This is a genomic window from Rummeliibacillus sp. BSL5 (assembly GCF_052928305.1).
Genome location: NZ_JAVGCV010000006.1, coordinates 1 through 57,671, shown reverse-complemented (window position 1 = coordinate 57,671; position 57,671 = coordinate 1). Strand labels below are relative to the sequence as shown.

Annotated in this window: 59 protein-coding genes, 3 pseudogenes and 1 riboswitch (1 of these 63 running past the window's edge); of the genes and pseudogenes, 36 read left to right on the top strand and 26 right to left on the bottom strand. The window is 35.2% G+C overall.

Going from position 1 to position 57,671, the window contains the following annotated elements; genetic code table 11:
- Positions 1–1,280, bottom strand: partial view of a recombinase family protein gene (locus RCJ93_RS14405; RefSeq protein ID WP_446739363.1) — the 5' portion only. It extends 52 nt beyond the left edge of the window; the window shows 1,280 of its 1,332 coding nt (coding positions 1–1,280); its start codon is at positions 1,278–1,280; the stop codon falls past the left edge of the window.
- 22 nt (positions 1,281–1,302) lie between these two features.
- Here RCJ93_RS14405 and RCJ93_RS14400 point away from each other — a divergent pair, with 22 nt between their 5' ends.
- From RCJ93_RS14400 to RCJ93_RS14370, 7 genes are all read left to right on the top strand, one after another.
- A complete protein-coding gene (locus tag RCJ93_RS14400) occupies positions 1,303–1,716 on the top strand; it encodes a hypothetical protein (protein WP_446739362.1) in 414 nt (137 codons plus the stop codon).
- Positions 1,717–2,181: 465 nt separating this feature from the next.
- Positions 2,182–2,730, top strand: a complete 549-nt coding sequence (locus RCJ93_RS14395; protein ID WP_446739361.1) for a recombinase family protein — start codon at positions 2,182–2,184, stop codon at positions 2,728–2,730.
- Positions 2,731–3,082: 352 nt separating this feature from the next.
- Positions 3,083–4,147: a DNA sulfur modification protein DndB gene (locus RCJ93_RS14390; protein WP_446739360.1), complete on the top strand. Its 1,065-nt coding sequence runs from the start codon at positions 3,083–3,085 to the stop codon at positions 4,145–4,147.
- Positions 4,148–4,151: 4 nt separating this feature from the next.
- Entirely contained in the window at positions 4,152–5,216 is a 1,065-nt protein-coding gene (locus RCJ93_RS14385) for a DNA sulfur modification protein DndB (protein ID WP_446739359.1), read from the top strand.
- A 451-nt stretch (positions 5,217–5,667) separates the two neighbouring features.
- Positions 5,668–6,435, top strand: a complete 768-nt coding sequence (locus tag RCJ93_RS14380; protein WP_446739358.1) for a DUF6414 family protein — start codon at positions 5,668–5,670, stop codon at positions 6,433–6,435.
- Between the two features lie 324 nt (positions 6,436–6,759).
- Positions 6,760–7,077, top strand: a complete 318-nt coding sequence (locus RCJ93_RS14375; protein ID WP_446739357.1) for a hypothetical protein — start codon at positions 6,760–6,762, stop codon at positions 7,075–7,077.
- A gap of 12 nt (positions 7,078–7,089) precedes the next feature.
- Positions 7,090–7,479: a MerR family transcriptional regulator gene (locus RCJ93_RS14370; RefSeq protein ID WP_446739356.1), complete on the top strand. Its 390-nt coding sequence runs from the start codon at positions 7,090–7,092 to the stop codon at positions 7,477–7,479.
- Positions 7,480–7,714: 235 nt separating this feature from the next.
- Here the strand turns inward: RCJ93_RS14370 and rluF are convergent, their stop codons facing one another.
- The 5 genes from rluF to RCJ93_RS14345 all read right to left on the bottom strand — a co-directional run bounded on the left by rluF (position 7,715) and on the right by RCJ93_RS14345 (position 12,185).
- Positions 7,715–8,422 (bottom strand): 23S rRNA pseudouridine(2604) synthase RluF, encoded by a 708-nt coding sequence (rluF, locus tag RCJ93_RS14365; RefSeq protein WP_066791138.1) that lies wholly within the window; start codon positions 8,420–8,422, stop codon positions 7,715–7,717.
- Positions 8,423–8,643: 221 nt separating this feature from the next.
- On the bottom strand, positions 8,644–9,417 hold the full coding sequence (locus RCJ93_RS14360; protein ID WP_446739355.1) for a sulfite exporter TauE/SafE family protein: 774 nt from the start codon (positions 9,415–9,417) through the stop codon (positions 8,644–8,646).
- A 43-nt stretch (positions 9,418–9,460) separates the two neighbouring features.
- Complete coding sequence (locus RCJ93_RS14355) at positions 9,461–10,810, bottom strand: amidohydrolase family protein (RefSeq protein WP_446739354.1); 1,350 nt, start codon at positions 10,808–10,810, stop codon at positions 9,461–9,463.
- Between the two features lie 63 nt (positions 10,811–10,873).
- The gene (locus RCJ93_RS14350) at positions 10,874–11,332 is read right to left on the bottom strand and encodes a hypothetical protein (protein WP_066791133.1); all 459 of its coding nucleotides are present in this window, start codon (positions 11,330–11,332) and stop codon (positions 10,874–10,876) included.
- Between the two features lies 1 nt (position 11,333).
- Complete coding sequence (locus RCJ93_RS14345; protein WP_446739353.1) at positions 11,334–12,185, bottom strand: DUF3100 domain-containing protein; 852 nt, start codon at positions 12,183–12,185, stop codon at positions 11,334–11,336.
- A gap of 166 nt (positions 12,186–12,351) precedes the next feature.
- A riboswitch (purine riboswitch) is annotated at positions 12,352–12,453 on the bottom strand.
- A 203-nt stretch (positions 12,454–12,656) separates the two neighbouring features.
- Between RCJ93_RS14345 and RCJ93_RS14340 the strand changes: the two genes are divergently transcribed.
- The 6 genes from RCJ93_RS14340 (at position 12,657) to RCJ93_RS14315 (ending at position 17,793) form a co-directional block, all read left to right on the top strand.
- On the top strand, positions 12,657–14,225 hold the full coding sequence (locus RCJ93_RS14340) for a sensor domain-containing diguanylate cyclase (protein WP_150285317.1): 1,569 nt from the start codon (positions 12,657–12,659) through the stop codon (positions 14,223–14,225).
- A gap of 111 nt (positions 14,226–14,336) precedes the next feature.
- Positions 14,337–14,522, top strand: coding sequence for a hypothetical protein (locus RCJ93_RS14335; RefSeq protein ID WP_066791127.1), 186 nt, complete (start codon positions 14,337–14,339; stop codon positions 14,520–14,522).
- A 242-nt stretch (positions 14,523–14,764) separates the two neighbouring features.
- A complete protein-coding gene (locus RCJ93_RS14330; protein ID WP_446739352.1) occupies positions 14,765–15,844 on the top strand; it encodes an ankyrin repeat domain-containing protein in 1,080 nt (359 codons plus the stop codon).
- Positions 15,844–16,479, top strand: a complete 636-nt coding sequence (locus RCJ93_RS14325; protein ID WP_446739351.1) for a hypothetical protein — start codon at positions 15,844–15,846, stop codon at positions 16,477–16,479. The genes RCJ93_RS14330 and RCJ93_RS14325 overlap by 1 nt, the downstream gene beginning before the upstream one ends.
- A 123-nt stretch (positions 16,480–16,602) precedes the next feature.
- Positions 16,603–17,058 carry a hypothetical protein gene (locus tag RCJ93_RS14320; protein ID WP_446739350.1) on the top strand — a complete coding sequence of 152 codons (456 nt, stop codon included), beginning with the start codon at positions 16,603–16,605 and terminating at the stop codon, positions 17,056–17,058.
- Between the two features lie 129 nt (positions 17,059–17,187).
- Positions 17,188–17,793, top strand: a complete 606-nt coding sequence (locus RCJ93_RS14315) for a hypothetical protein (RefSeq protein ID WP_446739349.1) — start codon at positions 17,188–17,190, stop codon at positions 17,791–17,793.
- Between the two features lie 93 nt (positions 17,794–17,886).
- Here RCJ93_RS14315 and RCJ93_RS14310 read toward each other — a convergent pair whose 3' ends face one another.
- Both RCJ93_RS14310 and RCJ93_RS14305 read right to left on the bottom strand, forming a co-directional pair.
- Positions 17,887–19,530 carry a thiamine pyrophosphate-binding protein gene (locus tag RCJ93_RS14310; RefSeq protein ID WP_446739348.1) on the bottom strand — a complete coding sequence of 548 codons (1,644 nt, stop codon included), beginning with the start codon at positions 19,528–19,530 and terminating at the stop codon, positions 17,887–17,889.
- Positions 19,531–19,548: 18 nt separating this feature from the next.
- Positions 19,549–22,344, bottom strand: a complete 2,796-nt coding sequence (locus tag RCJ93_RS14305) for a bifunctional diguanylate cyclase/phosphodiesterase (protein ID WP_446739347.1) — start codon at positions 22,342–22,344, stop codon at positions 19,549–19,551.
- 242 nt (positions 22,345–22,586) lie between these two features.
- Here RCJ93_RS14305 and RCJ93_RS14300 point away from each other — a divergent pair, with 242 nt between their 5' ends.
- From RCJ93_RS14300 to RCJ93_RS14290, 3 genes are all read left to right on the top strand, one after another.
- On the top strand, positions 22,587–22,898 hold the full coding sequence (locus tag RCJ93_RS14300) for an ArsR/SmtB family transcription factor (protein WP_446739346.1): 312 nt from the start codon (positions 22,587–22,589) through the stop codon (positions 22,896–22,898).
- 109 nt (positions 22,899–23,007) lie between these two features.
- Positions 23,008–24,174 carry an MFS transporter gene (locus RCJ93_RS14295; protein ID WP_446739345.1) on the top strand — a complete coding sequence of 389 codons (1,167 nt, stop codon included), beginning with the start codon at positions 23,008–23,010 and terminating at the stop codon, positions 24,172–24,174.
- Between the two features lie 202 nt (positions 24,175–24,376).
- Positions 24,377–25,210, top strand: coding sequence for a hypothetical protein (locus RCJ93_RS14290; protein WP_446739344.1), 834 nt, complete (start codon positions 24,377–24,379; stop codon positions 25,208–25,210).
- Between the two features lie 96 nt (positions 25,211–25,306).
- Here the strand turns inward: RCJ93_RS14290 and RCJ93_RS14285 are convergent, their stop codons facing one another.
- On the bottom strand, positions 25,307–26,473 hold the full coding sequence (locus tag RCJ93_RS14285) for an MFS transporter (protein ID WP_446739343.1): 1,167 nt from the start codon (positions 26,471–26,473) through the stop codon (positions 25,307–25,309).
- An 81-nt stretch (positions 26,474–26,554) separates the two neighbouring features.
- Between RCJ93_RS14285 and yeiL the strand changes: the two genes are divergently transcribed.
- The 6 genes from yeiL (at position 26,555) to RCJ93_RS14255 (ending at position 32,595) form a co-directional block, all read left to right on the top strand.
- On the top strand, positions 26,555–27,226 hold the full coding sequence (yeiL, locus tag RCJ93_RS14280) for a transcriptional regulator YeiL (RefSeq protein ID WP_150285327.1): 672 nt from the start codon (positions 26,555–26,557) through the stop codon (positions 27,224–27,226).
- Positions 27,227–27,389: 163 nt separating this feature from the next.
- Positions 27,390–28,190, top strand: a complete 801-nt coding sequence (locus RCJ93_RS14275) for an alpha/beta fold hydrolase (protein WP_446739342.1) — start codon at positions 27,390–27,392, stop codon at positions 28,188–28,190.
- A gap of 20 nt (positions 28,191–28,210) precedes the next feature.
- A complete protein-coding gene (locus RCJ93_RS14270) occupies positions 28,211–29,191 on the top strand; it encodes a sensor domain-containing diguanylate cyclase (protein ID WP_150285328.1) in 981 nt (326 codons plus the stop codon).
- A 208-nt stretch (positions 29,192–29,399) separates the two neighbouring features.
- On the top strand, positions 29,400–30,365 hold the full coding sequence (locus RCJ93_RS14265) for a DUF4822 domain-containing protein (RefSeq protein WP_446739341.1): 966 nt from the start codon (positions 29,400–29,402) through the stop codon (positions 30,363–30,365).
- Positions 30,366–30,432: 67 nt separating this feature from the next.
- The gene (locus tag RCJ93_RS14260) at positions 30,433–31,884 is read left to right on the top strand and encodes a sensor histidine kinase (protein ID WP_446739340.1); all 1,452 of its coding nucleotides are present in this window, start codon (positions 30,433–30,435) and stop codon (positions 31,882–31,884) included.
- Between the two features lie 18 nt (positions 31,885–31,902).
- Positions 31,903–32,595, top strand: coding sequence for a response regulator transcription factor (locus RCJ93_RS14255; RefSeq protein WP_446739339.1), 693 nt, complete (start codon positions 31,903–31,905; stop codon positions 32,593–32,595).
- Positions 32,596–32,696: 101 nt separating this feature from the next.
- Here the strand turns inward: RCJ93_RS14255 and RCJ93_RS14250 are convergent, their stop codons facing one another.
- From RCJ93_RS14250 to RCJ93_RS14225, 6 genes are all read right to left on the bottom strand, one after another.
- Positions 32,697–33,476: an ABC transporter permease gene (locus RCJ93_RS14250; RefSeq protein WP_446739338.1), complete on the bottom strand. Its 780-nt coding sequence runs from the start codon at positions 33,474–33,476 to the stop codon at positions 32,697–32,699.
- Entirely contained in the window at positions 33,473–34,357 is an 885-nt protein-coding gene (locus RCJ93_RS14245) for an ABC transporter ATP-binding protein (RefSeq protein ID WP_446739337.1), read from the bottom strand. The genes RCJ93_RS14250 and RCJ93_RS14245 overlap by 4 nt, the downstream gene beginning before the upstream one ends.
- On the bottom strand, positions 34,354–34,545 hold the full coding sequence (locus RCJ93_RS14240) for a PLD nuclease N-terminal domain-containing protein (RefSeq protein WP_173668490.1): 192 nt from the start codon (positions 34,543–34,545) through the stop codon (positions 34,354–34,356). The genes RCJ93_RS14245 and RCJ93_RS14240 overlap by 4 nt, the downstream gene beginning before the upstream one ends.
- A gap of 242 nt (positions 34,546–34,787) precedes the next feature.
- Complete coding sequence (locus RCJ93_RS14235; RefSeq protein WP_446739336.1) at positions 34,788–35,258, bottom strand: DUF4188 domain-containing protein; 471 nt, start codon at positions 35,256–35,258, stop codon at positions 34,788–34,790.
- 10 nt (positions 35,259–35,268) lie between these two features.
- The gene (locus tag RCJ93_RS14230) at positions 35,269–35,808 is read right to left on the bottom strand and encodes a PadR family transcriptional regulator (protein ID WP_446739335.1); all 540 of its coding nucleotides are present in this window, start codon (positions 35,806–35,808) and stop codon (positions 35,269–35,271) included.
- 383 nt (positions 35,809–36,191) lie between these two features.
- Entirely contained in the window at positions 36,192–36,662 is a 471-nt protein-coding gene (locus tag RCJ93_RS14225; protein WP_446739334.1) for a staygreen family protein, read from the bottom strand.
- A gap of 286 nt (positions 36,663–36,948) precedes the next feature.
- Between RCJ93_RS14225 and RCJ93_RS14220 the strand changes: the two genes are divergently transcribed.
- The 5 genes and pseudogenes from RCJ93_RS14220 to RCJ93_RS14200 all read left to right on the top strand — a co-directional run bounded on the left by RCJ93_RS14220 (position 36,949) and on the right by RCJ93_RS14200 (position 39,698).
- On the top strand, positions 36,949–37,725 hold the full coding sequence (locus RCJ93_RS14220) for an isocitrate lyase/PEP mutase family protein (RefSeq protein WP_446739333.1): 777 nt from the start codon (positions 36,949–36,951) through the stop codon (positions 37,723–37,725).
- A gap of 20 nt (positions 37,726–37,745) precedes the next feature.
- On the top strand, positions 37,746–38,321 hold the full coding sequence (locus tag RCJ93_RS14215) for a bifunctional transcriptional activator/DNA repair enzyme AdaA (RefSeq protein ID WP_150285337.1): 576 nt from the start codon (positions 37,746–37,748) through the stop codon (positions 38,319–38,321).
- Positions 38,305–38,988, top strand: coding sequence for a DNA-3-methyladenine glycosylase family protein (locus RCJ93_RS14210; RefSeq protein ID WP_446739332.1), 684 nt, complete (start codon positions 38,305–38,307; stop codon positions 38,986–38,988). The genes RCJ93_RS14215 and RCJ93_RS14210 overlap by 17 nt, the downstream gene beginning before the upstream one ends.
- A complete protein-coding gene (locus RCJ93_RS14205) occupies positions 38,988–39,224 on the top strand; it encodes a DNA-3-methyladenine glycosylase family protein (protein ID WP_446739331.1) in 237 nt (78 codons plus the stop codon). Before RCJ93_RS14210 ends, RCJ93_RS14205 begins: the two co-directional genes overlap by 1 nt.
- A pseudogene (locus RCJ93_RS14200) lies at positions 39,208–39,698 on the top strand (methylated-DNA--[protein]-cysteine S-methyltransferase). Before RCJ93_RS14205 ends, RCJ93_RS14200 begins: the two are co-directional and overlap by 17 nt.
- A 101-nt stretch (positions 39,699–39,799) precedes the next feature.
- Here RCJ93_RS14200 and RCJ93_RS14195 read toward each other — a convergent pair.
- Positions 39,800–40,219: an organic hydroperoxide resistance protein gene (locus RCJ93_RS14195; protein ID WP_249775091.1), complete on the bottom strand. Its 420-nt coding sequence runs from the start codon at positions 40,217–40,219 to the stop codon at positions 39,800–39,802.
- Between the two features lie 261 nt (positions 40,220–40,480).
- Between RCJ93_RS14195 and RCJ93_RS14190 the strand changes: the two genes are divergently transcribed.
- The 8 genes from RCJ93_RS14190 (at position 40,481) to RCJ93_RS14155 (ending at position 47,382) form a co-directional block, all read left to right on the top strand.
- Positions 40,481–40,933, top strand: a complete 453-nt coding sequence (locus RCJ93_RS14190; RefSeq protein ID WP_446739330.1) for a MarR family winged helix-turn-helix transcriptional regulator — start codon at positions 40,481–40,483, stop codon at positions 40,931–40,933.
- 181 nt (positions 40,934–41,114) lie between these two features.
- Entirely contained in the window at positions 41,115–41,570 is a 456-nt protein-coding gene (locus RCJ93_RS14185; RefSeq protein WP_446739329.1) for an NUDIX domain-containing protein, read from the top strand.
- A 51-nt stretch (positions 41,571–41,621) separates the two neighbouring features.
- A complete protein-coding gene (locus tag RCJ93_RS14180) occupies positions 41,622–43,214 on the top strand; it encodes an ATP-binding protein (RefSeq protein ID WP_446739328.1) in 1,593 nt (530 codons plus the stop codon).
- A 12-nt stretch (positions 43,215–43,226) separates the two neighbouring features.
- Positions 43,227–43,910, top strand: coding sequence for a response regulator (locus tag RCJ93_RS14175; RefSeq protein ID WP_150285343.1), 684 nt, complete (start codon positions 43,227–43,229; stop codon positions 43,908–43,910).
- Between the two features lie 154 nt (positions 43,911–44,064).
- On the top strand, positions 44,065–45,357 hold the full coding sequence (locus RCJ93_RS14170; RefSeq protein WP_147197521.1) for a CitMHS family transporter: 1,293 nt from the start codon (positions 44,065–44,067) through the stop codon (positions 45,355–45,357).
- 111 nt (positions 45,358–45,468) lie between these two features.
- Positions 45,469–46,392, top strand: a complete 924-nt coding sequence (locus RCJ93_RS14165; protein ID WP_446739327.1) for an AEC family transporter — start codon at positions 45,469–45,471, stop codon at positions 46,390–46,392.
- Between the two features lie 136 nt (positions 46,393–46,528).
- The gene (locus RCJ93_RS14160) at positions 46,529–46,846 is read left to right on the top strand and encodes a PadR family transcriptional regulator (protein ID WP_446739326.1); all 318 of its coding nucleotides are present in this window, start codon (positions 46,529–46,531) and stop codon (positions 46,844–46,846) included.
- A complete protein-coding gene (locus RCJ93_RS14155; RefSeq protein ID WP_446739325.1) occupies positions 46,843–47,382 on the top strand; it encodes a DUF2812 domain-containing protein in 540 nt (179 codons plus the stop codon). The genes RCJ93_RS14160 and RCJ93_RS14155 overlap by 4 nt, the downstream gene beginning before the upstream one ends.
- A gap of 37 nt (positions 47,383–47,419) precedes the next feature.
- On the opposite strand, the gene RCJ93_RS14150 is transcribed toward RCJ93_RS14155, so the two are convergent.
- The 7 genes and pseudogenes from RCJ93_RS14150 to RCJ93_RS14120 all read right to left on the bottom strand — a co-directional run bounded on the left by RCJ93_RS14150 (position 47,420) and on the right by RCJ93_RS14120 (position 54,082).
- Positions 47,420–48,169 (bottom strand): hypothetical protein, encoded by a 750-nt coding sequence (locus RCJ93_RS14150; protein ID WP_150285347.1) that lies wholly within the window; start codon positions 48,167–48,169, stop codon positions 47,420–47,422.
- A 167-nt stretch (positions 48,170–48,336) separates the two neighbouring features.
- Positions 48,337–49,083, bottom strand: a pseudogene (locus RCJ93_RS14145) (M20 metallopeptidase family protein); the annotation flags it as partial.
- Entirely contained in the window at positions 49,082–49,438 is a 357-nt protein-coding gene (locus RCJ93_RS14140; protein ID WP_446739372.1) for a M20/M25/M40 family metallo-hydrolase, read from the bottom strand. The gene RCJ93_RS14140 and the pseudogene RCJ93_RS14145, both read right to left, overlap by 2 nt.
- Positions 49,439–49,617: 179 nt before the next feature.
- The gene (locus tag RCJ93_RS14135) at positions 49,618–51,030 is read right to left on the bottom strand and encodes a YfcC family protein (protein ID WP_150285349.1); all 1,413 of its coding nucleotides are present in this window, start codon (positions 51,028–51,030) and stop codon (positions 49,618–49,620) included.
- 103 nt (positions 51,031–51,133) lie between these two features.
- Positions 51,134–52,252: a M20 metallopeptidase family protein gene (locus RCJ93_RS14130; RefSeq protein ID WP_251648176.1), complete on the bottom strand. Its 1,119-nt coding sequence runs from the start codon at positions 52,250–52,252 to the stop codon at positions 51,134–51,136.
- Between the two features lie 390 nt (positions 52,253–52,642).
- A complete protein-coding gene (locus RCJ93_RS14125) occupies positions 52,643–53,290 on the bottom strand; it encodes a GntR family transcriptional regulator (RefSeq protein WP_446739324.1) in 648 nt (215 codons plus the stop codon).
- 213 nt (positions 53,291–53,503) lie between these two features.
- The gene (locus RCJ93_RS14120) at positions 53,504–54,082 is read right to left on the bottom strand and encodes a hypothetical protein (RefSeq protein ID WP_251648177.1); all 579 of its coding nucleotides are present in this window, start codon (positions 54,080–54,082) and stop codon (positions 53,504–53,506) included.
- 143 nt (positions 54,083–54,225) lie between these two features.
- On the opposite strand from RCJ93_RS14120, the gene RCJ93_RS14115 reads away from it, so the two are divergent.
- On the top strand, positions 54,226–54,951 hold the full coding sequence (locus RCJ93_RS14115; RefSeq protein ID WP_150285352.1) for a 3-ketoacyl-ACP reductase: 726 nt from the start codon (positions 54,226–54,228) through the stop codon (positions 54,949–54,951).
- 55 nt (positions 54,952–55,006) lie between these two features.
- Here the strand turns inward: RCJ93_RS14115 and RCJ93_RS14110 are convergent, their stop codons facing one another.
- The 3 genes and pseudogenes from RCJ93_RS14110 to RCJ93_RS14100 all read right to left on the bottom strand — a co-directional run.
- On the bottom strand, positions 55,007–56,401 hold the full coding sequence (locus tag RCJ93_RS14110; protein WP_446739323.1) for a sensor histidine kinase: 1,395 nt from the start codon (positions 56,399–56,401) through the stop codon (positions 55,007–55,009).
- Positions 56,388–57,065, bottom strand: coding sequence for a response regulator transcription factor (locus RCJ93_RS14105; RefSeq protein ID WP_446739322.1), 678 nt, complete (start codon positions 57,063–57,065; stop codon positions 56,388–56,390). Before RCJ93_RS14105 ends, RCJ93_RS14110 begins: the two co-directional genes overlap by 14 nt.
- A 148-nt stretch (positions 57,066–57,213) precedes the next feature.
- Positions 57,214–57,671: pseudogene (locus RCJ93_RS14100) on the bottom strand (hypothetical protein); the annotation flags it as partial.

The following is a 57,671-nucleotide window of genomic DNA, read 5'->3' as shown; positions in this document are numbered from 1 at the left end:
GCGTCAAAGTACAATTGAATGTCCTTGACGCTTCTTTCAGTAGGTGAGTCCCCTGCATTAACAGTAATTTTATTAATGACAGAATGTAACAAATCCTTTTGTTTTTCGGGTGGGATGTTTGGAAGTATATTTGAAAAAGTGCTTAGTATATTTTGTAGTTGCTTAAATGAAATTTCTTTAATAGTAGGCTTGCTTAACTCATACTCTAAATGTTTCTTTTGCTCTAATAGGGCTTTTTTATCTTTATCAAGGTCTGTAAGTCGGTCTAATACTGATTCTGGCGGAGTAGGCACTTTTTCTATAATCGCAAGGTATTTGTTAATCTTTTTATCGGTCTGGTTGTATGGTTCTTCCACATAGCTAAGTCTATCCCTAATAGGCTGTTTTAAATGTGCTATTTTCTCGTTCACTTTATCAACAATAAAGTTTAGTATATTTGGCTCAGTAGTAACTTCTTTTATTCTATTAAAGACAAATAGCTCAACTTCATCGGCTCTTATCAAATTAGAGTTACAAACGGCACTTCCTTTATAATGGAAATTTCCATAATAACGTATGTATTCTTTACTACTTTTGCTTTTTTTGGCTTTATGTCCAATCATTCCTTGACCACACTTTGGACAACGAAGTAAGGTAGTAAGGGGAAAATGCCCTGTGAATGTCTTGGAAGGTTTGCTAGACTTTTGTTTAAAAATTTTTTGAGTTTTTCTCCATAGTACAATGCTGATAATCGGCTCGTGTTTACCTTCTATAAGAATAACATTTTCACTTTTGCCTGTCCTTCTCTTTTCGCTCCAATTTTCAACTTGGTTAAAACGAATGAAACCGGCATATAAAGGGTTCATGATGATCGTTCTTATAGAGTTAATGGAAAAACTCGCCCCACGCTTAGTTTTATATCCTTCATGATTTAATTGATTTGCTATCGCTTTGAAACCCTTACCGCTAACATACATATCAAAAGTATATTTTACAGTAGTAGCCTCGCTTTCATTTATAATTAAATTCTTGTTCTTAGAAGAGTAGCCTAGTACACTACCTCCGTTCCATTTTCCTTCCTTTGCTCTTTGAGTCATTCCCATTTTTACATTTTCTACGATTGTATTTCTTTCTAGCTCAGCAAAAGTTCCCATCATTTGAAGCATAGCTATTTCCATAGAGGTTGAAGCATTAACATTGTCGCTATAACTAAACAGACCAACATCATGTTTCTTTAAATGCTCAATAATGTTAAGAAAATCAATTTGCCTACGGGACAGTCTAGAAACTTTCCAAATCATAACCATATCAAATTTTTTGTTCGTGACATCAAAAGAGCCGCAAAATGTAATAGAACAAGCTAAGGGTTTGTTAAGACTCGAAATAAGACCAGCGGCTTATCAGTTGAAAAATTATTCATCTGGAAGTAAAGCAAATGAATTAATAACTAAAGATTTTTTTAATAATGCAATTGAAAAATTTAAGATAAATGACTTCCTTAAAAGCCTAAATAAAATGGAAGACAATGAATTATTCATGATGTTAAATGTAATGAAAGTAGCGGACATTGAAAAAATATTAGCTTTTAAAATCTTAGAAGGAAAAATTGGTGAAAGAACACTTCTAGAAAAAGGCTATTACAAGGAGGGGACGTTTAGAAAAGAACTAGTTGAGGAATATAATGAGAACACAAAGACCAACATTATCCAAAAGCAACTTTACATATCGTTGGACTAATTGAAATACATAAAAGAAAGATTTTATAAATTATGGTCTACAACATAAAAATGGTGACATAGCCCCGCACCCTTTATTAAAAATATATCACGTATGAATATAAGGTTTTTCCTCTCTAATAACATGATTCTGCGTATAAAATATAAAGCTGACATACGGGTCCTTTTCACCAATTAAAGCAATACAAAATGTTGATCTAATATAAGCACTAACAACCCTGCAATCTAAATTAAATTTCAAACAAAGGTTTTTTATAAATCCTCTTATTACAGGAGCTTTTCTGTTTTATTAATGTATCAAAAACGAATGTTTATGAGACTTGTTAAGCAGTACCAAAAATCAAAGTATTAACAATAAATATATGTATCAAAACCCGTATCAAAAACAATGTCTCAATATTTATTGAAAAATACGTTTTTGATACAACCGAATTAATGAAATAAATTTAAGGAGTGATGTTATAAAATGAGAATCGGATATGCAAGAGTAAGCACTTTAGAACAATCATTAGACCTGCAATTAGACGCATTAGAGAAGGCAGGATGTGAAAAGATTTATCAAGAAAAAATAAGCGGAATGAAAGATGACAGACCTGAGCTTCAAAAATTAATCGGCTATGCTAGAAAAGGTGATGTATTAGTTATTTATAAACTTGATCATTCTACAAAGAGATTAATTGAGTTATCGGAAGAACTTCAGAAACGTGGAATTGAATTAGTAAGCATTAGTGACAGCATAGACACTACTACAGCAGTCGGGAAGGCAATGTTTAAGATGTTGGCTGTCTTAGCTGAAATGGAACGTGACCTGATTTCAGAACGTACTAGAGCTGGACTAGAGAGTGCGAGAGCAAGAGGAAGAACAGGGGGAAGGCCAAAAAAGGACAACAAACAAATCGAGAAGGCAATTAAGCTATATAGAACGAAGGAATATACAGTAAAAGAGATAGGAGAGATAACCAATATTTCGAAAGCGACTCTATACAGAGAGATAAAAAAACAAATTAATATATAAAAGGTAGGCTTAAAGACCTTGGAAAAACAACGGTATTAATAATGAAAGAACTTGAATGCGGAAAATTAATATAGTAAACATAAACTAACACTTGTTTTTAACAAGTGTTTTTTTGAAACTAATAAAAATCATGGTATATAATCAAAAAACAGCGGGTTTTTATAAAAACTAGGTGATAACACAAGGTTATGCGGAAAATTTTTAAGGCCTGAAAAACATTGAAATTTGGCTAAAATGATAAAAATAAAGGGAAAAAGGAGGATAATTTTCAAAATAAGCGAAAAAAATGTAGTATTTACGATTTTAGTAGGTGTATACTTAAAAAAAGCAGGAGGGGAAGGAAGAAACGGGAATGGATTTATCAATTTTAACAGGTGGAACTAAGAAAAACTTTATAACCTTGAGCGGAATTAAAAGAGAACAATTTAACCAAGATGTGATAACAATCCAGTGTACAGTTAATGATATTCTGAAATTTCTGGAAGTCGATATAAGGGTACAACGGGAACTTGATGAAAATAAAGTAGCAAGCATAGGGCAATACATTCAATATGGCCTTGATGGCAATGATGTATATTTTTCCCCACTAATTTTTTCAGCAAGAGGACAAGGGGAATACGATGAAGAGAGATATGAATACAATTTAAGTATGGATGAAAGGTTATTCATATTAGATGGACAACATAGAATAAGAGCTTTTGAATATTTAAAAAGACGAATGGAAGTAAGTAATCAAAACGGAGAAGCGTATCAAATGCTCTTAAATTTCCCTATGACGATACAAATTTTTGCGAATTTAAGCTTAGAACAAGAAAGACAGTTGTTTACAGATATAAATACTAAGTCATCCCAGGTTAATAATACATTGTTAATAATGTATAAAAAGGATGATTTGTTTGGAGACTTAGTTCGAGAAGTAGTAGACAGTTTACCTCTAGATTTAATTGAGTGTAGAGCAAAAACAACGAGAACAAAGTTAATGACAGCATCAACCTTATATTCAGTGGCTAAAGTTATAAATGACGGGGTTTACAGTCGCCAATCAAGATCAGGAATCAACAAACAGAATTACGAGATGTACAAACAAAAAACTGAAAATTTCATAAAGCTTTTACGACAGTATGCTCCAATTGATGCTGGCAATCGGGATAAATACATTATTATGAGTTCCAATATTACAGTTGCTATTGCTAAGTTTGTTTATGAAGTGGATAAAAAATACCCAGATGAACAAATGGAAGGGTTATTTAAAGATGTGGTAGCAAAGGTAGACTGGACACATAAAAACGAAGAGTTTAAGGAGCTTTCTGCAAAATATAATAAGAGAACAAGGAAATATAATTTTGGTTCTACAGGAAGAACGATAAGAGACTTTTCTGAGTTCTTAATGAAAAAATATGAGGAGTTAAGGGGCTGATCTTATGTCTAATGTAATAGCAAGAGGAAGTATAAGCACCTTGATTAATAAAAAAGATAAAGGGATAATGTCAACCCAACTAACTATAAAGGACATTCTCAATATTTATTCAACAGATAAAGAAGTCAACAGGGATTTAGGCTATCATAGGATACCCAAGTTAGTAAAATATCTGGAGACAATGGAGAGCCCTATAGGAATTTTCCTTCCGTCTATTGTTTTATCTTTTAGGGGAGATCCAACGAAATATTATAATCCGGAAACTTCCTCTTTGCTAATTCCGAATGGTATTAAATTGACTGTCATAGATGGACAACACAGAATCAAGGGAATAGATCAATTCATAAATAAAAGTAGTATTGACAATGAGCTGAAAGAAAAACTGTTGAATAGTAATTTAACCGTTCAGATATACTTTGGCTTGTCAAAAGAGGACGAGAGAAAACTTTTTACAGATATAAATACTAATGCCAAAAGAGTGTCAAGGTCTTTGGTTGCTAATTTTGACACAAGGGATATTTATAATTTACTAGTAAGGGAACTTTATCATAGTTCTGACGCTCTGCAAACGGTTAAAGTAGAATTTAACAAAAGCCGTATTGTTAGACCAAATAATACTACGTTTATTACAAGTGTTAGGCTGAAAAAGTTTATCAATTTAATTATTTTTGGTAAGGAATCCCCTAGTCGAAAGAATGAAAAACAAATTAAAGAACAATATGATGAAATATTTTCATTTTTAAACAAACTGTTTAGTGTTTTGTTTTCAACACTTCCCGCTAATCCGGGGGATGTATTGAAAAGTGTTTTAGGGCATGAGCCTATGCAAAACGCTATTGCTTTATATATAAACGAGTCTGTAATCATTGAAAATGATAATGAAATAAAATGGTTAGAAACATGGGAGGATGAAATTGAACAATTGGGCTTAATCAATTGGTCAGTGAAAAATAGAGATTGGTCGCCATATATGATGACCGGGAGAAAGAATACCGAGTATCAATACCAAACTTTTATTGAAACAACAACTTTAGACCTTAAAGCCATTATACAAAGAAAGTTGACTTAAAAAAGCAAGGTTAAAATTAGACACAAGGTTTCTGCCTCTGTGTCTAATTTTAATTTAAAAACATTCTTAAATCGATATAAATATTTCAATCTCCACATTTACGTAAATAATGGTAAATATAGTATATTTTCCTCTGAGAAAAAATCGCTATTGCTTCGATAAGTGACGATATAGTGATACACTAACTGGTAGATATGTGAAGTTTTATGCTATTGGTGCAGATAACCGTTCAAATACTATTTATGTGTATAAAATAAACAGTAATGACAAATTTTTTATATAGCGGAAGCTTATAAAGAGAATCTGTAGCCAGAACTATTTAATAATATTAGAAATTGAGACAATTAAATGAATTTAAAAATTTATATAACAAAATGACACAATATTCGTTCGTATACTAAAGATCATTTTTTTAAATACAAATTCTGAAGTTTAGGAAGGGGAGTTTATCTTGTTCAAAAATCTAATATACTTTGATACAAACAAAGTAGCCGAATATAAAGCGATACTAGAAGGCGAAAAACGTGTGGCTATAAAAAATGTTAAAGTAAGCTCGGCTAAATCTATAAGTGCTAAAATCTCAATAGTTTCAGGAGGAATAAATGGAAACAACGAAATGGAAGGGGAAATACTAGAGAACCTAATAATCGATTGTAATGAATTTGAAGAGTTACTTGAGAATAAAGGTAAAGATAATTACTTTGACTTTTTAGAGAATGAATATGATTCTGAAACAATACCTAAAACATCGATTATCCGGTTCGAAGGAAAATTTAGGATTCCTTCAGAATTTGATATGATGGATTTAATCAACCAATTCAAACCTATGTTGACCTCAAGTATGAATTTGCAAAACGCTCAAGAAGAAGAAATATTCAATAAGATTTTTGCTAAGGAAAGTACCAAAATTCCAGCTTTTCTTGATTGTGATAGCTTTGAAAAAAGAGTAGGCTTCGCGAAACTCAATTCAAAAAATCTGCGTTATGAATTAGAAGAGTTGGAAGACATTGAGGATGATGAAGTAACTATGATAGCAAAAGTATTATCTCGAAAAGACGTAGTAGACAAGCCTATTATTGTATTTGATACCCTGAAGGATTTATTTTCTCTAAATCGAGGGATTAGAAGGCAAATGGGTGAACAGGAAATTGAGGGTATGCAAAGTATTAAAAGTAATGAAAATATTATAGTGCTAGAAGTTTTAGCGATTTATCAGTAGTACTTTAGTATAGTCTCATTTTAATACCGTATGGTGAACAAGACTATAGATAAGAAAGAATGGTTTTTTAAAATCCTCTAGCCAAATGCTAGTAAGTAAGACCACTCCATCGAAGTGGTCTTTTCAATTAAATTGAAATATAAATATTGTGTTCAAATTTGACTATGTTATTGTATGGTATTCGGTGAACCCTATCACAAGTAAGTGCGGTTTTTGAATTACATAGAACAGGCTACGAATTAAAGTAGGCTGTTCTTTTATTTATTGACATGGAGTTAACTCCATCTTTTAAAGTGAGTATATTAAAAGAATGGAGTGATGTAAATGGCTAGTGTGACGTATATATTGAGTGGATTATATGCTTTTTTAATGGCAGTAGCAGGCATCAAACAATGGAAAGAAGAAGGATATCATATACGAGCCTTATTATTCATTATTGTATCAACAGGAATAATTCTAACCTTATTTATACCAAATAAAGACTTGCTGTTTCTATTACTAATTATCTCATTTGTTTTTCTACACATATTGACGATTATACAAGGGATAGTAACAAATGGCCGAATTAAGTACAGCCATCATATCAGTCGTTTTATTTTCCATAGTATAATTATTCTAATGGTTTATAAATTTATAAAGTAGTAGGTGGTAGTGGTGAAAATTGGAGAATTTGCAGAGCGTACTGGTATTAGTAAAGATACTATTCGATACTATGAGAAGATAGGTTTATTACATCCAGAAATTATAAATAAATATCGTGAATATAACAATAATGACGTCATTCTAATTGAAACAATCATTAAACTGAAACAAACGGGATTTTCACTATTGGAAGTTAAAATGCTTTTTGATTGGTCGAAAAATACGGATCATAATAAAAAATTAACACAAGAAGAAATTCAAAACGTCCTTCAAATAAAAGAGATATTTCAAAATAAATATAAACAAATAGTACAAACGGAAAATAACATTAAACAAATAAAACGTGTACTACTAAACGCAGATCATAAAATTGAACAACTATTAGAAAGAAATAAGGGTTAGAGTTTTTAACTTTTATTAAAGTTTGCAGTAAAACTGCATTTAAACTTATTACGGAGAACCATATCATAAGTAAATAAATGAGGTTCTTAAGAGTAGAGATGACCTTATGCATATCAATCATCCTTAGTGCTGCTTTCTTTGAAAGTGGCACTAAGGATTTAATTCTAATGAGGTTGTCCCTTTGGTTTGGCTTAATTCAATGATAACTCTACTTTAATTTAATATTCCGTACTTTTTACCATTCTTTTGGTTCATAGTTTAATTCTCTAAATAATTGAGTTCGCTCTTTCTTGGATAAATCTCTCCATTGTCCAGGTGGGAGGTTACCTAAATGAATATTCATGATTCGAGTTCTTTGTAATCGGTACACTTCGTATCCTAATTCAGCACACATGCGGCGGATTTGACGATTTAGTCCCTGTGTCAAAATGATTTGAAAATCAAATTTTGATAATTGAACGACTTCACAAGGAAGTGTTTTGGTACCTAATATTTTGACTCCCTCTGACATCTTCTTCAAGAATTCAGGAGTAATTGGCTTGTCTACAGAAACGATATACTCCTTTTCATGCTTATTTTCAGAACGCAGAATTTCGTTAACAATGTCGCCGTCGTTCGTAAGAAGAATTAAGCCCTCGGAATCTTTATCCAAGCGTCCAATATTAAATATTCTTAATGGGTGATTGACCAAATCAACAATATTCCCTTTTACACCTTTTTCGGTTGTACTCGTAATGCCTACAGGTTTATTTAGGGCAATATAGACATTATTCCTTGCTACAAAGATTGGATTTCCATCTACTTGGACGTCATCCCCAGCTTCAACTTGGCTACCTATGGTTGCACGTTTACCATTAATCGTAACTCTTCCATCAGTAATTAATTTATCTGCACCTCGTCTAGATGCTTTTCCAGCTTCACTTATATATTTATTAATACGCATGTTGGCACATCCTTAATCAGGGATTGTTTTATTAAATACTAACTATACTTTATTTTAAGGCTGAATCACATACTATTATTCAGATATAAGGGACAAAAGTTTGTAGGCAATTGAAATATATGTTGCCATCATAGGTGTATTTTCGTTTGTATTTATAAGGAAAGTAGAGAAGGGTACTCTTTGTAGGGCTTAGAGGGACCTTCCATAAAAAAAAGTGGGGATCAGGCCCCCACTGTTAGCATAACCAGCATATAAACCGAAGATAGGATAGTTATGAGTGCAATCATTATTTTTAAACGGTTGATAGGGACCTTATTGGCAAGACGAGTACCCGTAATAATCCCTATAACGGTTCCAATTAAACTAGCGATAATTAGCATGGAGGTGGTTTGCATATTGGCATGGGCAAAGTAGCCGAAGATGGATGGAATAGCAATGAACACAGAATTTAAAAGACTTACCCCTACGGCCACCCGAATATTGACTCCGAGGCTAACTAGTAATGGTACTAATAAAATGGGACCACCTGCCCCTGTTAATGCACAAATGGTTGCTGTTAGAAATCCAAGAAGGATAACGATTAATGAATGATTCAATAGTATTGATCGATTTACTTTAGTATCATCCTTGTTTTTCTTGAGCATAGATAGCCCAGCTAGCAGGATAAAGATATAGAGAAGAAGCTTTGCTAGGAAATCAGAAATGAGTACATTGATTTGAACTCCCAAAAACGCACCTGGAAGACTGCCGAGACTTAAAAACAGCGCTAGTTTTAAATCCATGTTTTTTGATTTCCAATAAGAATAGGCCCCAATTATACCCGAAACAGCAAAGGATAAGAAACTTAGTGCAAGAGAATCATGCACAGGTATATCTAAAAAGCCTACGTAAATTAAAGGGAGAAGAAATCCTGCAATTCCGGACATCCCTAATAAAACGCCAATAATTAAATTGGAACATGCGACAATACTAAAAAGAAATAAATTTGTAAACATTTATCAGACCTCAATTATTCCTAACTCATGAATTAGAGTAGGGTTATATGTTTGCTCGAATAGAAAGTTCCTTCATTGCAAGCTTACTTTCATATTTTATTTTTTCCTCATCCAATGTAAGTACTTCCCTGTTTTTCATTAATATTTTGCCATCGACAATACAATCGGTTATATCATTACTGTTAACAGATTCGATTAGGGTATTTAGCAAGTTATGTGTCGGAGAAATATGCGGCTGGTCAATGTTAATTAAAATCATATCCGCTTTTTTACCAACCTCTAATGTCCCTAGCTGATGCTCTCGTAACATGGCTTTAGCGCCACCTAATGTCGACATTTCTAAGATGTTCTTTGAAGGCATGACCACTGGATCAAAAATAGGAACTCCCAAAAAAGCTCGCATTAATGATTTAAACACTTTCATCTGGTCAAATAAACTCAATCCAGAGTGACCAGCTCCATCTGTTCCAAAACCAACACTTATATCTTTTTGCAGTAGGCTAGGTGTCTTAGGAATTCCCTTGCCTGAATTACTAATGGGACAGTGAACGACCTTACTATTATAAGTTTTAATAATATCCATTTCATTTTCAGAAAGTAGAATACTATGTGCACCTAGGAAATTTTGATCCAAGACACCTATAGACTCAAGATATTCAAACGGACGCATTTTGAAGTTCTCCAAGCAATAACTAATTTCATTTGGATATTCATTCATATGGGATTGTACACCAGTGGAACATTCCTTTGCGGCTGCAAAAACCTCCTGAATTAAATCAGGTGTACAAGTAATGATAGATCTTAGTGAAAACCATACATCTAATCTCCCGTTACCTGTTCCATGAAATTGGTTATACAATTGCCGATTGTCACTAATATTTTTCTCTATACTAGACTTCATTATATCAGGAATATCCTTGCCGGAATCCATGGTGGAACAGGTAATAGCCCCTCGTAGACCAGATTCCACAATAGATTCTGCTACCTTATGCATATGTCTTCCACCTGCATCAATAAAGGCTGTTGTTCCAGACTTGATCATTTCAAGACAGCTTAACTGTGAGCTTATGTATACATCTTTTTCTTGCAGGTTGCTTTCAAATGGAACCATTATGCGTGTCCAGATCATAGGGTATTCATCTGCAATTCTTCCACGTAGAAGCTGCTGACATGAATGGGTATGTGCATCTATTAATCCGGGCATCAGTAATTTTCCATTTCCAAATAGTGTTTCTTTCGATTTATAGGATTTTGATAAGGGGATATTATCACCAATATCTATGATGTTATTGTTTTTTATAACAAGACATTGGTTCTTTAGTACGTTTAAATCGGGGGTTAATATAGAACAATTTGTAATCATTAAATCAGCGTTATACTCTCTATTTTCCATAACAATTCTCCTTAGATGGCTTTAGGAAACAGGATGGCAGTCGCCTTCCTACCTCATCTGTATTTAGAATGAATCTAACGTATCAGTTAAGTTTAAGAACACTTGAGCAAAAATGGCTTGTATAAGAAATGTGCCGGTAAAAACTAAGATCGCTACGATGACCATTTTCCAACTTTGACTGATAAAAGATTTAAAGTTAAGACCAATTCCGGCAAGGGTCCCAACAATTGTTATTGGAGCCATAAAGGATATTTTGGCTGTGTAATCAATGATTGGTTGGGAGATGGGGGAAATAGGACTTGCAACAAGTAATCCTGTAAGAATTACATAAACAATAGCCGGTATTCTTAAAGGAATTAATTTTCCTAAAAATATCCCAATAAAAGCTATTGCTGATAAAATCATTACACCTGGAATGGATTCTGCAATGGACATATGATTTCCAATTAGGTTAGCCACAAGGGTTGTAATAACGGAAGTGAATAAAAGAGAAATAGTCCAATCGCGCATATTCATTGTCATATTAACTACCAACCTTCATATTTTTTGTTTCTCGTGTATGTTTTGGGCTGATTCTTGGTTCAAGCCAGTAATACATTTTCCTTGTAAGAGGAAGTGAAATGAATAAAGTGAAGTAAATTCCAACAATTGCAGCCAACATATCACTTGCACCTGCTAGCATTACAATCTGATCAGCATATTCTGGATAGATGGTTGCCAGTGTGCTAGAAGCAGCCGCCATCATTACACCACTCCCGACACCACTGGCCATAGCTAGCGCTAAGGGATGGAAAATGTTCATGGATGCTACCAAACTTGCCAAAAAACCGATATAAATTGTACCGATTAAAAAACCGATGATGTAAATAGAAAGGGCGCCCCTTGCTTCTGGTGAATTGGCTCCATATAGATGACAAATCAGTCCATAATCCTTATCACGGCATGTAGAGCTAGTTGCACCGATGGCTTCTTTCTTAATCCCTAATAATATTGCGACTGGTAAGGCTAGAAAAATCGTTCCGACATGTCCAAGCTCCTGGAAAGCTAATCCTGGACCTACATCAACTAGTTTTGGAAGATTCGCACCGGCTAGTACCCCTACTTTTGCCATAAAAGGAGTAATGGCCACGAGAACAAGTGATGAGGCATTTTTTGATTCCTTTTCTTTAAAAAATCGAAAAATATCAGGTCCAAGTAAGACACTTATCACAATCGCAAAAAGCATTGGATATATGATAATTAAAGCAGACCCTATTTGAAGCTTTTTTAGCCCAATTAGTTCAGCAACGAGAACGATGACTAGAGCAGCCAGGTATAAACGATAATTCTCCTTGATTATTTTTCCTATTGATTGATAGTGTTCTTTGTTTTTCATTCTCTTTTTCCTCTCCTGTTGATTTTCTCTTTTTAGAATAGTTTCGTATAAATATGAGTGAAAAAAGAAAAACTCTAGTTAAATTAACTAGAGTTTGACATACAGAAAAAACAAAAAACGAGAAATAGCCTGAATAATGAATGGTTTGATCAGTGCTGATAACGTGCCGTTTTCTGTCATTCCTCATAGTCAAACTATTTACGGTAGTTTGGTAGAGACTTTTGGACCTTATTTCCAAGTTTATACGAAGAATCAAAAAGCGAATATTAAATTATGTATATTGGATATTTGTTCGTGTATTTAACAATTTATATCATTTTTTTTAGAATGTCAAATTTTTTTAAGAAGTTTTTCGACATAAGAGGACATTTTTTTTGATTGAAATGTGCATAGTCATAACAACAATAAGTATATGTATATCTGTTATTGTGCTAAATTAAAATAAAAACATTTTTAAAGAGGTACATAACCGTGAATTCGGATTTGACAGCTAATATAACTCTAGTTTGTACATCAAGCGTGCTAAATTTGTATTTATGCATATACGTTTTCGTTAAGCGATTTAATTATACGAAAATCGCCAATCTATTTATTCTTTATACGGCGTTTACATCTGTTTATTGTATTGCTTCCGCATTTGGGTTATTGTCTACAAATCTTGAACAAGTACAATTTTGGACTATCATTCAATATATAGGGATGCCATTTTCACCGCCTTTAGGGTTACTATTTATCATGCAGTATTTAGGGATGAAGATAACTAAAAAAGGTTGTGTAGCGCTTCTTCTTATACCTTTTATTAGCTTGATCCTGGTTGCTACGAATAATTTCCATCACCTGTATTATAGAGTGTTTGAAATTGATCCAGCTTTGGGCGCTCCTTATGTACATTTGGAATTAGGTATATGGTATATGATCCAAGGCGTTTTCACATTTGCCAGCATGTTTGTGGCCTTTCTTCTAGTACTCTCTCGTTGGAAAGAAACAGCTAGGGCTTACCGTTTGCAATTAATCGCATTAATGTGCGGTCAATTAGTGCCTATAATCACAGCTTTTATATATTTAATAGGGGTGACTCCTCCAGGAATTGACCCTGTACCAATGGTTTTATGGCTTTCTTCACTCTTATATTTATGGTCTATTAGCTCATCACGTATGTTTACGATTATGCCTGTTGCTAAAGATGTGATATTTAATAGTATTAATGATGGTGTTATCGTATTGGATGAATCTAACCGATTAATCGAGTTTAACCAAGCATGTCAGAGCATGTTTCCGAAATTGCATAAATCAATGTTTGGAATGGACTTTGCTAAAGTATGGCTTGAATTGTCAGGAAATGCATTCCCTTTTGATTTGAAGAAGACTGCATTTAACCAAGAACTACAGCTTAGAGCAGCAAATCATTCAGAGAATACTTATCAAGTTCGTATGTCACCACTACAGCATGCTAATACTAATAAAGGTCTGTTAATTATATTCACTGATATTACAGATCTAAAAAGATTGCAGGTTCAACTGGAATATCAAGCTTTTTATGATGAACTTACACAAATTTATAACCGACGTGCATTCTTTCAGAAGTGTAATCAAGAGTTTACAGAGTTAAAGCATACTTCATTGGCCTTCTCGGTAATTTTGATGGATATTGATTATTTTAAAAGAGTTAATGATACGTACGGGCATTTTGTTGGGGATCAGTTGCTTCAGCATGTAGTAAATATGTGTCGAGCTCAGTTGAACAAAGGGGAACTCTTTGCTCGATATGGCGGCGAGGAATTTGTTCTTGCATTAAAGGGATATACGGTGTTAGAAGCCGAAGTATTAGCTAATCAGATACGCAGCCATGTAGAAACAAACCCACTCATCACAAATGGTGGAATTATTTCTGTTACTCTAAGTCTTGGTGTAGCTGAAGCCACGAAAGAGAAAGAGGAGACACTTTATCAGCTTCTGAATAAAGCTGATAAAGCATTATATTCGGCCAAACAAGAAGGACGTAACCAAGTGTACATTTATACAGCGGAAAGTAATGTATAGTATACTTTGTACAAAAGATTATACCAGCTATACGAGTATCGCTACACATGTTTACCTTGAATTTTGTTATTTTAAATAGTAATAATATGAGTTATAAAAAGGACGGATGTAATGAAATATAATAAAACAACTATGTTAAAGCTTATCAATGAACATCGAACGTTGCATGATGAATTAAAAAGGCTAAAATCAGAAATGGGATTAGAGAAAAACTTCGCAGTAAAGGCATTGTACCATTCATATGTTGCAGAGGATGGTCCTTATATCAAAGAGTATCAAGATTTAGAGCGTTTATAAAAAATATGTCGGTGTTCCTAACCAGAACACTAAAAGATGAACCGTATATAATTATATACGGTTCTAATTTTATAATCTTTTGCTTCTGACAGGGCTTAGAGAAATCGACTACGTCTTCATATTATAAGATACGACTTCTCTGCCAGTTCATTGGCATCCATAAAGCTGAAAGTAGAACACCAAAACCAGGGTGCCTATTTTATTAGTAAGTAGCTTATTATAGAGATAGAGAGGTGTTTGGGATGATTGTTTTGAAAGATATTGGGAGGTTTAAAGAACTCCCGGAAATCGCCATGTATATTTACCAAGGGGATATCCCTGCTTTACAAGCATTAATAACAGCAGGCTGGGATATTGAGCAGGGCATCGTACTTAACAAGCGTATTACATTAAGCCCATTGGATCTGGCACTTGTATCACAGAAATTAGAGGTAGTAAAGCTGCTGGTAGAGCATGGGGCCAATCTAAATGCTAAGCATAATCCTGCATTCTTAAGAGCCGTCCGCTATTGTAAGGAAGACATAGTTAGGTATATTGCTGGACAAGGGGCCAAGTTAGATATGCTTAATCAAATAGGTTCTGATGCTTATTCACAGGCCTACTATGGTAACAAAAATAATATTCCGCTTATACATGAACTGGGATTAGATATAAAGCTTTATGGCGGTGCTGTATTGCGAGAAGCTGTTTTAGACCATGACATGAAGACACTCAATTATTTGCTCAATCAAGGAGTGGACATCAATTATAATAAACCGGATAAAGTCTATCCTTATCAAGCGACTCCGTTAACGGTTGCTGTACGTATGGGGAATACGACGATGGTTAAATTTTTGATTGAACACGGGGCGGACGTTACTTTAGCAGAAAAGAACGGTGAGAGGCCTTACACGATTGCCGTTAGTAATAAGCATAGTGACATAGCTGATTATTTAAAGTCACTAGAGCCGACTGAAATGCATAATTTAGAAAATAAAAAGCATGAACTGAAAAAATATAAATTACCAGATAAACTGGTAATCTTTCTTACAGGAGACAAGCCCCGTCTTGAATTAGCACAAAATGAATTTGATATTGGCTATATAGACTTTTTCACATTGACCGATACATTTGAAATGAAACTTGGCAAACAAAAGCTGTTGCGCCTATCAGCTGAAATAGATAATTATTCTGATTTGCAGCTAGTTTGGAATCCAAATAACAGAGGTCAGATAGGCTGTTATGACGAAGAACATCAGAATTATGCGGACCTATGCAGTTTTACAGATTTCCTTGCACAGCCTGAAATATACCTCATTAAGTTTCTTGAGGGAGAGGTGTAATGAAGAACTATACGAATATTTTAGTGGAGAGAACAGACTGTATTCTTTATTATGCAGTACCATGTTCTTCGAATGAACATGGTACTGGTTGGATAGGTGGGAATGCACCTGATTTCTTTGATGAGCAAGCAAACCTTATCCATCAAGCTCATCAAAGCTATTATTTTTATTTGAGCATTATTCATCCATTCCAATCTGAAACCATGATTTCAATTTTCATTCCAGAGGACTATGGACAATATTTGGACAAAAACATTTATCCAAGTTGTTCAATAAAGGTGATTGAGCATCCGATTTCAAAGGAAAGCGTCAAAGATCTATTTACTAATCCAGGTCTTATAAAACATGTAATTTCAGACGGAGAAATCACCGATGACAAAAAGTCTATGGAGTCACCTTTTTTAATTAAACTTGGTGGGAAACCAAGACTCATTCAAGAGGAAGACTATTACTTTACCAAACTAAAAGAAGAATCACTTTCTTTTTTCTTTCAAGTAGATGAAGATGGTTACCCTGAAGCGTTGCTTCATGCAGATGACAATTACCCATTTGGTTTTGGTTCACTATATATTTTCGCTAACATAGGGCTTACTGAGGTTCAACATCCAGTAGCAGGTTTTTGGCAATTCTCTTAATAAAACGAAGGGTTGAGAATGAAAGTAAGTTTAATATTCTGTGGCTAATGACAAGAAAATGAGTTGTGGTATACTCAGGAATATAATGGATGTAGTTTATTTTATAACGAAGGAGCAGTCTAGATGCTATCGGAAAAAGTAATCAATTATTGCAAAAGCAAGAACTGGTGGTTCGAAGATATTACAGACGAGTATGAACATGCATTAGTTAAGCTAGGCATCGATTTAGAGTCAGATTTTGCATCTTTTTATCTGCATGCAGAGGATGGACCGACTTTCTTCAATAGACGCCGTGAAATCTATCAGATTTGTTGGTTTATGATTAATTCTTCTGATTATATGTTAGGTATGGAGAGAACTCATAGCGTTTTAAACCTGCCTGAAGAATACATTCCTTTGGATAACTTTGAAGGGGAGTTCGGCTTTTTTTATAATAAGAGCACAGATGAAGTATTAGGCTTGGGATTGGGACAGCAGATGGAGGATTTTTTTGCTGGCAAATTGAAACCGCAATGGAAAAGCTTTAACAGCTTTCTAGAATGGTATTTTGAACTGACAGATTCCTCAGTGACTATATAGAAAAAGCCCGTCAATTATTGAGAAGATAGAAATGAAAATATGTTAAATGCATAGATGAAATATCAATATTTGTTATATTCAGTTTTTTTAATTATTATTAAAGTAGAATAATACACAGGGGGAAAACACATGTCGAAATCTAAAATGATGGATAAGTATCTGGATGCTTACGAGGGGAAAATTAGAGGTTCTGTGATTTGTGAGGCTGTCGATTCAGCATTTGGAATAGATTTAGATAAGGCACCAATACTAAAAGATAATGATATAGAAGGATTTACATCCGCTCCTGGCAAATTGTCTTCTAGAGAAGTGATTGATTTGTATCTACAGCAGTCTGATGAGAAACAAACAGGACCGGTTATTCGCCAGCTAATCAATAAAATTTTTGGAGTTAATTTAGAAGGGATCTCAGCCTTAGAAGGCGCAAAGATATCCTTATACTCTAAAGATCAATGGATTGTTCACCATGAAAAAGACTTATTTGTCGTCCATACTGGGATAGGTGATATTGATGTGAAAATTTATCCTACCACTTACTTTATAGAACAGACAGGATCTGCGGTGCTTCCTGAGGACCTACAGCAATTATTATTACAACTAGGTTATACATATAATGAGGAAATCGGTAGTTATTATTATAGTAATCCTACAGGTGAAGCGGTTCCTGATAGTTTTAAAGGGAAAACCATGCAAGCCATTGGTAAGGTAGTAACAGAGTCCTTCGCAACTTTATAAGATATTTTAGTTTAATAATTCAAAAAGCCATATAAAAGGGAAACTTCCCATATTATATGCTTTTTGAGTTTTCTCGAAAACTATTCTAGAATATTATTTTCCGAAAGAAGATAAAAACTTCACTCGATCGCCCACTGGAGGAGTATTATTATCGACTAAAGCTATTTCTAAAACAGCAGGACCATTTAAATTCTTGAAGTTATTCAGTAAGTCTTCGTTAAGATCCTGCATGTCATCTACTCTATAAGCTGGGATATTCATGGCTGTAGCAAGAGCGCTAATATTGATTGCTTCTTGCTCAAATGATGGGTGTGTACGTTTAAATTGCATTGAATGTCCATGATATACCATGCCTAGACGAGCATTATTCATTACAACAAATAGGATTGGTAAATTGTATTCTTTTGCAGTCAAAATTTCCATACCATGCATGAAGAAGCAGCCATCCCCTGTAATGCATACAGTAGGACGATCTGGATTTGCTAATTGTGAACCAATCGCAGTACCAATACCGCTTCCCATAGCACCAAAATGTACATTAATATCAAATGTTGAATAATCCAGAACCTTCATATGGTGGATGACATAAGACATAAACTCACCAATATCAATTGTATATCTAGTAGAAGCTGGTAAATATTTTTGTAGGCTTAGAAGGACATTGATCGTATTATATTCCTCTGTCATTTCCTCAAAGTCTACTTTATTTGGAACAACCGAATCAGCAGTGTTTCTTGTAAGACCTGCAGCTCTTAATTCCTCAATTAAATATGATAGGCTTAAGTTGATATCACCTAGAACAGGTAAGTTAATCGGATATTTTCGATTAAATACAGATTGGTCAAAGTCCATTTGGATAGTAAAACGGTTCTTCGTTAGATTTACATTATAATTATTTGTAGCTGTTTCACCTAAGCTTGATCCAACAATTAATAATACCTCTCCATTTCCTTCATTGATTAGAGAGGAAGGCTCTTCATGACCAGCAAATCCGAAAATACCTTTTAGAAGAGGGTGGTTTTCTGGGATGAATCCTTTTGCGACCGGAGTTGTTAGAATAGGCCAATTAAGCATTTCTGCTAACTCAATGATTTGATCTGTAGAGTAACGTGAGCCTTGTCCGATGAAAATATAGCCCGTTTTTCTAGTTAATAATTCCTTAGCTACATTTTTGATTACGCTGAGATCTGGAACCATAGCTGTTCTCTTGGGAGGAGTCGGTATATGAGTGTCATCCGCCTCTTCATGTTGTAGATCAAGTGGAATCGCTACATGAACGGGTCCCGGAACATCACTTAACGCAATTTCGCATGCTTTCACAATTTCTTTTAAAATATCTTTTGAGTCTTTAACTAATACACTGTATTTTGTAACTGGTGCAAAGATAGGCGCAGCATCCAGTTCTTGAGAAGAATTTAACCCCATTGTATTTAATGGAACAGATCCAGTGATAAATAAAACCGGTAAGTGTTCACGCATTGCATTTGCAGCACCTGTCACTAGATTTGTTGCACCAGGACCACTGCAACCAATACTTACAGCTAACTCATTCGTATATTTTGCATATGCTGCAGCCATATATGAAGCTGCACCCTCATGTTTTGTTACAATTGGCGTAATCTCTGGTACTTCATTAAGTTCATCAAAAAAAGCATTAACTGAACCTGCTGGAATGCCAAAAATATACTTTACACCGGTCTCTTTTAAATATTCAAGTACAAGTCGGGCTGTTTTCATATTCATTCTCCTTATAGACTAAATAGATTTATATGGAAAGTATTTTTTCAATAGATGATCAGCTGTTAAAGGCTTACTGAAAAAATAACCTTGCATCAAATAACAATTTTGAGAAGACAAAAATTCTACTTGTTCTAATGTCTCAACACCTTCAGCAATGACTTCAAGGTTTAAATTGTGAGCAAGTGTGATGATTGTATTGGTAATCGCAGCTTCATCTTCTGTCATTTCTTGCACGAATGTTTTATCGATTTTCAATGTGGAAATTGGCAATTTTTTTAAGTAACCTAAAGAAGAGTAACCAGTGCCAAAGTCATCAATGGCTAAGTTAATACCTAATCCATTTAATTGTTTCATTGTTTTTAAAGTTAACTCTGTATTTTTAACAATAAGATTCTCTGTGAGCTCTAGATGCAAATACTTAGGTGATAGCTCAACTTTTTCTAATACATTTTTGACAATAGAGAATAAATTATTCTGCTCGAACTGGAGAACAGATAGATTGACAGACACACTTTTTAATTGGAAACCTTGATTATGCCATGCCTTGATCTGCTTACAAGCTTCAGTAAGAACCCATTCACCGATGGGCACAATTAGACCTGTTTCTTCAGCAATAGGAATAAATTTTTCTGGCGGAATCATACCGTGTTCTGGATGATTCCATCTTACTAAGGCTTCTACTCCCTCTAACTGATTCGTTTTATAGTTGATTTGAGGTTGATAGAGGAGAACAAGCTCATCTTTTTCTAAAGCTTTGTATAAAGCATTCTCTAACTTGATGTTTTCAAAGGTTCTTACATCCATGCTTTCACTAAAGAAATGATAACCACTGCCTGTTGTCTCTTTTGATTTGTACATGGCCGTATCCGCATTTTTAATTAATGTATCTGTTGTATCCCCGTTATCCGGAAATAAACTAATACCGATGCTCGCTTTAATAAATATTTCATTGTCTAGCAAATTAAAAGGCTTTGTAAAAGTAGAGATAATATCATCAACCACTTTTAAGACATCATCTTTACTGTGGATATGGGGTAAACAAATGGCAAATTCGTCTCCCCCTTGACGAGACAATGTTGCTGTGTGTGGAACACAATGGCGTAAACGATTGGCAACATCTCGAAGTAAACGATCTCCAAAGCTATGGCCAAGTGAGTCATTCACATATTTAAAACGATCCAAATCTAAGTACAATACGGCTAATTTTTCTCCATTCTCTTTTGAATGGATGATTCCTTGGGTTAATCTATCATTTAAGAGAACTCTGTTGGGCAAATCTGTTAAGCTATCATAATATGCATGGTAGGTAATTTCTTCTTCTAATTGTTTTCGTTCTGTAATATCTTTAAACGTGACAACTTCCCCAACAATTTTACCCCTCTCTTCTATTTGAGAGATGACATACTCAACGGGAAGACTCGAATGATCTTTTCTATAAAATTCGCCTTCTTTTAATCCGTATTTTGGGTTTTCTTCTAAATCAGGTGCCACACTATTTAATCGGCTTATTTCCGTATTGTTAAAGATAACATTTACTGTTTTTCCAATTAATTCGTCTTCTGTTTTATAACCTAACATGTGTGCGCCTGCTGGATTACAAAAGGTGATATTTCGGTCAAGGTCTAAGCCAAAGATCCCTTCGCCTGCAGAGTTGAGAATCAACTCCTTTTCCCGACTAAGTTGCTGTAATTCTGCTATAACTCTTTCAAGTTCTTGATTCTTATCTGTTACTTCAGATGTTCTTTCTTCAATAATGACCTCTTGCTTTTCCATATATAAAAGATTTGATAACGTGGCGGCTGTCGCATCTATAATAGATTGGGCTAACTGTATCTTATTTTCCGAATAAGAGACTTTTTCTTCGCCAAGATTTACAATTGAGATTTGTCCTAAAATCTCGCCCATTGAAATTAAAGGAAACATGAGTAGACCTTTAATGCCGAAATTACGACAAACTTCGTGATTTGGTCGATTATCTTTAAATACATCCGGAATGAATATAGCCTTTCTTGTTTCAAAAACTTCTTGCATTACCAGGTCATTACTTTGATCCATTTGAAATTTATTATGCGTTTTGAGCCATTCTGATTCAGACCAGTCACTCCTATTGCTTAACTTGGCGGGTTTAATCTTTTTCTCAGCTATCGGATCTAATAAGTGAACCCCTGTATTATACGTATCTAAAACTTGGGCTAAATAGAAAAAGCATATATCAAGACTTTCTTGCATAGAAGAACACATTGATAAATCTCTTGTCGCATCAAGCAAAAGCTGCTTTTCTTTAATGAGTCGTTCTTTATACGTTAGATTATTCGCATTTTGTATGGCAACAGCAGCCATATTGACATAGGCTTCGACTGTTTGTATTTCTTCATCTGTTAGATTCATTGGTATGCCATAATCGAATAAAAAGACCAGTCCAAATAGCTCATCTTTAAATGAAATGGGCAGACCTAATAAAGACTTGATTTGAAATCCTGCAACAGCCCGTGGGTCAGGACGATTATCCTTTGATGTATCAGGAATGTATATGGCTTTCTTGGTTTCAATGACTTCTTTTGCGAGTAAATCGTAATCCGTATCAATGACATGCATATCTAATGTCCAGCCATTTAGATATTCTGGTTTTCCTACAAAGCCTCTAAACGATCCATCTTCTTGAGGTAAGTATATGCCGACAGAATTACATCGAACTATTTCCTCTGATATTGCGATTGTTACTTGTTCCAATACTTCGCGTAATTCGAGCTTCATATTGATAACTTTAGTTATATTAGCAAGACGTGAGTATCTTGTTTGTTCTTTACTCATGTAGTATCCATTCCTTTTTAGAAAGATATAGTACTTAAGATTATACCTTATAGTAATTTAAGAAAATAAAACTTTGAACCACTTTTAATAAAAAGAATCTGTAAATATATAGAGAACCGAAGTGCATAAAACTAAATATATAAAGTTAGGTCAAAATAACTTAGAATGTTTGAGCTATTGGTTGAGGTCTTTTTTCTTACGCAACGTATTTACAAATCTATAAAAATAGATATAATGTTGGTATGGAACCTTTACTAATTTATAAAGCATTATCAAATGAGACAAGACAACAAATTTTATTGTGGTTAAAAAACCCAGAAATTTATTTTGATGAAGAGCCTTATTTACAACAGGGGATTAGTTTTCAAGTTGGTGTATGTGTAGGAGAGATCCAATTAAAAACTGGGATGGCCCAATCAGTTATTTCTAGTTATTTATTAACAATGAAAAAGGCAGGATTATTAGAATCCGAACGAATTGGGAAGTGGACGTATTATCGTCGGAATGAAAAAACAATCAAAGAATTTGCCGATTACGTTCAAAACAAATTATAAAAAGAGGGGAGGGTTTCTTTTTTTAAGCTAATATATCTACTTTTTCAGATATATAGATAAATAAATTTTATAATTGTTTAAATTAATATGAGAATGGAGTTTTGTATTCATGAAGAAAGTAAGCCCTCTGCTTATCATCACATTGGCATTAGGTGTATTTGGAATCATTACAACAGAAATGAGTATTGTCGGGGTGTTGCCACAAATAGCGAAAAAATTTGCAATTTCCACTTCACAAGCGGGCTTATTAGTAAGTATATTTGCGCTAGTTGTTGCAATCTCCGGGCCATTTCTTATAGTAATAGTCTCTGGAATTAACCGAAAGTTACTTTTACTGACAGCCATATTTATGTTTGTTATTTCTAATGTTATTTATGCTTTTACAAATCAGTTTGAAATTATGCTCATTTTTCGTATTCTACCTGCAGCGCTTCACCCCCTCTTCTTTTCGATAGCACTTGTTACTGCAGCTTCTCTTGTTCCACCTGAAAAAAGTGGACAAGCCATCACGAAGGTTTTCATGGGAATTACCGTTGGTTTTGCTTTTGGTGTCCCATTGACATCTTATCTTGCAGAACAGTTTTCATTAGAAGTTGCTTTTTTGTTTGGAGCAATTGTAAACGCTCTTGCTTTTATAGGAATAGCTACTTTGCTTCCTTCTATGCCAGTTACAGAAAAAATGTCCTTTGGAAAACAGATAGGTATATTACGTAAGCCTGGATTATGGTTAAACATAATAGCGGTTGTATTTATTTTTGCAGCCATGTTTTCAGTTTATAGTTACTTTGCTGAGTACCTTTCAAGAGTATCAAACATGAATGGTTCTCTAATCAGTATCATGTTACTCATATTTGGGCTAATTATGATTGTTGGCAATCATTTGTTCGGAGTACTTTTACAAAGAAGTATTGTGAATACCATCGTATCATTCCTAGGTGCATATTTAATTATTTATATATTGCTATATTATTTAGGCTCTTATTTCTTTCCCATGATTTTTATAATATTTATTTGGGGTATCATTCATTCTGGTGGATTAATCGTAAGTCAAGCTTGGTTAATGAATGAAGCAAAGGAATCACCGGAATTTGGAAACAGTTTATTCGTCTCGTTTTCAAACCTTGGAATTACTTTAGGAACGACTATTGGAGGCTGGTTTATTTCTAAATTAGGAATTCACCAGCTGATTTGGAGTGGCTTCCTATTCACGCTTCTTTCTTTATTATTGATAACAATAAAAATAAAGTACTTCAGAATTAATTTACCAGCAGAATAAGAAGCTAAGAGCTAGGCTATGTACAAATCATTTACTCAGAAAAATTGAACATTTATTCTATTACTAAATAGAGTATGAATCCCTAAAATTGAAAGATAAGAACAACTTGCTTTGCAGGACTTCTAACAAATAATCTTGAAGTCTTACATAAGATAGACTGATCTTGTTTTGCAGGCTAAGGCTAATTATAGGGGAGGGCAAAATGAGGAAGTTCAAACATTGGAGAATTGTAGCGGTAATGTTACTGCTTGTTGGGCTAGCACTTTGGTGGTTTGCTTCAGGGATAAAGGAACGACAGGTACTACTGAATCAATTTGATGCGTTTGTATACGATGATAACGATGTCCTTTCTTGGTTTGAACTGACTAGTCGAAATGGAAAAGTGAAAGGTGAATATCATCAACAGAAAATCAAAGAAAAAGAAACATTCTCTGTCACCGGAAAGGAAACCGAAGAAGGGTTTGAATTGAAGGTGGATAAACATGGAGATGTTCTGGTATTTGATATAAAACCTTCTAAATCTAATCTGCTGGTACAAAAAAGAGGCGAAAAGAGTGGCCATTTATACAGGGGTGTTAGCCGAGAGGAGCTTGCTACATCTGTAGAGGCCAATAGGGAATATAATACGGAATATGATGAAAAGATACGATGGAAACAATTTACGGTAGCACTGAAACGGAATTATGGTTATCTGTATGCTGAGAAAAATGGAACATATCAGCTCTTTCTAAAAGTTGATGAGGTACTATCTGGAGGAGAATTGTCTGGGTCACTTTTTGTTTTGAATGCTAATGGTGACTCGCATAAGCCCTTTAAGGAAACCCGTTATGTGATGAATGGAATAACAGACGGAAATATGGTTGAGTTCTTTCCTACCGTAAACGGAAAATCTACAAAACTGGGTGGGCATTTTCTTAAGGATGCAACTGGCTTAGACCTTTTATTTTGGATAACCGGTGAACAACTGCAATTTCATGCTGTAACTGAAAAAGAATTTAAACAGAGTTATGAGAAATTTAAATTGCTTAAAGAATAAATAACAACCATTAAATAGCACCTAACTAAATCGAGATCTTTAAGCGGATTTGAGAAGGAAAATAAGCATTGGATTATCTCCATTGCTTATTTTTTCTTATGAATTATTTATTTCCAGTTTTCGATATAAAAGCGCGAGTATCATAGCAGGGATAGTACAAACAATCATGCCTAGAAAGGCATATCTTGGCTCAATTTCATATAGGTAACCGCCAAATACAGTAAATACAGCAGTACTCCAACTAAGGGCTAAAGCTGAATAAATGCCTTGAGCTTTCGAAATCATTGTAGGTGAAATGTTTTTTATTTGGTATTTCATAAACGCATAATGCGCCATAGCAAATGAAAAAGCATGCAAAGCCTGTGCAATACTAAAAACGATTACATTTGGAAAGACAAATACGAATACCCAACGGATGGTAGAACCCACCGCTGCTATAGCTAACAAAGACCCCACTGAAAATGTATGAAACTTTCGATCAGCTATTGAAAAAAAGATGACTTCTGCTATAACGGAAATGTTAATAATAGTACCTATTAAAAACTTGGGCGCATGTATTTCTTGCAAAAAGAGATAACCATAACTGTAATAGGCTGCATGTGCTGCTTGCAGTAAGATGACTATGATAAGTACTAAACTAAAGTGCTTGATACGGAATAATTTTAGCATTCCACCTTTTTGCATTGGATCTACCGTTGGCTTTACAGATAGAATTACGGGCGCACGTGTGAAGCCAAGACACATTAATACCACAGCACCAAGTAAAAATCCCCATAAAATAACTTTATCTCCAAGCGCCCCTGTAAAGACAGATAAAAGCATGCCAGCAAAGATAAAGGCAATAGATCCCCACTGACGGCTCTTTCCGTAGTTTTTTAACTGATTACTTTGTATAAGCACGCCAGCAGCACTATCCAGGGTAGGCATCAAAGCAGGATAAAAGAAGTGAAATATTAATGTAACTATAAGTAAGCTTGTAAAGGAGCTGGATGGAATATAAAACAGTATGGCAATCAGCGTTCCAATCCCTGCTCCATTTAATAAGGTTTTACTACTATATTTCTCTGACAAATAAGGAAATGCAAATAGTGTAGAAAGGCCTCTTGCAACTAGACCCACACTCATAATCAAACTAGCTTGAGGGACGGTCATTCCTTTGGCATGAATCAACCATCCCGTCCAATAGGGTAGAAATATCCCCCATGTTATGAAAAAGCTAAAATATTGTATGCTCATCCAGCGATGTGTGTGATGTGTGTTCATTTTATTTCCCTCCATTGTTTGCATGGTATCATGGAGTGAAGAGAGAATAATATGAGATATCTCATATTTTTGAGGTGCAAGGTGGAAATTTATAAGGATGAGAAAAAACAACAATATATGAAGATGTACTCTATCGCACATTTGTTTTCTTTTCCAGTGGAGGAGTTCATTGAGGTACATCAGTATGAGCGAGATGAATGGATTATACAAGAAGGAACGCGATCCAACTTTCTGTTTTATGTTATTGAAGGAAAGGGCAAAATTTATGTAACACATCAAAATGGGAAGGTATCCTTAATTAATTTTATCAACACTCATGATTATATTGGAGAAATGGAATTACTAAATGAGGTGTACTATACAAAAGGGATTCAGGCCTTAACTAAGACCATTTGCTTTGCTATTCCCATTCATCTTTGTGGTACACAATTGTTAGAAGACGTAAAGTTTCTACGTGAATTAACCAAGTTTTTAAGTATTAAGGCAACTATTATGGCAACGAGGTATTCACAGAGCCTAGCTTTTCCGCTCGAAAATAGACTAGCAGATTTCATTTTACAAACAGCTGACGAAGGGATATATAAAGAGAGGCACATAACAGTTTGTGATTATTTAGGTGTATCCTATCGTCACTTATTGCATGTATTAACACAATTCTGTGATAAAGGCTATTTACAAAAGGATGGAAGGCACTACCAAATTATTAAGCCCCAATCTTTATATAATCTTGCAGGCATATTAAAAAATATGTAACAAACATTTCATACAGTCCCAGTAAATTGCTTGGACTGTATTTTTATTAATTGAATTATCCAGTACAATGGTTAAATAGAGGTTAAATATGGGAAATTTCACTAGAGATTTAAAGTGTACTCGTTAAAATGAAAATAGGAAAAGTAGAAAGGAAGCGCTTGTTATGCATAATGTGATGAATCGAAATAATGTGAAGGTTATAGGGCAGGGAGAGCAAACGATTATTCTTGCACACGGATTTGGTTGTGACCAGAGCATGTGGCAATATGTAACTCCAAACCTGGCTGATCGTTATCGAATTGTTTTATTTGATTATGTAGGATCAGGAAACTCGGATATCACTGCTTATAAATCTGAAAAATATAGCACGCTCCATGGATATAAACAGGATGTTCTAGACATCATTGAAGAAATGAATTTTCAACATGTATTATTTATTGGACATTCAATTAGTTCAATGATTGGCATGCTGGCTGCTATAGAGCGACCAGATTACTTCGATAAACTGATTATGATTGCGCCTTCTCCTTGTTATTTAAATGATTCAGACGGATATATTGGTGGATTTGAACGAAGTGATATTAATGAAATACTTGCAATGATGGAAATGAATTTTGCTGGCTGGGCAAGCTATATGGCTCCTTTAGCTATGGACCAGTCGAATGATTCAGAGCTAACTAAAGAACTGGAAAGTAGCTTTGTTTCAACGAATTCACGTGTAGCGAGGGAGTTTGCAGAGGTTACATTCTATTCAGATTACCGTTCTAGCTTAGACTTATTAGATGTACCTACATTAATTATTCAATGCTCTGAGGATAGCATTGTACCAAAAGAAGTAGGTGAATATTTAAATCAACATTTACAAAATAGTACGCTTAAAATCATAGATGCAAGAGGTCATTACCCACATATTAGTCAACCGTTAGAAACATCTAAGATGATTATGGAGTATCTAGAGAATTAATTTATCAGAGGGGTTTAATAATGAATGAAAGATTAAGAGAAGCACCTTGTGGGTTTATATCGATTGACCGTAATGGTTATATAACAGAGGTTAATAATACCTTTCTTGAATGGATGGGGTTCAAGCAAGAGAATTTAATAGGGAAGCATTTTGAATCATTATTATCGACGGGGAATAAGTTAATCTTTCATTCTTATTTTTACCCAAATATTAATTTACATGGATATGTAGAAGAATTATTCATTAATCTTAGAAATCAAAACGGCGAAGCTATTCCTTATTTAATGAATGCACGACATGTAAAGCAAGACAGTATTGAAATGGTCGACTGTATATTTGTTCAAATGAAAAAGCGGATAGATTATGAACTAGAATTACGTAAGACCAAAAAGCAAATGGAAGAGGCCTATATAGAAAAGAATATAGCTTTTGCAAAACTAGAACAAATCTATCTTGAAATAGAAAAGAAACAAATTGAATTGATGGAGATTAATTCAGGATTAGTTGAAATATCAAATACAGATAAGCTTACAGGCATTCCTAACCGAAGATTCTTTCAGCAAAAACTGGAAGAGCAGATTGGCTGTTATCACAAAGAACAAAAAGTATTCTCCCTACTTATTATTGATATTGATCATTTTAAAAAGGTAAATGATACGTATGGACACCATATAGGTGATATGGCCCTTATAAAGCTAGCAAATATCCTAAAAAGCCAGGTGAGACCTACAGATATTCCTGCTCGTTTTGGTGGAGAAGAATTTACAATCATTCTTCCACATACGGATGTAGAAGAAGCGATCACAATTTCTCAGAATATGAATCAAAAGGTTGCACAAGCGGAGTGGAATGAGATTGGAAGTTTAACAATCAGTCTTGGTGCAGCCACATTTACTAAAAAGGATACAGAAGAATCGATCATAGAAAATGCAGACCAAGCTCTCTATTCTTCTAAGAAAATGGGGCGAAATCGAGCCACTCATTATAGGGATTTATCTTAATATAATAAAAACATTAGGTGAGACACAACACCAATTATTAAAGGTATATGGAATTTTTCATATACCTTTTTATTATTCTAAAAAACATACCTATATAAAGCATTGTGCGTTTTTTACGAATTTATATTTTGTTTATATTTGCGATATATACAGTTTAGAACTAATGTCCATACTGAGTATAAGAAAACGATAAGGGAGAGAATACTTTATGAATAACAAATTCAAATTCACTACACTCGCTATTCTTAGCTCAGTCACATTATTAGCAGCATGCAATGATACAACTAAAAATGAGACCAACAAATCAGCAGTACAAAATGAGCAGGCAGAAGCCAAAAACGCTGAACAGCCACTTTCAAAGGGGCAAGAAATGGCGAACATATTAAGTAGTACAAATTGGCAAGGTACTCGTGTTTATGATAAAGATAAAAATGATTTAACTAAGGAGAATTCCGGTTTTATCGGTTTAGCAAAATACGATGCAGAGAAAGGACGTTACGAGTTTTTTGATGCGAAAACAGGCAAAACACGAGGCGACGAGGGTACATTCTTTGTCACAAATGATGACCAGAAACGCATTTTAATTTCAGATACGATGAAATATCAAGCCGTTGTTGAAATAACTGAATTAAATCAGAAGATTTTCACGTACAAACGTATGGGCAAAGATACGAAAGGTAATGATATAGAAGTATTTGTAGAGCATATACCATATGATAAAAATGATTTAGCTTTCTCTACACCCAATCAAAAGCTAACTACTTCTACTGGAGATATTAATACTCGTGTAGATGGGGATAAGATTCTTAGTAAAACATTATGGCAAGGAACAAAGGTACATGATGAGGATGGAAATGATGTCTCACAGTATAATACGAACTTTTTGAGTGTGGCAAAGTTTGAAGAGGATACGAACAAATACGAATTCTTTAATAAGGAAACAGGGGAAAGTCGTGGAGATTACGGTTATTTTGATGTCCTAGACCACAATAAAATCCGTGCGCATGTATCATTAGGCGAAAATAAATACGGAGCCGCATTAGAACTTACTGAATTGAACGATGGCAAGTTTACTTATAAACGTGTGGGTAAAGATGCAAATGGCAAAGATATCACAATCTTTGTGGAACATGAGCCCTATAAGGGAGAATTAAATCCCTCATTTAGTTTTTAATCAATCATGCCTCCTTCCTTGAAAAAGGAAGGATTCTCCTTTATAAATTGAAGAAAGGAGATGAATAATGACTATAAAGAATAGATTTTTAACTTCATATATTGGCGGTATTGTGATTGCGAGTGTCTCTATTCTCTCTATTCTATGCATTGTTTTTTATGTCACAACAGGGTCTATTTCCACCCCTAAAACATTGTATCAAACTTTTACGAAGCAGCGTTCTTTAAGTCCAGATGAGGGGCTTGCTTATGTAGAACTACGTAATATTGCTAAGATGGACCCAGACAATCTATTAGAGCAGGATATACAAAAAAGGTTACAACAGATTGAGCAGAGGTCACTTGGGGTTGTCATTCGGCATGAAAAGAAGATTGTATATTATTCTAAGGGTCTAGTAGAAAGATCACTTATTGTACATTTCCCGTCTTTTGATAAGAATAATATTGAGACAAAGGGCACAATAGATAATGCAGGTGGACTCTACCGTTATATTAAGTATGATTTTTTTTATAGCGATAAGTCGAAGGGCAGCGTTTTAGTGTTAAAGAAAGAAAATAGCTTTTTAGATTTCCTGACAAAATGGGGAATTATTATTATTCTCATCATCTTTCTTGTAGCTATCACGGCAATGCTCTTTTTAAATCAGTTTTTAAGCAAGACGATTGTTAAGCCTTTAGAAAATTTAGGACGGACCATGTCTGAAATTCGAGAAGGAGATTTAATGATTGAGACACCAATATTACCTCCCAAGACAGCAAAGGAAGTACATGAACTGACCTCCAACTTTGAGAGTATGCGGTTAGCACTTTTAGATTCTATTCAGGAGCAGCGTAATCTTGAAAAAAATCGTAAAGACCTAATAGCCAGTATTTCTCATGATTTAAAAACACCGATTACCACCATTATTGGTTATGTGGAAGGTTTACAGGAGGGTGTTGCCGAAACACCTGAAAAGCGAGAAAAGTATTTGAAGACCATCCATTCTAAATCACTTGCATTGAATAGTTTAATTGAAGAACTTTTTCTTTATTCAAAGTTTGATGCAGAGGCCATTCAGTTCTATTTTGAGCGTATACAGCTTACAAAGTTCCTTACACATATCGTGGAGGAGTTTCAGCTATATAATCAAGAAGTTCAGTTAGAGTTGAATGTAGAGGAGGATGTGTATGTTTATATTGATCGTAGGCAGATGAATCGGGCCATTATTAATTTAATAGAAAACAGTATGAAATTTAAAAAGCAAACTGAACTTTTATATATAATTTTAGAAGTAGTAGTCGTGGATGATCTAGTTGAAATTAAAGTAAGGGATAATGGGCAAGGAATTCCGGAATCCAAGCTCCCATATGTATTTGATCATTTTTATCGTGGTGAAGAAGCACGTACCTCAACGACAGGCGGAAGTGGCCTGGGGCTTGCCATTGTAAAGCAGATCGTTTCCAAGCACAATGGCCATGTAAAAATTCAAAGCAAGCTAGATTATGGTACAACAGTGACAATAATCTTGAAAAAGGCTTAAAGGAAGTGTCAATGACTCGTGCCAACTCGTATATTAATCATCGAGGATGATATCAGTATTGCAGAATTACAGAGAGATTATTTAGAAATTAATCAAATAAAAGCAGATATCGTGACAGACGGTTTTGAGGGGATGAATCGAGCCTTAAACGAGCCTTTTGATTTAGTTGTCGTTGATTTGATGCTCCCCTCTATGAATGGTTTTGAAATTTGTCGACGTATTCGTGAAAAGAAAAATATACCACTAATAATTGTGTCTGCAAAAAAGGAAGATATTGATAAGATCAGGGGGCTTGGTTTAGGCGCTGATGATTATATAACGAAACCATTCAGCCCGAGCGAGTTTGTCGCGCGTGTGCAAGCTCATAGTAAACGTTATAAGCAGTTGACGGGTACTGGACAAACACAAGATTATTTAGAGATGAAAAATATTATAGTTGATAAAGCTGCACGGAAAGTATTCGTGTTAGATCAGGAAGTTATTTTTACAACGAAGGAATTTGATTTGCTCGCTTTCTTTATGGACCATCCAAATCGCGTTTGGACAAAGGAACAGCTTTTCCGTCAATTATGGTATATGGACGATTTAGATGGAGATGTTTTTACAGTTGTTGTCCATGTTGGACGAATACGAGATAAATTGAAAAAAGCAAAATTATCCGAGCTGCCGATCGAGACAATTTGGGGCAGTGGATATCGTTTTAATAGTTGAAAATACTTTTGTATCCAAGAAAATAAAAAACTGCCCACTAAGTATGAGAGGCAGTTTTTTATTATCAGATAATAATGTGAAATATATTTCATTTTATCAAGTTAAATTTTTGTTGTTCCGGCATTTTTCCGCGTAAAAAGGATACCGATGATAATGGCTAAAACCATTAAGATAATCGTTAATAGTAGAGTTTTTATATAATATTCATTGTGCGTATCAGATAGTAACTGTACGCTGTAATTTGCTAATTTCCATGGTGATATATGCCAGTATTGGCCAATCAATGCATCGATCATAACACCAAATGGGATGACTATAATGGTGAAGGTCGTTGCGAACGCTGTCTTAAATATAGCACTAAACATTAGCGCAACAGCTGTGGCAAATACAATCCATACACAATAGGACAGAACCATTTGAATAAACGCCATAGTATCAACTGATCCATATAAAATAGCTGTATAGTACATACTGCCAGCATAGCCTAAGCTAACGCTTAGAATGCCTAGTATGCTTCCTACAACCCATTTACTCATAAACAAAGCAATAAAAGAAATAGGTCTCACATATATAAGGGTTGCTGTACCGTTTTGTCTTTCACGGTTAATCATACCTGCTATTGTAATAACAAACACGATAAGGCCTATCGATTGGAATTGACCAGTAGAAGCCATCAGAATATCAATTGGTACAAAGTCTGGTAGTGAAAGAGAGAATCCATCGGGCATATTGCCGACAGCATCTAAAATGTCTTCCATATAATAATTTGTTAATGGATCTGTAATTCCTAGCAAAATAAATAGTAGCGGCATCCACAAAAACTTGAAGCTTCTCCAGCTTTCACGAAATTCTTTTTGAAGTAGTATAATGAAAGTCTTCATTGTCCAACCACCTTCATAAAAATTTCCTCCAGTGTCATCGTCACTCGTTCCACTTTTAATATAGAAAATGGCAGAATAATAAGTTGGGACATGAGTTCTTGCATCGTTGGATAGCCATCTTTTATTTCTATAAATGCATAAGATTCCTCTACTGTGGTTGGTAGCTGTGATTGTATGGCAAAGAGCGATGCCTCTTCTTTACTTGTAAATTGAATCTTATAACGAAATGAATCAAATTTCGTACGTATATCCTTCAAGGAACCTTGCTCTACTAATTTTCCCTTTTTTAAAAAGAGCAGCTGGTCTGTCATTTCTTCTGCATCATTTAAGATATGAGTAGAATACAAAATCGTTGAATGTTGTTGCAATTGTTTTAATAGATTTATAACTTCCCGTCTCCCAACCGGGTCAAGAGCGGATACTGGTTCGTCTAATATGAGGAGCTTTGGTTTGTGGACGATGGCTTGAGCAATACCAAGCCGTTGTTTCATACCACCTGAAAATGTGGACGTTTTCTTTAATCTATCGTTCGTTAATCCAACGAAATCCAACACTCTTTCTGCCTCTTTTTTTGCATCCCTTGATGGTACACCGTTTAGCTTTCCAGTCATCTCAGTAAACTCTAATGCCGTTAACCAAGGATAAAAGTTAGGGTATTGAGGCAAAAAGCCAATTTCTTTTCGGATATCTTGGGTATCATTCATTCTAATAGATCCATTGGTTGGTTTTAGTAAGCCCGTGAGCATGGATAAAGTAGTCGTTTTTCCAGCTCCATTTGGACCAATTAATGCAGTGGAAGTCCCTGCTTCAAGAACGAAAGACAAATCATCTACTACTTTTTCTCCACCAAAAACCTTCGTAAGATGTTCAATTCTAATCATGAAGTTTTTCTCCCAAAAATAAAGTAACAGATTGGTCCAATCGTATTGAGGAATATGATGACAATAGCCCAAACCCATTTTGGACCGTTCGTTGCATGAATGCGTATCAAATCAATTAATGCAACAATAAATAATATAAACTGAATAACAAGAAGTGGGGCGACTAACGCCCAATTAATATCTATCACTATAAATTCACCTCTACTTTTTAAATTAGGAATTAATATAGATCCCCTAAATCACAGTATCATTCGAATCCATTAAAAATCCCCTTTTATGGGGCTTTTGCTGACTTTAAATATAGTTCTTCTAATTGGATAATAACAGAATATTTGAACGTATTGTATCTATTAAATCAGTTTGATAGGTTGGGGAATGTAAATGTAGAATTATTTACCCTTAAATCACAAAACAAAAGAGAGGATTAAGCTTATTTAAGTCGTTTACGCGCAGAGTTCTGGCTTTCAGAAACAGAGATATGTTTTAATGCCTTTCCCAATCCATAGAGAGGCATATTTCCATAAATCGATTCATAGTTTCCGCTACTTACTTTATATGTTTCATGATAAATCCCCACTGCATCATTGTTTCCGACTTTTCGATTGAAATTTTTCCATGCTTTTAGATGTAGATTGTTTTTTGAATAAGAAAGTAAATCATCAATAGAACGCCAATACTGAACCATAATGGTTGTTCTAAGTCCAAAATAGGTTTCCATTGAAAGAAAACCCAATTCTTCTTTGTTCACATACAGCTCTTTAATCATACCAGGCATAGCAATAAATACAGGAAGCCATTTATGCAACGCTAATCGCTTGTTGATTCTCATGCCAATAATAAAAACAACAATATCCTCGTCATTTTCCGTTGTATAACGCCCTGTATATATTTTCTTAGCCATTTTATTCCCCCTAAACTGATATTTGATTGAGAGTGGAGGTGCACCACTCAATGGCGGCCATTGTTATCCTTTTTCCGTAATCTAATGTAAACAGCCAATATTGAGAAGCATCATTGTTGTAGGTAGAAATAGTATGTTCAATATTTTTATATGTTTCATAACGAGCCTCTAATTTTTGCTTATACTCTTCAATTAGGGAAATAGTAGATTCTTTTGATTGATAGCTTCCAAAAAACAATTTAAGTAAAATCTCATTTCGTTCAACCGGAATTTGTTCAACCGGCTCTTCCAACCAAGTTTTTAAAGCATCCCTTCCTTTTGGCGTAAGGAAATATTCATTACGATCAGGCTTGCCTTTTTGAGTCGACGTATGGACTTCTGCTAATCCATCTTGGACAATCATCTTTAATGTCGGATAGATTTGGCCATAACTAATTTTCCAAAAGTGGCTTAAACTCTCATCAATAAGCTGCTTAATAGCATAGCCAGTACGGCATTCTGTAGTTAAAATTCCAAGAATGGAATAGGTTGTATGATTGTAATTTTTCAATGTGACCATCCTAACTAAATGATATATATCATTTTGATATATAATACTTTACTTTATGAAAAGAATCCACTCCATATGAAGGGTCTTTGTAGAGGTCATGTATGTATTTTTAGGAACTTTAAAGATCTTACTAGCTTTGGGGACCAAAAAATCTGAAAAAACATGCCGTAACAGCGAGAGAGTGCCTCTCGTATATTTTTGCAAATTTTCCCTTGTGTAAACGAATGGAGCACTTTCTTAGGATGCTGTAAGGGCAGGGTTAGACTCTAACTGAAAAAGAATTATATAAAGCTAGCTATCAGTCATTTAACTCAAAGACTACTGAATAATTAATGGCTAGGAGAAAGGAATTTCTTAATTTAATTACTCAGCAGCCTAGTGATTTATTTTACGGAATAATTATGAAACATCCCCCAATTTTCTTGTCTGGCAAATGGGGGAGAGGCTGATACAAAGTTAATCACTATGGTTGCTTGATCAAGTAGGGGGTAGTTCTGAAAAAGAAGATTGTCGCCATAACGAATAGAGGTTAATGCAAGGGGCAGCTCACGGCTAAATACTTCATAGCGTATTGCTGATGTATGTGGATTAAATGGCTCTTGGTCAATATAAACATACACACAATAGTATAAGAAACTACTATTTTCTTTCCATTCACCCAATACTTCATCGCGCATAGAGGTGACTTTATCCCATGCATAATGGTTACCAATGGTTAAAAATAGATCTCCAGTTAAATCTGAATGAGTTAGCGTATAGTGTCTTGGGATTACAGGCTGCACAGGTGTTATCCCATCTCTGTATTCTACTGATAATTTTTCAGGAGAGAAATTGGTCAGATCAATCAACTCCACTTTTTTATCATCTTATGCTGTTTTTCTTTACTTGTTAATATGGCATAGGTTGTATGATTGTAATTTTTCAATGTAATCATCCTAACAAAAAGATATATACCATTTTGATATATCATACTTTACTTTATAAAAAGAATCGACTCCAGATGAAGGGTGTTTAAGTGGAATGCACGTTGGAATTCTCTTTTTAATGAATCTCCTGACCATAAGAGCAAGAATGAGGACGAAATGTGGTTCGACCTCTTGTTAGAATAGGTTCAACAAAAGTTACTTGGAGGAGAATAAGATGAATACAATTCAAACATTCAATGAGCTACATCAAGCAGAGGAACCTTTATTTCTTGGTAACGCTTGGGATCTATTGTCTGCTTTAACTCTTGAGAAGGCAGGATTCAAAGCTATTGGTACAACTAGTTGGGGGATAGCCAACTCACTGGGATTTACGGATGGAGAACTAATTGATTTTGATCGGCATTTAACAGTTATAAAAACAATTGCAGAGAATGTAAATATTCCTGTTTCAGCTGATATTGAGGCAGGATATAGTGAAGATACGAACATGATAATTGAGAATGTGTTAAGGACGGCGGAAGTCGGCGTAGCAGGTATCAATATCGAGGATTCAAAGAAAAAAACTCATGGATTAAAAAGTATTTCCCAACATGCTAGCTTGTTGGAAAAAATAAGACTAGAGTTGGATCATAGGGGGTTTAAGGATTTTTTTATCAATGCAAGAATGGATACTTATCTTCAAAAGGAAAACCCTTTACCTGAAACAATGGAACGAGCAAGGGCATACTTGGAAAGTGGGGCTAGCGGAATCTTTGTACCTGGGATAAAAGAAGATATGGATATTAAAGAGCTTACAATGAGTATTAATGCACCTGTAAATATATTATCTTTACCTGGCGTCACCAATTATAATCATCTTAAAGAATTAGGAGTCAGACGTTTTAGTTTTGGAAATGCTCTATCTGATATAGTAATCGCATATTTGGAAAAGAAGGCGGGCGAATTATTAGAGCATAGGGATACATTCTGTTTGTATGAGACGAAGCTCTAATATGAAAGGAAAGTGTGTACATGGAAACTAATATCAATCTTTCTTTTGAAGAGATGTGGGAGAAAATCATCGCCTGTGATCGGAAATATGATGGGCTGTTTTTTACCGCAGTCAAGACAACGAAAATCTACTGTCGTCCTTCCTGTAGATCAAGAAAACCTAAAAAAATAAATGTTGAATTCTATATTGAAATGAATGAAGCTGAAAAGTCTGGTTATCGACCTTGCAAAAGATGTCAGCCAGAAGTTGAGCACTCCCCACATATTGAACTTGTGAGAAATGTAATTACATTCCTAGTTAACAATTATAAACAATCGTTGATACTGAAGGATATTGCAAATGAAATTGGTGTAAGTCCATTTTATTTAGAACGCATATTTAAACAGGAGACCTCTGAGACACCACGTATGTATCTAGAAAAAATTCGAATAGATAAAGCAGCCCACCTATTAAGTCATACCTCTATGACAAATTTAGAGATCTGTTATGAAGTAGGATTTCAGAGCCCCTCTAATTTTTATAAGGTGTTTCGAAGTTTGAAAAATTGTTCTCCAAGTGAATTTCGAAAGGGTTGTGTAAATGAATTGGAAGGATAAAGAGACATATTTGGAAATTTATCCTCCACATGAATTTAATTTTGAAGAGTGTTTACTCTATTTGGGTAGATCTAAATTAGAAGAAACTCACCAGATTAAAGAGGGATTTTTATATAAATTAATAAAGGTGGATCATTCTTTCATTTTATGTAGAATTGGATGGGGCAATTGTTCCTTAAATATTGAATTCCCTATAAGCCCTCCATCAATTGATTTACGACAAAAAGTAGCAGCTTATATATGGGAATGGTTCGATTTTGATCAGGAATTAAAGGTATTTTATCAGTTGGCTGCTCAAGATCAAGTCTTACAGACACTTGTCCATAAATATTATGGTTTACGGATTGTATGTATTCCAGAGTTGTTTGAAGCGCTCGTATGGGCAATTATGGGGCAGCAAATTAATTTAACATTTGCATACACATTAAAAAAACGTTTTACTGAAAAATACGGTGAAAGCTTGAACTTTGAAGGAGATACATTTTGGTTATTCCCCACATTTGAAAAAATAGCATCCCTCCACATCGATGATTTAAGAGAACTTCAATTTACGCAGAGGAAGGGAGAATATATTATTGATATTGCTAAAGCAATGGTAAATGGCGACTTGAATAAAGTGAGGTTACTTAAGGGAAAAAAGATTTTCAGCAAATACGCAAGTCCTTAATGAAGATAAGAGGTATTGGTCCATGGACGGCAGATTATGTATTAATGAGATGTCTACACTATGCCGACGCCTTTCCCATTGCAGATGTTGGCCTTCACAATGCGCTAAAGAAACAGTTAGGGCTTGAGAAAAAGCCATCTATAGAAGAGATAGAAGCATTTGCAGAACATTGGAAAGGGTGGAAGGCGTATGCTACCTTTTATCTTTGGAGGTCCTTGTATGATGAAGACTTATAAAATGTATTACAAATCACCAATTGGATTAATTGAAATAATTGGGACGAACGAAGCGATCTATTCAATTTTATTTTCTGAAGAGGACATCACAGAAGAATTTTTAATGGAGGAAACACCATCTGTTGTAAAAGCTTGCTACACCCAGTTAGATGAGTATTTTAAAGGATATCGTCGGAATTTTTCTTTTCCCTATGCATTAGAAGGAACTGGCTTTCAAAGGACAGTATGGGAGGCGTTAAAAGAAATTCCCTATGCAGAAAAAAGATCCTACAAGGAAATTGCCATATCCATAGGGAATGAAAAAGCTACTCGCGCTGTAGGAAATGCAAATGGAAAAAATAGGTTAAGTATTGTCCTTCCTTGTCACAGAGTGATCGGTTCTAATGGGAAATTAACTGGTTATGCTATGTAGGAGGGCAATGGAGAAAAGAATGGCTGCTTCAGCATGAGGAAACATACGTTAAAGAACAGTGAAATAACGTAAAAGTATAGATCGATGAACAAAAAAGAAGGGATCCCTCGTAAAAGGGAACTCTTCTATATCAACTAATGACGACAGAGCTGTTTTGCATTCATTAAACTACTTTAAGAGTTACCTCAATATTACCTCTTGTTGCATTGGAGTAAGGACATACTTGATGAGCTGCCTCTACAAGTTTTTGAGCTGTTTCTTTATCGACACCCTCAACTTCAGCCTCTAATTCCACTGAAAGTTTAAATCCATTGTTTTCACCTTTGAAAATGGAAACATTTGCTGTGACTGCAGTTGATGTTACCTCTTTTACTCTTTGTGTTTTGATGACAAGGTTTAATGCTGAATCAAAGCAAGCAGAGTAACCAGCCGCAAATAATTGTTCAGGGTTTGTACCATAACCGCCTGGTCCACCTAGCTCTTTTGGTGTCTTTAAATCTAGGTCTAATACATTGTCTGATGAAACTACTCTACCTAATCTACCGCCTACTGCTGTTGCGCTTGCTGTGTATAAAACTGTCATGTACATTCCCACCTTTTGTTTAAATTTAAATCGTGTACGATTAAATCTTATAAGATTTAAATGAAAGAGTCAACAATTACATCCCTTTTTGATTAAAATTTGTATTTTACCTTGATACCCTCAAATAAAGCGCCTAAACTTAATCGCAGACGTTTAAATTTTTAGTATCTCTTGATAAGGTACATAATAGTAAAGTATAAGTTTTTGTTATATAGGAATGGGAAGAGAAAAAATAATATTATTGTATATAAAGGAATGAGCATGTTGGATGATTTTTTTACTTTAGAAAACCAACTTTGTTTTTCAATCTACGAAGCGAGCAGCCAATTTAACAAATTATATGCAAAGGTGCTTCAGCCATTTGGCCTTACCTATCCTCAATACCTAGCCTTATTAGTGCTATGGGAAAAAGATGGTCTTACGGCAAAGGAATTGGGCAATCGGTTAAATTTAGGTACAGGTACCTTAACGCCAATGATTAAAAGGATGGAAGCGAATGATTGGGTAAGAAGAGAGCGTTCAACAGTAGACGAACGAAAAGTCTCTATATACCTGCAACCAAAAGCTCTCAAAGAAAAACAAGCCATTATCACGAAAATCTCGGCTGACGTTAAACCATGTAATATTGAATTTGAAGAGTATGAAGAATTGATGAATCAATTAAACCTTCTTCAAAAGAAATTAAAGCAACAAAATGAATCGCTTAAGAAATAATAAAAAGCAAAGATGAATTCAACCACGCTATAGGAAGAAAAATGCCAGCACCTCTAATCATGTAGAGGTGCTATTTGTTTGAATTGTCTATTTAGGCTTATGTTAATATATAAAAGAAATTATGAGATAAAGTAGTACATAGGCGATAATTGATAAAAGTGTGAAGCTGGGGGATTATTTTGTGACTAGGACAACATTAACCAATATGTGTATGATTTATGATAAAGAGAATAATAAAGTTTTAGTTCTTGATCGGATTAAGTCTTGGAAGGGTATTTCTTTTCCTGGTGGAAAGGTTGAGGACGGCGAAAGTCTAATTAATTCAACGATTAGAGAAATAAAAGAAGAGACAGGGTTAACCATCTCTAATTTAGAAGCCTGTGGAATTATATATTTGTATAACGATGAAACAGGCGAAAAGTATTTTGTTTTTAATTATAGAACAGAGGATTTTAGCGGAACTTTGCTAGATAGCACAGATGAAGGCCGTATTTTTTGGGTAGATACGGAGGAGTTACCAAAACTGAATTTTGCTGAAGGAATGAAAGAAAGGTTACCTATGTTTTTAGAGAAAAAGTATTCAGAAGGATTTGGGGTTTGGAATGAACAGGAATCAAGACAAGTAAAGTGGCAGTGAATATAACACTTATTGAAAGATAGGTATATTCAAACAAAGGAGAAACCCCTATTGAACTTCAAAAGGATATCTTTACAGACGAAAATATTTGGCCTCGTTTTTGCCTTAGGGCTGTTGTTAATTTTGCTGTTAACTGTGTTTTATAGCTATATGGAAAGTAATCAGATAGAGGATAATAAAGGAAGAATGGCCTTAGAGTTATCTAAAACAGTCTCTTTTATGCCGACTATTATTACTGCTTTACAAACAAAAAATCCATCCAGTGAAATACAACCCATTGCAGAAAAAATCCGTAAAGAAACAGGTGCTGAATTTATTGTTGTAGGAGATAGGAATGGGGTCAGGTACTCTCATCCTCTACAAGCAATGATTGGTAAAAAAATGAAGGGCGGAGATAACGAAAAAGCTCTTCAGGGTGGGAAATACTATGTATCAAAATCAAATGGATCGCTCGGCCCTTCTATTAGAGGAAAATCGCCCATTTACAATAAAAAAGGCGAGATTATTGGAATTGTATCAGTAGGTTTTTTACTTGAAGATGTTCATGAGCAGGCAAAGAAAAACATTATTAAAGTTCTATATGTCTCTCTCATTGCGTTAATTATATCCCTGGTTGGCAGTTCATTACTCGGTCGTAACATTCGCAAGGATACCATGGGTTTAGAACCATATGAAATCGCTCGGCTTTATAGAGAGCAGGAGGCCATATTACATGCTGTGAAAGAAGGGATTCTGGCCATTGACCAGGAGGGGTTCGTTACCACGATGAATCAAACTGCTAAAAACCTCTTGAACATTCAAGGATCTGTCATCGACTTTAAGGTAGATGACCTTTTTCCTTCTGAATATCTATATGAAGTGATCAGAACAGGAACGCCTCAAATAGATAAAGAAATAGTGTGGAAGGAAAAAACAATCATTGTGAATTGTACACCTCTTTATAATAAAAAGGGGAATATTGGAGTAGTGGCCTCTTTCCGAGATAAAACGGAAATTGAACAAATGGTCAACACAATATCTGAAGTAAAGAGTTATTCAGAGGACCTTCGTGCACAAACCCACGAATTTACTAATAAATTATACGTATTGATGGGATTGCTAGAGCTAGGAGAGTACAAAGAAGCGATTGATATGCTCCATCAAGAAACACAGATGCTTCAGATTCAAAATTCTATTGTCTTTAAACAAATAAAAGATACAAAAGTTCAGGCTATCCTCCTAGGCAAACTAGGAAAGGCATCGGAAAAGAAGATTGCGTTTGATATAGCCCAAGATAGCTATTTAGACTCTCTTCCTTCTCATATAAAACTGTCAAATTTAATTATTATCCTAGGTAATTTAATTGAAAATGCTTTTGAAGCTGTGTTAGATTCTGACATTCCAACTGTAAAATTCTTCACTACTGACATTGGAAGTGATATTATCTTTGAAATTGCTGACAATGGAAAGGGGATTAAAGAAGAAAATTTAACATATCTTTTCCAAAAAGGATTTACTACGAAAGATTCAGATAGGATGGAAGCAAGAGGATATGGTCTTTCGAATGCAGAAAAGGCTGCTGCAGAGATGAATGGCATGATTGAGGTTCAAAGTACGCTAGAAACCGGAACGATATTTACCGTCTATCTTCCTAAATATTTATAAAGGGGAGAAAACATGAACAGAATAAAAGCAGTTATTGCAGAAGATGATTTCCGGATTGCGGATATACATGAAAAATACTTATCAACATTTGATGAAATAGAGGTAGTTGGAAAGGCGTTAAACGGTGAACAAACCCTTGAATTAATTAAGTTAAAGCAGCCGGATTTATTAATTTTAGATGTATTTTTTCCCGATATGATGGGCACAGATTTACTGCCCCTTATCCGAAAGGACTTCCCTAAGGTAGACATTATTATGATTACGGCTGCTACTGATAAAGTATTTATTGAAACGGCACTAAATTACGGAGTAATCCATTATTTAATTAAACCAGTCAATAGGGAACGCTTTGATGAAGTTATCTCAGAATATATAAAAAGACATTCTATACTTATGTCGAATCAGGAGATAAACCAAACTTATGTAGATCTACTTTTTGGAAAAAGTTTCGATCAAAAGATGAAGAAAAATTCAGGACTTCCAAAAGGAATAGATGAAATAACCTTAGAGAAGGTCCAGGCTGTTCTTCTTACAAAGCGAATGGGACTTTCAGCAGAGGAAGTAGCAAAAGAAATTGGAGCTTCACGAATTACTGCGCGCCGATATTTGGAGTATCTTTCATCGATAAATGAAGCCAAAGCTGAGGTTGTATATGGTATCGTTGGAAGACCGGAAAGAAAATATTATCCTGTTTAAAGAGGGCTATTAAATATAGCCTTCTTTTTTTGTGCTTCATGAACAATATGAACAAAATATAGCATTATGTACAATAATAACTTTAATTTGAAAACGTTTTCAGTAAACAGAAAATTATATATTATTAATTTACTTATAAAAGGGGTGAAGAATAATGCTTGCAACATTAGGATTTTTAATGATTATAACATTCATGGTGCTCATTATGACCAGACGCTTATCTGCAATGATTGCTCTGATAGTGGTTCCAATTGTTTTTGCCTTATTTGGGGGATTCGGCAAAGATATGGGTCCTATGGCATTAGAGGGAATCAAGAGTGTGGCACCTACTGGGATTATGATTTTATTTGCTATTCTCTTTTTTGGCATTATGATTGATGCAGGGGTATTCGATCCTATTATTAATACAATTTTAAAGGTCGTAAAAGGTGATCCTGTAAAAATCGCAATTGGTACAGCTGTACTTGCTTTATTAATCTCACTTGATGGAGATGGAACTACCACATATATGATTACTATTTCAGCAATGCTACCACTTTACAAACGTATCGGAATGAAACCATTAGTACTTGCGGGAATTGCGGTTTCAGCTTCTGGTGTAATGAATCTTCTTCCGTGGGGAGGCCCTACAGCAAGAGCGATGACGGCATTGAATTTGGAGATGGGGGATATCTTTACACCCGTCATCCCAAGTATGATTGGCGGAGTATTGTTTGTTTTGTTTATGGCTTACACCCTTGGTAAAAAGGAACGTAAAAGAACGGGTGTATTAGAAATTAACTATGGTACAGAAGCGATGGCAGCAGCAACGACGGCTGATGAAAGTCTAAAGAGACCCAAACTTATACTGATCAACTACTTACTGACAATCATCCTGTTAGTAGCATTGATTCGTGAAGTTTTGCCAACTACTGTCTTGTTTATGATTGGTTTTGCTATTGCTATTACAATGAATTATCCGAATTTAAAAGAACAAAAAGAAAGGGTCATGCACTACGCAGATAATGCATTGTCCGTAGTTTCCATGGTATTTGCAGCTGGCGTATTCACAGGAATACTTTCCGGAACAAAGATGGTTGATGCTATGGCTAATGTGGTTATTACGCATATTCCAGATGCCTTGGGGTCACACTTTGCTATAATTACTGCCATCATTAGTGCACCTTTTACATTCTTTATGTCCAATGATGCCTTTTACTACGGGGTATTACCGTTACTCGCCAAAGCAGCAAGCGGTTATGGAATTGATCCAGCTATGATTGGGCGGGCATCATTATTAGGGTTGCCGGTACACTTATTAAGTCCTCTTGTGCCATCCACGTACTTATTAGTAGGAATGGTGGGCGAAGATTTTGGTAGTCTACAACGTACCTTCTTGAAATGGGCATGCGGAGCTACAGCTGTAATGATTTTAGTAGCCCTTATTTTCTCCATTATTCCTATCTAACGATTGATTCCAAAAACTCTCTACATTGAGTTTTTGGAATTTCATGTTTAAATGGATATTATATTTACCGTTGTTTAACCGACGCCTTATATTTAATTTGAGGAGGTATTTATGGCTATATTTTTTGAGATTTTAGTAAACGTCATACTGCCCATATTTATCTTAATTGGGCTCGGGGGTTATCTCCATCGTAAGTTTTTATTTGATATGAACACTCTATCTAAATTGAATACTTATTTACTAATGCCTGCAGTCAGTTTCACTAATATTTATGAAAATAAAATTGGCGGCGAAACATTATTGCACATTTTGGGATTTTTAATTATACAAAGTATAATCTTGATTATCTTAAGCGGAGGCATTGCGAAAGTTGCAAAATTCGATAGAGGAGTATCCTCTGTATTTAAAAATAGTATGGTTTTAGTTAACTCTGGGAATTTCGGTTTACCAGTCAGCCAGCTTGTGTTTCAACACAATCCATTAGGTGCATCTATTCAAATTGTTGTAATGATTTATCAGAATTTGCTTACCTATACCTATGGCTTGTTTAACTCAGTTTCAATAGATAAAACGAAGGGGAAAGCATTGAACGGCTTTTTAAAAAACCCAGTGATTTATGCCTTCTTGCTAGGCTTGCTTCTTCATACTTTACATATAAAGATTCCTTCTTTTTTGTGGGAACCTATTAAAAATTCTTCTAATGCTTTCCTTGCTGTAGCTCTAATTACATTGGGCGCTCAAAGTGCATTTCTTCAACTTAAACAGTTTTCGCTGCCTTTACTTATGAGTTTAGTAGGACGACTAATTTTATCTCCTGCAGTAGCATTGCTGATTATTTTTATTTTGAAATTGGATGGGGTGACGGCGCAGGCTTTGTTCATCGCAAGTTCCTTCCCAACCTCAAGAAACAGCGCACTTTTTGCTTTGGAATATGATAATCATCCGGAGTATGCGGCACAAGTTGTTTTGATGTCGACCATTTTTAGCATGGTCACCGTCACAACTGTTATTTATTTATCTACGATTTTGTTTTAATAATCAGTGTCAAATGGAAGGGGAACCGAAATAACGGTTTCCCTTTTTGTATCTTGAAAAGATTGACAGTTATATCGACTGCTGATATAGTATATATCAACAGACGATATAACGATTGGCGATAGGTGGTGTAATAATGGAAGAGAATGCGCCTTTAACAGAAGGGGTTTATTATATCCTTTTAGCTCTGTATGAACCAAGGCATGGATATGGGATTATGCAATTTGTTTCGGAACTTAGCAATGGACGTGTAGAGCTTGGTCCAGGCACGATTTATGGAGCAATAAAGACATTGGTAAAGCGAAAGTGGATTGTTCCTTTAGATGATGATGGACGGAAAAAGGAATATGTTATTACAGAATCTGGAAAATTGTTGATTGAAGCTGAAATAAAACGGCTTGAAGAGTTGCATCACAATGGGTTACTCATTACAAAGGGGGAGAGACAGCAATGAAGAAGGTAAAGTTTCGCTTTTATTTAGATTTTGAGAAAGAAGAAAAGTGGATTAATGAAATGGCGCAAAGTGGTTGGCATCTGGAAATGTTTCTCTTGGGTCGATTTACTTTTATAAAGGGAGATCCTGGGGAAAGTATTTATCGTAATGAATTTATCACTGGGATGTCTGACCTGGAAAAGAAAGAGTACTTTGAATTTCTGAAAGACAGCAGAATTACCATCGTTCATGAGTCTGGCGGTTGGGTCTACATGAAAAAGGCAGCAGCAGAGGGACCCTTTGATATATATACAGATACAAAATCAAAAATTGACTATTATAAGCGCATTTTAAACTTTTTTCTAATCCTTTTTTTCGTGAATTTATCCCTTGGTATATCGAATGTGAGCCTTTTTACTGATAATTCAAGTATGGGGATAGCTAATGCATCCATTGGCTTAATAAACATAGCTGTTGCATTACTTATAGCAGTTCCGATTGTAAAAATAATTAAGAGAAAAAAGGGGTTACAAGAAGAACAGCAATTTTTTGAGTAAGGCTATCTAAATTTATTCTGAGATTGTAATATCCTTTCTATATGTGTTGAGAAAATTTCTTAACAATCGTTTGTAGTTGATGCTTGTTTTGCATAAATTGTTTTCTTCGGTGGCCGTTAGCTCCAGAAGGATGAGGGAATCCAAAAAGACATCTTTCCATAGGGATCTCTCCCTGTTTCGCTAAGTCGGAGATGACTTCTGTTACAGCTTTACCTAAGGGAACGAGGAGATAGTCTTGTTTAATTTCTTTTAGCTCATGAAGAAATATATGATATGCATAATTGGTTAATAGGGGAGAACGGCCAATTTTTGGCGTATGCCCTGTATAATTCTTTTCCTTCACAAAGACAGGGTACTTAATCACAGAAGTGGTATGTAGAAGGTTAAAATGTTTCTCGAATAATTGCCGAGTTGACGAAAGCCCAAATGCTTTATTCATTTCACATTCATCAAGCATCTCAATTAAGTTCTCCCTCATTGTACCCGCAAAACCGGCTGCTCTTTTTGATTGTTCTAAAATTTGGTCGGTTGAATCACCTTCACGTAAACAAATTTTGGCTTGTAGTAGGGCAGTCTTCATCTGTGTCCAGCCAGGAGTAATGCCTACTATAACTAGTTTGGCATCTCGATTAATGTACTCATTGTGAGGGGCATAGTACATTTCAATATTGTTGTCTTTTTCAATGAGAAAGTTGCTATTCAATACGTCATCTTTAGTAATTATTTTAGATTCAGGCAGGCTATTGATATATGGCAGGTAATGCTCCAATTTAATTTCGTTTAGCATCGCTTTATACGTCCTTTCGAGAGAAATGGAGTAGGAATGATTTCATCATAAGCATTTTGTTTAATACATTCCAGTAGCACGAACTGAGCAAAAGCAATGTTTCACGTGAAACAGAATGAAAGCCCAATCCCGCTAAAAAAAAGTCAGAAGGATAGGGCTTTAAACTTTTAATTTTTATGCTGAGAACGTAACCAGCCCATGGCAACATTTGCGTGTAAAGCTGCGCCATACTTAAAAATATCTTCGTTTTGGAACATACGTGGGTTATGAACAGGGGCAGCGCCTTCTTCTCCTGTACCTAACACGACAAAAGCAGAAGGGACTTCCTGAGAAATGTAAGAAAAGTCTTCGGAGCCGCTCATAACACCATTATCAACCATATTTTTGTTACCCATTACTTCTTGAAGTAGGGGGGTTATCTCATCAATAAATTCAGGATCGTTATAAGTTGTTGGTGTATGGAAATCTGTTATTGAATATTCGCCACGCCATGCTTTTACCACATAATCAATCATTTCAGGAATTCGTTCACAAAGATAATCACGTGTTTTTTGATCATAACTCCGCATATTACCGCTAAGTACAGCCTTATCAGGGATGACATTGGTTACTGTACCGCCGTTCATGGCCCCTATTGAAAATGTTACGTTTTGGTCGGGTGCTGCCTCGCGTGTGAAGAGAAGATTCAAACTTGTATAAAGCTGGTTCATAATCATATTGGCATCGACTGTTTTGTGGGGCTGAGAGCTATGGCCACCATTCCCTTTAATATCAACAATGTATGTATCCATTGCTTGTGTTAGAGTACCTTTACTAACAGATAGAGTACCAGCTTGTTGATCTGGCATGATGTGGATGCCAAATGCCGCATCAACTTTTGGGTTTTCGAGTGCTCCGTCATCAATCATCAGTTTAGAACCAAAACCCCATTCTTCTCCCGGCTGGAAGAAGAGTTTTACAGTTCCTCTTAATTCCTCTTAATTCCTCTTCATGATTTTTCAAAAGCTGTGCTGCTCCTAATAGCATTGCCACATGAGAATCGTGGCCGCACGCATGCATTTTATTTTCTTTCTGTGATTTAAACTCAATGTCTACCTCTTCTTGGATAGGTAATGCATCCATATCTGCACGAAGGAGGATACAGGGAGCTCCATAACCAATCGTTGCTACAACGCCTGTACAATTGTCTTGTGCACCAAATCCTGCTTTGATATATTTTTCTCTGACCTCATCCGGCACAGTCCCACATGACTTGTAGGATATTTTCATTTCATCTAATCGATCTTGAATATATTTTTGCGTTTGTGGTAAATCAAAACCAATTTCAGGGTGTTGATGTAAGTGTCGACGATCCTTAATAATTTGTTCTTCATAGTTCTTTGCTTCCTCAAAAAAAATCAATCATCCTAGCTTCCTCCTTTAATTAGTAAAAGCGTAATAGAAAATCATTAATTAGGACCCAACCCGATGGAATTAGCGATAACGATTAAGATAAATGCCGCAAAATGCAGCAATAGGAATAATTTTAATGAAAATTTCACCCAATCGGAGTAACTTACATTAGACATGCCAAGAGCCGCCATTAAGCCTCCAGAGGTTGGCCATAAATAATTTGTAAAACCATCTCCAAATTGGTAAACGACAACCATTACTTGTTGATTGATACCTAATATTTTTCCAAGAGGGCCCATGATCGGCATTAAAATCATCGCTTTTCCGCTTCCTGAAACCACAAAGAAATTAAAGAAAATCACTACAATAAATAAGACAAGCAGGGTAATGATTGATCCCGTGTGACTAAGCATGCCAGACAATGCGTGAACAGCTGTATCAATTATTTTTGCTTGATCCATCAGTATCATCACAGAACGTGCGAACCCTATAGCTAGTCCCGTAGGTAGTAGACGAGCAGCGCCTATACCAAATGTTTCAGCAGCATCACTTGGATTTAATCGCAATACGATAATTAAGAAGATGGCATAAATAGCATAGATGGAGGATAGCTCAGGCATTCCCCATCCAAGGCGTATAGCTCCAAAGGCACTGCCTATTAAAACAGCGACAAGTCCGATTAATGCCACTTTCCTTGGCCATGTAAATACTTCTTCTTCATATTCAGCTTTTTTAGTATGATCCAGCTGCTCTATATATTCATCACGTACAATACTTTTTGTAACATCTGCTTTTGTTTTATTTGCATATCGCAGTATATATATTGCAGAAATAATCAAAAAGACAATCAATGAAACAATTCGAAAAATGAGCCCTGAATAGATTGGCAAGCCAACAATTGTTTGGCTTACGCCAGTAGTATAAAAATTAACTACGCCTGATGTAAAACCAATGGCTAAACCAATTGTCGACGTAGCGAAAGCCGTAATTCGGTCATAACCCATTCCCATGATGACAGCCATTGCGAGAGGGATAAAAGGTATGCCACCCTCACCAAAGCCAATTGTTCCTAGGATAGAAAATAAAGTAAGCAATGCAATAATGATTAGCTTTTCCTTTCCCTCTGCAATCTGCAACAGCTTATGAATACCCGCAGCGATAGCTCCGGATTTTTCAAGGATATAAAGTGCTCCGCTAGCAAAGAGCAACATCACTATAATATCCGCCGACTGTACAACTCCATTATGTAATGCTGTAAAGAAGTCCATAAACGAAATAGGATTTTTGTTTTGGATATAATGAAACACATCCGTATTGAGTTTGGTAATACCGGTTTTTGGATCTACAGTACGTTCATACTCGCCGCTTGGTACAATCCATGAAAGGATGACTACTAGCAACATGACGAGCAAAAACATAATATAAACATGTGGAAAGCTAAACCCCTTTTTTTCCCCTTTTTTAAACATACATTGTCCTCCCAATTCCCTAGGTAGCTTTTCAGAAAAAGCATACTAGCTTGTAGATCAAATGCTATCAGCCCTAATCCCCATTAGGCGTCGCCGTTTGATTTTAACCATGAGCTATACCCATAAATAATTCTACTCCTGTTTCTATTAGTTCATCTCGGAAATCATATTCATGTGTATGAACTTGAGGATAATCCTCACCATTACCGATAAAGCAATAAGAGCCCTTTGTAAGCTTTGTAAAATGGCCGAAATCTTCGGATCCACGGAATGCTTCTTCTAATTCAATTAATTTCATCCCTTTTGCTTTGGCTGCATTTCGTATTTTTTCTGCGCTCTCATTATGATTAGCGGTTTCTGGAAACTCATCATTATACTCGAAAGCTACTTCCAATCCATATTCTTTGGCCTGTTCTTCAGCGAAGTTTACGAGATTTTGTTGAAGCTGATCTAATTCTTTTTCATATAAAGCGCGTATTGTTAACCGAATGACCCCTTTGGAGGCAGCAATCCCAAATGCTTTTTCACCGATATCAACTTGAACAACTGTACATAAAATTAAGCCATCGTTCTTTTGGGGTGAAATGAATGTCGGAATTTCTCTTACGATATTGGCAATTGCAATAGAAGGATTGGTTCCTTCTTCCGGTTGACTAGCATGCGCTGGCAACCCTTTAAAATATATGGACATACCTTTGGAAGCACAAAGCATGGTACCGTCTATGATATTGACCGATTGATAGGGAAGGCCACTCATATTATGGTAGGCAAAAATCTCATCAATATTATTTTCTACAATAAAATCAACGCATTGAATGGCACCATCGCCCGTTTCTTCAGCAGGTTGGAAGAGAAAATATATATTATTCTCAGCTCCATTCTGATCAATTTCAAGGGCAAATCCCGCCAACGTAGCAGAATGACCATCATGTCCGCATTTATGCGCCTTTCCTGGAAACTTCGAAGCCCATGGAACATCAATGACTTCGTCCATAGGCAATGCGTCAAAGTCAGCTCTAAAGGCAATATTCTGCTTATCTTCTCCAGCATGGAAAGCAGCATAAAACCAATTTCCTTTATCAATAATCTCAAGGTTATTTGTATGCGCTTTCAAGAATTGGATTAAATGTTGCTTTGTCCAATGCTCTTCATTGGATAGTTCAGGATGCTGGTGCAATTCATGCCTTAATTTCTTTGCGGCTTCATAGTTTTGTATATTCATTTGCAAACCCCCTATAAAGTATATTGTATATTGTACATTATATTTTATGTTTTTCAATAAAAAATAATTCGAAAAGTCCAACTATTGTTGGTCCCTTCGAATGAGGAAATTAAATATAAGAAATGTATTAACAGAATGGGACATTGCATAATAGGGTGATTTTTAAAATTTGGGATAGATTTATTTTTGAAACAACGGAAAGGTCAAAGTGAATAGAAAGGGTGGTAATGAAGAAGGAAATCTGTACGTTTATAAAACATTTACAGGGCATATATAGATTATCTTTATCTAATCATCTATATTACACGCAGCTTCCCACTTCGACGGAGGAAGTGGGGGTCACTTCAAGAGATAGCGAATAATAGAAGAGTTGAATAAATACCCGCAATCCTATAAGGGAATAATATCAATCTTATCTGAATTCCAATGAACATCTCTCATGTGTTTTTCTAATACGTCGATATCTCCAGCTCTGAATAATTCGATCATCTTTTTGTGTTCAATATTTGTCTGTCTAAGCTTTTCCTTTGTGAATTCAACATTCTCTAGATTGTACATATTTTTTAAGAATTTCTTTTCTAATTGGTGAAGCAAGCCTACAATACTTTTGTTGGGACAAATGGAAAGGTATACGTTGTGAAATTCTTCTTGCATTTTATGATACATATTGAAGTTTTCCGTATTAATTGCCAGATCGATGCTTTGCACATAAAACTCCATTTCTTTTAGATGTTTCTCATTAAGTAATGGTGCTGTAAGAGATGCGGCTAGTCCATCGAGCGTTCCAATAATCAAGAAGGTTTCTTTTGCTTCTTCCTTTGTTAATCCCTTTATCACAAAACCTTTTCTTGGAACATATTCTAACAATCCATCTGAGGATAGTTGAATTAAAGCCTCTCTAACAGGTGTTCTGCTTACATTTAAACTTTCGCTAATTGCACTCTCATTGACTTTGCTGCCGCTAAGAAGTTCGTTATTGTTAATTTGTTCCACAATATAATTATAAACATGGTCTTTCAATAACAAGTACTGACTCATTTAAAATACCTCCGCTATTTATTTGGTTAACATTAATTGAAAATATAAACAAAATATCTAACTGTCGTTCTATTCATTATAAAACGAACTCTATCTAACTGGAAGAGCTGGTATTTTCTAAAATGTTCTTTGTAGTCAGTAGTCGTGGCAATTTAAAAGGTGTACCTCTTTCCATGAGGTACACCTTATTAGAACTAAAGAGGTATAGTTATGCTATTTTTCTTTTCTTTCCTTTTTTATTTCCTCTAATTGTTCTATATACTCTTGGTATTCCTTTTCTACTTCTGAAGTGGATGGAAGAAATGCTTCATTATTAAAGTCTACCCGTTTGCCATAGCGGAGCATTTCATAGATAATCATTCCATTATTGGGTTTAGAATTGGTTGTAATCATCGGAATTATATCGAACATTACATAATAAATAGCATAAAACACAAATCGATCTAAAAAAGTCTTATACTCCTCTCCCCATCCATGTGCTACAGAAAAATTAATCAAAAAAGCTACAGTTAGATTGGCTATAATAGGGCCTGCATAGATGCAGACATATGCAAAGTTGCTCTTCCGTTTGATCCCATCATAGGAAAACCAGCTATACAAATGATAATATTTACGAATATCAATCATGCCAATTTTAAAGATCCGGGGACCAGTGCCAATGGTTACCCTTGGATTTATAACCCCAAATAACCAGCTGACAATAAGATATCCCGATTCCCTAATTAACAAGACCACAGGCAAGATGATAAAGGCTGAGATGACAAGAGACAAAAGATCTTTTAGTCCAAACATAAGTAACCATTGCCAAAGGAACGTCTTTATAAACGTCCATATTATGGTTAATTAGGTGTCTTAAATTATCTATAAGCATCCTTTTAGCCAGAATCTATCGGACATAGTATACTTAAAAAATATTGTAACAAGGAGCTGGTATGATGACACAATCATTAAAAGGCAAAATAGCATTTATTACGGGTGGTGCTCGCGGCATCGGCAAAGCAACAGCTATCGCTTTAGCTAAAGAAGGCGTAAATGTAGGATTGCTTGCCAGAACAGAAGAGACTTTAAAAGAAGTAGTAAAAGAAATTGAAAACACTGGTGTAAAAGCAGCTTATGCAGTTGCTGATGTAGCCAATAAACAGCAGGTTGAAGAGGCTGTTGAAGCTTTGACAAATCAATTAGGACAAGCAGACATTTTGATTAACAGTGCAGGTGTTGCAACATTCGCTAGTGTTCTAGAAATGGATCCAGAAGAATGGAAACGCATCATCGATACTAATTTAATGGGCACATATTATGTAACTCGTGCAGTATTGCCACAATTAATTGAAAAAAATGGCGGAGATATTATCAATATTTCTTCTACAAGCGGCTTGGGAGGAGCAGCAACATCAAGTGCATATAGTGCATCCAAATTTGCTGTGATTGGTTTCACAGAATCGCTTGCACAAGAAGTACGCCGTAATAATATTCGTGTATCTGCATTAACCCCAAGTACAGTAGCGACAGATTTGGCGCTTGATCTAAGCTTAATTAAAGACAATGACGAATCTAAATTTATTCAGGCTGAAGATCTTGCTGAATTCATTGTAAGCCAATTAAAACTAAATTCACGCATGTACATTAAAACAGCTAGCTTTATTGCAACAAATCCATTTTAATGAAAAAGGAGTTGGTGATTTTTATATCATCAACTCCTTTATTATTTATATCAACCTACTGGATAGGTAGACGAACAATAAACGTGCTTCCTTTATCTAGTTCACTTTTCACTTGAATTGTGCCGTCATGAGACTCCACAATCCACTTGGCAATGGAGAGGCCGAGGCCATAACCACCGAGTTCACGAGAGCGAGCCTGGTCTGCGCGATAGAAGCGCTCAAAAATCCGGTTATAATTAGCCGGATCAATCCCTATGCCTGTATCTTTCACTGTCACCCACAGCTCTTTATCACGTATGGAGAGGGAAAGACTTGTCTCTCCACCACTTCGATTATACTTAATCGCATTATCCAATAAAATATAAAGAAGTTGAGTTAATCTTTGGGGATCTCCTGTAAGGATTAATTGCTTAGGCGTGTCATAATGAAGGTTGATTTCCTTAGCTTCTGCAAGTGGACAAACAGAGTTTATGACTTCTTCGACAATAGGTTGAAGATCAAATGTTTCTTTTTTAAGTTCAATAGCATCACTGCCCGAACGTGCCAGTGTTAGTAAATCACTCACCAATCTAGTCATTCTTTTAACTTCTTTCTTCATTCCTAAAATAATCTTTTTTTCATAGGACTCTTCCTCTAAATCTATAACTAATTCTAAAGCGTTGATAGATGATAGCATCACACTTAAGGGAGTACGCAACTCATGCGAAGCATCTGCAGTGAACTCTTGTTGTCTTGAAAAGGCATACGTTATTGGAATCATAGCTTTTTTCGACATATAGTGGCTAATAATAAGGGCAATCACTGAAAAGAGCAGAACTAATCCTAATAATATGAGTAAGAGCCATTTGAATATTTGGTGTACAACTGAGATATCTTTGCCAATATATAAGGTGCCGATCACTTCACCATGGTAGTTAATAGAGTGTTTAGCAATGAGTAAGCGGATGTTGTTTGTTGTTTTAATGGGTTGAAAGGCATCTTTATTATCGGTAAACTGACCCCTTTTTGGAAACTCTGCCTGAACTGTTTCTTGGTACATATTTTCTTGATTCTCTTGTTTTTTAGTAAGAGTTTTAAGTAAGTTATCACGCATACTAGGTATGACTTCATTACCTAGTACTAACTCTCCTGAATTATCCATAATGTAATAAAAAAATTGATCTGCATCATTCATAAGAGAATCTTGATATTTAAAGCGCAACTGCCCTTTATTGTTGTGTGATTGAAGATAGGATTCGATATTTCTAGCTTCATGATTCAAGTTTCCTTGAAGATTACGTTCTTGATTCTTAAAAATGGTTGTATACAACAAAAAGTAAACAACAGCTGTAAAGAGAAGGAGGAAGAGCATAAGCAATCCACTGTATAATGCAGTTAAACGAAATTGAGTCTGTTCAAATATATTTCTTTTACGGAATAAGCGGGAGAATGGTAGTTTAGCAATTTTCAAGTGTATAGCCAACTCCTCTTATGCTCTTAAGCAAATCATATTGATCAACTATTTCTAATTTTTTGCGTAGCAATTTTACAGTTGCGTCTATCGTTTTCAACGAAACCTCTGCATCAAAACCCCATACACGTTCTAATATGATATCTCGTGTTAGCACCTGCCCTTTATTTTGAACTAGTAAATCGAGTAGCTGAAATTCTCTCGGGCTAAGCTGGATATTTTTTTTACCTTTAACGATCGTCTGGTTTGTTCGATTTAACAGAAGGTCCTGTATCCATACTTTATCTTCTATAAGTGGGGCAAAGTTGCGCCGAGAAAGTGCCCTTAAACGTGCTAAAAGTTCATCAATTTCAAACGGCTTTATAAGGTAATCATCAGCCCCGGAATCCAAACCATTAATTCGATCTTTGACAGTATCTTTAGCTGTAAGCATTAAAATGGCACCGGTATATCCATCATTTCTTAGCTTTTGGCAAATCGAAATTCCATCCCCATTGGGCATCATCCAATCTAAAATAATGAGATCATAGTAGGAGGTGGTGGCATATACGTAAGCATCTTCGCCTTCCTTGACCCAATCTACTTTATAGCCACCTTTCTTTTTCAACATAAAGCTAATTAATTCGCCAAGCTGCAAATCATCTTCAGCTAAAAGAATATTCAAATCTGGCACACCCCATTTCTATAGTGTAATGTCTTTTTCTTATAGTACTTCTTTCTTTTACGGTAGAAAAGAATTCTTTAAAAAAACTCATACCACCACAACTAAGTTGTAGTGGTATGAGCCCTAAAATATCTACTGAATGTGATAATTAGCGTTTTGAATCAAGCTTTTGTATTTCTTCTTGGGCTTGATCAATTAGTTTTTGTGCTTTTTGTTTCGTCTTTTCATCTAACTTATCCAAGCTTTTTTCTAATTCTTTATTTCCTCTTTTTTTCGGGTGATCAGGAAAATTGACACCTAAAGCACTAAGCTGCTTTTGAGCCTCTTCATGAGAAAGAGAGCCATCTTTTTCTTTATCCAGAATAGCTTGAGCCTTCTTCTTAGTAGCAGCATCTAAGTTGTCTAGAGGAGATTCGAACTTACCTTTACCAGGATGTTCAGGGAAGTTTACGCCTAAAGCTTTAAGTTGTTTTTGAGCCTCTTCGTGAGAAAGAGAGCCATCTTTTTCTTTATCTAGAATAGCTTGAGCCTTCTTCTTAGTAGCGGCATCTAGGTTGTCTAGAGGAGCTTCAACCTTACCTTTACCAGGATGTTCAGGGAAGTTTA

Bases quoted from the DNA above. Each gene is read 5' to 3' on its own strand.
- RCJ93_RS14360 (WP_446739355.1), bottom strand. From the start codon at position 9,417: ATGTTTACAAATTTATTTCTTTTTAGTATTGTCGCATGTTCCAATTTA.
- RCJ93_RS14320 (WP_446739350.1), top strand. From the start codon at position 16,603: ATGCTATCGGAAAAAGTAATCAATTATTGCAAAAGCAAGAACTGGTGG.
- RCJ93_RS14215 (WP_150285337.1), top strand. From the start codon at position 37,746: ATGGAAACTAATATCAATCTTTCTTTTGAAGAGATGTGGGAGAAAATC.
- RCJ93_RS14195 (WP_249775091.1), bottom strand. From the start codon at position 40,219: ATGACAGTTTTATACACAGCAAGCGCAACAGCAGTAGGCGGTAGATTA.
- RCJ93_RS14350 (WP_066791133.1), bottom strand. From the start codon at position 11,332: ATGACAATGAATATGCGCGATTGGACTATTTCTCTTTTATTCACTTCC.
- RCJ93_RS14135 (WP_150285349.1), bottom strand. From the start codon at position 51,030: ATGTTTAAAAAAGGGGAAAAAAAGGGGTTTAGCTTTCCACATGTTTAT.
- RCJ93_RS14220 (WP_446739333.1), top strand. From the start codon at position 36,949: ATGAATACAATTCAAACATTCAATGAGCTACATCAAGCAGAGGAACCT.
- RCJ93_RS14355 (WP_446739354.1), bottom strand. From the start codon at position 10,810: ATGGAAAATAGAGAGTATAACGCTGATTTAATGATTACAAATTGTTCT.
- rluF (WP_066791138.1), bottom strand. From the start codon at position 8,422: ATGCGTATTAATAAATATATAAGTGAAGCTGGAAAAGCATCTAGACGA.
- RCJ93_RS14120 (WP_251648177.1), bottom strand. From the start codon at position 54,082: ATGTTTGGACTAAAAGATCTTTTGTCTCTTGTCATCTCAGCCTTTATC.
- RCJ93_RS14250 (WP_446739338.1), bottom strand. From the start codon at position 33,476: ATGAAGACTTTCATTATACTACTTCAAAAAGAATTTCGTGAAAGCTGG.
- RCJ93_RS14175 (WP_150285343.1), top strand. From the start codon at position 43,227: ATGAACAGAATAAAAGCAGTTATTGCAGAAGATGATTTCCGGATTGCG.
- RCJ93_RS14165 (WP_446739327.1), top strand. From the start codon at position 45,469: ATGGCTATATTTTTTGAGATTTTAGTAAACGTCATACTGCCCATATTT.
- RCJ93_RS14170 (WP_147197521.1), top strand. From the start codon at position 44,065: ATGCTTGCAACATTAGGATTTTTAATGATTATAACATTCATGGTGCTC.
- RCJ93_RS14115 (WP_150285352.1), top strand. From the start codon at position 54,226: ATGACACAATCATTAAAAGGCAAAATAGCATTTATTACGGGTGGTGCT.
- RCJ93_RS14325 (WP_446739351.1), top strand. From the start codon at position 15,844: ATGAAGAACTATACGAATATTTTAGTGGAGAGAACAGACTGTATTCTT.
- RCJ93_RS14335 (WP_066791127.1), top strand. From the start codon at position 14,337: ATGAAATATAATAAAACAACTATGTTAAAGCTTATCAATGAACATCGA.
- RCJ93_RS14130 (WP_251648176.1), bottom strand. From the start codon at position 52,252: ATGAATATACAAAACTATGAAGCCGCAAAGAAATTAAGGCATGAATTG.
- RCJ93_RS14395 (WP_446739361.1), top strand. From the start codon at position 2,182: ATGAGAATCGGATATGCAAGAGTAAGCACTTTAGAACAATCATTAGAC.
- RCJ93_RS14305 (WP_446739347.1), bottom strand. From the start codon at position 22,344: ATGAGTAAAGAACAAACAAGATACTCACGTCTTGCTAATATAACTAAA.
- RCJ93_RS14260 (WP_446739340.1), top strand. From the start codon at position 30,433: ATGACTATAAAGAATAGATTTTTAACTTCATATATTGGCGGTATTGTG.
- RCJ93_RS14245 (WP_446739337.1), bottom strand. From the start codon at position 34,357: ATGATTAGAATTGAACATCTTACGAAGGTTTTTGGTGGAGAAAAAGTA.
- RCJ93_RS14160 (WP_446739326.1), top strand. From the start codon at position 46,529: ATGGAAGAGAATGCGCCTTTAACAGAAGGGGTTTATTATATCCTTTTA.
- RCJ93_RS14390 (WP_446739360.1), top strand. From the start codon at position 3,083: ATGGATTTATCAATTTTAACAGGTGGAACTAAGAAAAACTTTATAACC.
- RCJ93_RS14375 (WP_446739357.1), top strand. From the start codon at position 6,760: ATGGCTAGTGTGACGTATATATTGAGTGGATTATATGCTTTTTTAATG.
- RCJ93_RS14210 (WP_446739332.1), top strand. From the start codon at position 38,305: ATGAATTGGAAGGATAAAGAGACATATTTGGAAATTTATCCTCCACAT.
- RCJ93_RS14385 (WP_446739359.1), top strand. From the start codon at position 4,152: ATGTCTAATGTAATAGCAAGAGGAAGTATAAGCACCTTGATTAATAAA.
- RCJ93_RS14140 (WP_446739372.1), bottom strand. From the start codon at position 49,438: ATGAAAATATCCTACAAGTCATGTGGGACTGTGCCGGATGAGGTCAGA.
- RCJ93_RS14285 (WP_446739343.1), bottom strand. From the start codon at position 26,473: ATGAACACACATCACACACATCGCTGGATGAGCATACAATATTTTAGC.
- RCJ93_RS14190 (WP_446739330.1), top strand. From the start codon at position 40,481: ATGTTGGATGATTTTTTTACTTTAGAAAACCAACTTTGTTTTTCAATC.
- RCJ93_RS14205 (WP_446739331.1), top strand. From the start codon at position 38,988: ATGAAGATAAGAGGTATTGGTCCATGGACGGCAGATTATGTATTAATG.
- RCJ93_RS14330 (WP_446739352.1), top strand. From the start codon at position 14,765: ATGATTGTTTTGAAAGATATTGGGAGGTTTAAAGAACTCCCGGAAATC.
- RCJ93_RS14310 (WP_446739348.1), bottom strand. From the start codon at position 19,530: ATGAAAACAGCCCGACTTGTACTTGAATATTTAAAAGAGACCGGTGTA.
- RCJ93_RS14125 (WP_446739324.1), bottom strand. From the start codon at position 53,290: ATGAGTCAGTACTTGTTATTGAAAGACCATGTTTATAATTATATTGTG.
- RCJ93_RS14235 (WP_446739336.1), bottom strand. From the start codon at position 35,258: ATGGCTAAGAAAATATATACAGGGCGTTATACAACGGAAAATGACGAG.
- RCJ93_RS14270 (WP_150285328.1), top strand. From the start codon at position 28,211: ATGAATGAAAGATTAAGAGAAGCACCTTGTGGGTTTATATCGATTGAC.
- RCJ93_RS14345 (WP_446739353.1), bottom strand. From the start codon at position 12,185: ATGAAAAACAAAGAACACTATCAATCAATAGGAAAAATAATCAAGGAG.
- RCJ93_RS14265 (WP_446739341.1), top strand. From the start codon at position 29,400: ATGAATAACAAATTCAAATTCACTACACTCGCTATTCTTAGCTCAGTC.
- RCJ93_RS14155 (WP_446739325.1), top strand. From the start codon at position 46,843: ATGAAGAAGGTAAAGTTTCGCTTTTATTTAGATTTTGAGAAAGAAGAA.
- RCJ93_RS14315 (WP_446739349.1), top strand. From the start codon at position 17,188: ATGTCGAAATCTAAAATGATGGATAAGTATCTGGATGCTTACGAGGGG.
- RCJ93_RS14290 (WP_446739344.1), top strand. From the start codon at position 24,377: ATGAGGAAGTTCAAACATTGGAGAATTGTAGCGGTAATGTTACTGCTT.
- RCJ93_RS14295 (WP_446739345.1), top strand. From the start codon at position 23,008: ATGAAGAAAGTAAGCCCTCTGCTTATCATCACATTGGCATTAGGTGTA.
- RCJ93_RS14275 (WP_446739342.1), top strand. From the start codon at position 27,390: ATGCATAATGTGATGAATCGAAATAATGTGAAGGTTATAGGGCAGGGA.
- RCJ93_RS14300 (WP_446739346.1), top strand. From the start codon at position 22,587: ATGGAACCTTTACTAATTTATAAAGCATTATCAAATGAGACAAGACAA.
- RCJ93_RS14150 (WP_150285347.1), bottom strand. From the start codon at position 48,169: ATGCTAAACGAAATTAAATTGGAGCATTACCTGCCATATATCAATAGC.